We start from the raw sequence: 57,671 nt of genomic DNA, 5'->3' as shown, positions 1-57,671 counted from the left end.
CTATATTATTAAATATTCATTTAAGTGGTTTTTTTGGCACTGCTATGGGAATAATTTATTTAATAGGCTGCATGCATTTATGCTATAATGTGACATGAATGGCTTCTATATGCATACAGCTGGCCATCATCACTTTCAGGCAGGTGAAAAACATGATAAAAAGCATAGACGTGGCCAAGGCCGCAGTTAAACTGGCCCTTTCAACCCGCGAGGAGGAAGAGAAACTTGTAAGAGATTATAAAAAAGCAGGTATTCTTTCAACAGGCGTGGATGTCGGCGGCAATCTGATTCAGTCCATACCGAAGATAATCGAAAGAGCTCTTGTAGCGTCAAAACGTACCGGGATAATTCAAAACGTACACATACACGAGGGCGCCATAATAGGCGCTGCTAGGGAAGCCATAAATCAGGTTTCCGAAAAGGCAACCGGCTTTAGCGTGGGAGGCAAGATAGGCATAGCCCGCTGCGACGAGCACATAAGCATATGTCTATTCATGAGCATCGGAGTGCTCCATCTCGATGATATGGTAATAGGTCTTGCGCACAGATCTATACCCCTGCTCGAAAACGAGAAGGTCTATTTCAAATCAGAATAAGAGCATAAAAAAACCGCATTTTGTTAAATGCGGTTTTTTTATATCTAGTTTTCCTCGTCTTCTTTTTTCACTATGAAATCTGAGTATATGTCCTCCTGATGTTCCTCGACGCTCTGCTTCCAGTTGTACATCTCCTTGTCGGCAGCCCTTAGCAGCTCGACGAAGCCCTCGCCGTCGGCAGGGTATATGCTTATGCCGTAGCTGCATGAAACCTGCAGCTTCTGCCCTTCGATCTCCATGATGTCCTCTATTGATTTTTTTATCCTCTGGGCTATTTCTTCAGCCTCTTCTCTTTTTTGCTCTCCGGGAAGAACTATTGCAAACTCGTCTCCTCCGAATCTGGCAGCAAAATCCGCCCCTCTTACGGAATGTTTGAGCTTACTGCCTATAAGACTGAGCATCTTGTCGCCCGTAACGTGACCCAGTGTGTCATTGATGTACTTGAAATTGTCAAGGTCCAGGAACACAAGCGCAAAACCGCTTCCTCCGACGCTGGCCTTTAGTATCTCCTCCTCAACCTTCATCTTGAAGAAGCGTTTGTTTGGGAGCTCCGTAAGATCGTCATGCAGCGCCATGTGTAGATATTTTCTGTTGCTTATTATTTCACTTTCGAATTCGCCATTGCCTTCGCCGGCCTCGAATATTATTGCGTGAAGCAGCAGTTTGCCTGCAATCTCCAGCGGAGCCAGGAAAACCTTGACATTCTTCTCGGTTCCATCACTTGTGTAGTGCCTCATATTCGACATTCCAACACCCGCAAGCGCAGCCTTAAGCCTCAGCTCTGCATCCGATTTTTGAAATCTGTTTATATTGCATATGTCCATACCTATAATCTGTTCTCTGTCATACCCGTAAAAACTTTCCGCAGCATCATTCGCTTCGATTATAATTCCAGAATCCGGGTCTATTATTAGCATTACGCCAGGGTAGTTTTGAAACACGAGCTTGAAGAAATCAAACTGACCTTGCTCTCCTTTTACATTTATACCGAACGATACATCTGTCACAAAGCAACACCCCTGAATTATTAATTCAATTTACATCATTTTATCATAAATATTCGTATTTTTGAAATTGTTTAATTGCCCATGCTGAATGTTCAGAAAACTTATACGGTTTTTGTATGATTATTTTTTGTCAATCTATCAGGACGCCTGTCATCCCACGCTTCCTCATGTTTTTATCTGCAAAAGCAGGGTTGACTTTATAAACCCTAGAATATATAATCTTCCTCATACAGCCTTTTCACATACGTTGGAAACGGCTAGGCAACACTGTAGGCCCTTGGGGCGCGTAGGATTTTAACAGCAGCAAACAGTTTATCAAATCACAATTTCAAATCTCAGGAGGATGGTAGTATGGTAAAGAAACTCATATCTATTTTTTGTGCTTCAATTCTTTTGTCCACTTCACTTTTAGCGGGCTGCTCAAAGGCTCCGGACGAATCTGCAAATTCAGAAAACAAAACGTACAGCATAGGTATTTCTCAGATTGTTGAACACCCTGCACTTGACGATGCAAGAAAGGGTATTATTGACGCGCTCAAAGAAGAGGGCTTCGTTGAAGGTGAAAACCTCGAGATAGACTTCCAGAACGCTCAAGGCGAGATGGCAAACGCCCAGACAATAGCAGACGGCTTCGCAGCTGCCAAGAAGGACATGATAGTTGCAATAGCTACGCCTTCAGCTCAGGCTGCATTCAACGCTACAAAAGACATCCCTGTAGTATTTACGGCCGTTACTGACCCTGTAAGTGCAGGCCTTGTGGCTTCTCTTGACAAGCCGGGCGGAAACGTCACAGGCTCTAGCGACGCTGCTCCAATGGAAAAGCAATTCGAGCTGATAAAAGCACTAGTTCCAGACGTTAAAAAACTAGGCGTGATATACAACACAAGTGAGGCCAATTCTGTAGTTCAGGTGGATCAGGCAAAAGCTGTAGCAGCAAAGCTTGGACTTGAAATAGTTGAAGTTGGAATCACATCTGTGAACGATATAGACCAGGCACTCAACTCTGCAATCGGAAATATAGACGCGCTATATGTGCCTACTGACAACACTGTTGTATCCTCAATACCTCTTGTAGCCAACAAGTGCATAGAAAACAAGATACCTGTAATAAGTGCAGAGGACGGCGCAGTTAAAGGCGGCGCGCTTGCTACAGAGGGAATCAACTACTACAACCTTGGACTTCAGACAGGCAAAATAGCTGCCCAGATACTAAAAGGAGAAAAACCAGCCGAAATACCTGTTGGACTCCTTGAGGACACTACACTTGTTATAAACGAGACTACTGCCGCAAAGCTTGGAATTACAATTCCAGAAGATCTCAAAGCAAGAGCGGAATTTGTAAAATAGTTATTTGTAAAACAGTTTTCGATAGTTTGTCAGATTATTTTATTTCTTTGACTGGTTTTCATTGAAGGGAGATGACTCAGTTGCTGGATTTTTCAATAAATGTGCTCCAGATGGGCTTGATATTCGCAATAATGGTCCTAGGAGTATATATAACATATAGGATACTCGATTTTCCAGACCTATCGGTTGACGGCAGCTTCGTTACGGGAGCAGCCGTCGCCTCTATACTTATATTAAACGGCGTAAATCCTTTCATAGCGTGTCTTGCTGCGTTTGCAGCCGGACTTGGCGCAGGACTTATAACAGGATTTCTTCATGTGAAGCTTGGAATAACCAATCTTCTCTCAGGAATACTAGTAATGATAGGGCTTTACTCGATAAACCTCAGGATAATGGGCAAATCGAACCTTCCGCTTTTCAACAATGAGACTATATTTTCATTGGAGATGCATCCGCTTATTGTCATAGCGGCATTCGCAGTGGCATCGAAACTGTTGCTCGACTTCTTGCTGTCGACAAAGCTTGGATTTTTGATAATAGGCACTGGCGACAACCCTGATATGATAACCTCACTTGGAATAGACACAGGCAAGATGAAGATACTTGCACTTATGATATCCAACGGACTTGTGGCCCTTGCAGGTTCCATAATGGCTCAGTACCAGAGATTCGCCGATGTAGGTATGGGAACAGGAATAGTTGTAATGGGCCTTGCCTCAATAATATTCGGAGAGACTCTTTTCAGGAGAGTCCCTATAATGCTTCCTACTACAATGGCGCTTCTTGGCTCCATACTATACAGGTTCAGCATAGGCGCGGCACTCAATCTTGGACTATCGCCTACCGACCTTAAGCTTGTGACCTGCGTAATAATAGTGTTCGCCCTTTCTGCTGGCAACGCTCACAGGTTCACCGGCTTTAGAAGGCTATTGAAAGGAGGGTTTGCAGGTGCTTCAGCTAAACGATCTGTACAAAACCTTTAACAAAGGAACTGTAAACGAAAACAACCTCTACAGAGGACTTTCGCTCACAATAAACGAAGGCGACTTTGTAACAATAATCGGCGGCAACGGCGCCGGCAAATCGACTCTGCTCAACCTGGTTTCAGGCAAAATAGATCCTGACGAAGGCTCGATTTTCCTTGGCGGAGCTGACATAACCCACATGCCCGAATTCCGCAAAGCCAAGTCGATAGCCAGGGTATTCCAGGACCCTTCTAAGGGTACGTGCCCTTCAATGACAATACTTGAAAACATGTCTCTCGCATACAACAAGGGCAAGCTGTATGGCCTCTCAAGAGGAGCCAGCAAGAAGCAGGCGGGACTTTTTGCGGAGCTGCTTTCACAGATAGGCATAGGACTTGAAGACAAGCTCCACACCAAGGTAAGCCTCCTTTCAGGCGGCCAGAGACAGGCGCTTTCCCTGATAATGTCTACGATGACTTCACCTGAGCTGCTGCTCCTTGATGAGCACACAGCAGCACTCGACCCGAAGACCTCGGAGGTAATAATCAACCTTACCGAAAAGATTGTCACCGAGAAGAAGATAACAACTCTGATGGTGACTCACAATATGAACCACGCCATGAAAATGGGCAACAGACTTCTCATGATGCAAAGGGGCAGAATCGCAATAGACATCTGCGGCGAAGAAAAGCAAAACCTCACCCAGGAGAAACTGCTTTCTATGTTTGAGAAGGCCGGCTGCGGGGATGAGGTAAGCGACAGGATGCTGCTGGCTTAAAGTGAAACCTGATAAAACTTGGATTTTACGTTTCGTTTAGAGATTTCCATACGGCGCAACAAAAGCGTATAATTTGGATTTTTGACAACTCGCTCCGCTCAAACAGTCAAAAATTCCTTTAAATTATACGCTTTTATTTTGCCTGGAAATCAACTAAACTCACTTAACAAAATCCTGCGTTTTTATCAGGTTTCTCCGCGCAAGTATGTAAAAAATCAAAACATAGCGAGTTCTCAAAATCACAGATTTCAGAATGCATAAGCCCAAGGAAATCACACAACGAAATTTAAAGGTCAATTATTTCACCGGATTTCGTACATAGGAAAGCTTCACTAGATTTACAATCCCGTAGAACACCACAAAAAACTCCAGCCTTCCAAGGAACATTCCAGCGCTTTCTGTCCACAGGACTATTTCTGGCGCATTCGGCGATGTTATTCCCATAGAAAGGCCTACTGTGCTCATTGCCGAAGCGAATTCGAACATCGAATCTCTGAGGCTGTAGCCGTTTATAGTTAGCACGGCCACTCCCGCCAAATAAAGCATTATGTACATAATAGTAAAGCAGGCCGTGTTTATTATATGTTCGCTGCTTATCTCATATGGACCCTCGGCTCTTTCTATGTACTCGTGTCTGATTACATTCTTCGGAGCAAAAAAACGCGCCATATTCCAATGCAAAGTCTTTATGAGCAAAAGCACCCTATATTGCTTTAAACCGCCCGCCGTAGAGCATGTGCCTCCTCCTATTATCATTAGCAGCATCAAAACCAATATCCCGAAATCGTCCCATCCGCCGTAGCTTACGCTTGAATATCCGGTAGTAGTAAATGCTGATATGAGCTCGAAAAACGAAACCCTGGCCGCCTTTCCAAAGGATTCGTACAGTTTTGATGCAGAAAAGAAAAACACTAGCGGTATGAAAAACGCAAGCAAAAATGCTGACAGTCTAATTTCTCCAAGTCTGAAGAACCTCCTGGCCTCACCTTTCATTAGCATGTAATGGGTGCCGAAGTTGATGCTGCCAAGAAGCATTAAAAGTATAGTTATTAACTCTATATTTAAGCTTTCATACTCTCCTATGCTCCCGACTCTCGTGGAGAATCCACCTGTTGATATAGCAGACGCAGAATGGTTTATGGCCTCAAACGCTGACATTCCCGCTTCCATGTAGAGCGCCGATCCAACTACAAAATATCCTGTATATATTATCATCATGAATTTTGCGGACTTAACGACATTGGGTATTATATCCTCCCGACCCTCGGCGCTGAAGAGTCCGAAACCGTATGGCCCTATTATTGCCGAGAGCATTACTACAGCAAGTCCGGCTCCACCGAAAAACTGCATTATACTTCTCCAAAACAGAATTATGCGCGGAGTTTTTTGTACATCTACAACTGAAAGGCCAGTGGTAGTCCATCCACTCACAGCTTCGAAAACTGCCTGAGTGAAGTTCAGCCCCCCTGATATCAAGAATGGCAGTGCTGAAATTATAATGGTCAAAATCCATGCTACAACGATTATAACACTGCCATCTTTTACAGTAATTCCCTCCTGCTTGCTACCTTCTTGCAGGCTCATTATGTACCCTTTAAGCAGTGCCACAGCAGCTGGAATTAAAAATCCCACAGCATACACAGACTCCTGTGGATAAAAAGGCAGCAAAAGCAAGGGCAATATATATATGAGCGAAGACCCCATAAGTATCTTGCCCGTGTAGCTTATGACAAGCCTTCGCCTTTCCCCTAGAACATCTGTATATGCCAAATCAATCAGCCCTTCCTCTTATTGCTTCAATTAACGCCGGCTGCACGCTTCTAAGCGACAAAATTATCAGCCTGTCCCCCTCCCTTATAATGGTATTCTCCTTTGGAACCATCTGGATTTCACCCCTTACAATAAAGCCGATTACGGAATCCTCTGGCATATCCAGCTCAATAATGCTCTTGCCAGCAGCTATGAAATCAGAGCCTATTTCAATATCCATAATGTCTATTTTTCCCGCTTCAATAGGCATCAGGCTTATTATCTCGTCAACGGAGACCTCTTGATCTATCACTCCGAATATTATGTCTGCTGTACTTATGACGGCATGAACCCCCAGCTTTTTAAAAACTTCTACGTGTTCAGGGTCGTTTACAACCGCCAGAGTCCTCTCCACTCCATAAATTTTGCCTGCTACCTGACAGACAATAAGATTTTCAGCATCACTATTTGAAATTGCTATTACCACATTGCAGCCAACAACGCCTGCATCCTCGAGCACCGCCGGATCAGTGCCATCTCCGTGCACAATTGACGCCTTATGAATCTTAGCCAGTCTTTTACACTCTTCCTCATCCTTGTGTAACACTATCAGCTTGTGACCTTCTGCAATGAATTTTTTCACCAGAAAGTGAACCTTGCTATGCCCACCTACAATCATTATATGCAAGCTATTCACCTCCTCCGTCGCTCTCTATGTAATCCCTGAAAGCCTCCGCCGAAAGAATCATCGGGCATATAGTCTCAAGCTCGAATTCTTCATAAACCTTCTGCCTGTGCGGCTCATACACCCTCGCCACAACCTTTTTAACCCCATATATGGTCTTAGCTATCTGAGTCAGCATTATGTTAGTATTGTCATCATCTGTTGTAGCTACAAAAACGTCTGCATTTTCAATCCCGGCCTTTTTTAATGTGTCAAGCTCCGTGGCATCCGCCTCAAGCATAAATCCTCCAAAGCCATCCGGCAGCCTGCCGAACGCCGATGGCCTCATATCTACCATCACAACGCTTTTCCCCGATTCAAAAAGCAAACCGGCAAGATGCGCCCCCAGCTTTCCGCAGCCCACAATTATAATATATTTATCATTAATTCCATTTTCACCCATTGAATTCATCTCCATAAAAGTTTTGGGACAAGGGGTGTTATATCATCCCCTTGTCCCAGCTGGATTAATTATTTAGGTAGTGATTATTCCGCCGTATCTTCCGCTGCAACCTCCTGCACATCCGCCTTGCCATTGCCTAGCACCTTGACTTTAAATCCAGCCCTTTCGAGTTCTTCCTTGTTCATGAAGTTGCGAAGATCGAAAAAGACTTTTCCCCTAGTAAGCCTGCAAAGCTCTGTGAAATTGATTTTTTTGAAGGCTTCATGATTCACCCCCAGCACAACCATTTCGCTTTCACTTGCCGCCTCTTCAAGACTTCTCGCTTCACATGCGAACTTCTTTGCATGCGGATCATAGGCAGCGACTTCATACCCTCTGCTGCCGAGTACTGAAATGAGGTCTATTATAGGACTCTCTCTCGTGTCATCAACATCTGCCTTATATGTAACCCCCAAAATACATATCTTGCGTGAATAGTCACTTTCTCCTAGCATTCCATCTATTGCATCCGCTACAAAACGAGGCATAGAGTCGTTTGTCTGCCTTGCCATTTTTATTATCTCTGCAGTTTTAGGATTTTTTTCGACTATGAACCATGGATCCACCGCCAGACAGTGTCCGCCTACGCCAGGCCCAGGCTGATGTATGTTGACTCTCGGGTGCTTGTTGCATAGTCTTACTACCTCCCATACGTCTATCCCTATTTCCTCGCATATCTTGGCCAATTCATTTGCAAGTGCTATGTTGACATCCCTGAATGTGTTCTCCATTACCTTGCACATTTCTGCAGTGGTTTCGTCAGTCAGAAAAATTTCACCATTTACAAAGGTCTTGTATATGTCTTTTATCTTCTCTGCGCTTTTCCTGTTTATGCCTCCCACTATGCGGTTATTACCCACCAGCTCCATTAATATTTTCCCTGGCAAAACTCTCTCAGGAGAGTGTCCCACATAAAGCTCCTCGCCAAGAACAAGCCCGCTGCGCTCTAGTATTGGACATAGGACATCCCTTACCGTTCCCGGAGGTGAGGTCGATTCAAGAACTACGATATTACCGTTTCTGACGTACGGTACTATACTCTCGGCCGCTTCAACAACATATCTCATATCAGCCCTCTTGTCATTTGTTATAGGTGTTGGCACTGCTATTATAAAAACATCGGCTTCCTCTGGCTCCGTGCGGCCTATAAGATTCTCTGATTTGACAGCCGCCTGCACCAATATGTCAAGATATGGCTCTTCTATTGTTATCTTAGCATTGTTGAGTGCATCTACAACCTTGCTTCTGACATCCACTCCAATTACATTATGTCCATGTGTTGCAAACATCGCAGCCGTAGGCAAACCAATATATCCAAGTCCTAACACACATATTTTTTTTCTCTGCATACTCAAATTCCTCCCAAGACATCATTGTATACTTTCATCAGCTCTATAACATGGTTTTCAGGGGTCCAAGGAGCATCCCAGTATCTTCTGTGAGCTTCCCTTCCCATACTTCTAACCAAAGAGTCACTTCCCATAACCTTGAGCTTTTGCACAAGATCATCTATACTTCCCCTTTCAAATATAAAACCGTCCTCGCCGCTTTCAACAAGCTCTTCCGCAGAAGAACCGCTCGATACTATTGCTGGAATTCCAAGAGCCTTTGCTTTTAGTACAGCTAAAGCATGCGTCTCATTAAGCAGTGTGGGGAAAACCATCACTCTCGATTCGCGCAGCAGTCTTATTTCATTTTCAGGTCTCAGTCTCCCGCTGAATAAGGCGCCCGGCAATATTTCTTCAAGTTGCTTTCTCATAGGCCCAACTCCTATGAATGTGGCTTCAACACCAGCCAATGATGCCGCTTTTGCAAATATGCCGGCTCCATTTTCAGCTCCTAGTCTGTCCACAAAAGTGAAAATTTTACTTTCCGCAACCCTCTCCGGACCTTCATTTTTTATACTAATCGGACTTTTCACACTGTATATTCTGGCTGAATCAGGCAGATATGGACGGATTATTCTTTCGCTATACTCTGAAATGCTTATAAAGGCATCAACGCCTGCAGGCACCCTGCCCTTTTTCATCTGTATCGCCTGACGCGAGCATTTCCATAGTTTGTGCATATGCCCCCGATTTTCACAATTGCTCCTTATGCATGCTGCAGAGAGGCCTTCGAGCTCGCAGCAAGCTTCATTTCTGCAGTCATAGAAACTGCCGCTGGGACATGCAATAAAATAATCATGAAGTGTGAGCACGCACTTGAATCCCCTGTCCATAACTACTCTGAGTGCAGCTGATGAAAGTATATTCACAAACGAATGAAAATGAACTATAGTATTGTTCTTATCTACTGAGCCTAGCAAACGTCCCAATGACACATAAGCCTTCCTGTTCCATAAGCTAATATTCTCGAAGCCGTCTTCTCTGATATCCTTTTGGTCCATACTTATAACTGTTATGTTCTTGTGAATTAACTTTTCATCAATCGGCCCTACTGCGCAAAAAAATATCACACTCTCACCAGCTTGGGCAAGGGCTCTGGCACTCTCAATGGCTAGAGCACTCGAAACTCCTTTTATGTTTGCATAGTCATTGACTATAACTATTTTCATTTAATTTCTCTCCATCCGCATATTTTGCAATCGTTGCAATATCATAATGTTTTATACCCAAATACATGCACATATAAATAAAAAAAAGAGCCCGTTAAGGCTCTTTAGAACTAAATAATTTACTCTGTATTTATTTTACCCTTGTTATCTTCAAATCGTCATAATATATTATGCTTTTTCCCGTTTGTGAAGATGTGTTACGGTATGAACCAAGCTTTAGGTAATCTCCCGCAGAATTCAGAAGAGTAGGTATGTTCAATCTGTAATCGCCAGGAAGCTTTTTAGCATCCCAGTTGGCATTGTACTCAGTAACGAATGCCATAGGCTTGTCATTTGCAAGCACTTCTATGTAGCCATCATTTCCCTGTGACCACTTTATGTGAGTTTTCAGGTCTACCCATTGACCTTTCTTGACTGCAACTTTTTCAGATCTGATCTCTGTAACGCCAACCTTTAGATTGTGAACTACCACATACATGTAGCCGTCATGGTATTGAATTGATATTGTAGGTCTTCCGTTTACATACTCATCAGCGTTACCCCAGTTTCCGTCTACTGGCTGCGGATGCCACTGGCCTAGTATTTCCCAATCAGAGCTGTTTGAGTGCGCAGGATCAACCATGAATTTCCAGTTGTACCAGATTTCGCTTCCCGCCGGCTCAGCCTTCCATTTTGAAGCTATTTCACTTCTAAGTCCGCTGTACACTTTTGAATCTGTGTCTCTAAGCTCGAATCTTGCAACGTTGTTGCTTGAGTTCAGTGGGTCTTTTACTATAGTCACACCATATGATGTTGAAGTTTCCTTGTTCCAATTGGATAGGCCGTCGAAAGCGTCATTAATCAGTGATGTTCCTGATATTGAAGCTGATGATGTTGTCGTAGAAGACGTAGTTGTTGTGGATGGTTTAGTTGTAGTTGTAGTTGTAGAAGCTGTAGTAGTTGTTGAAGGCTTTGTTGTAGTTGTAGATGCTGTTGTAGATGTAGATGTTGTTGGTTTTGTTGTAGTTGTTGTAGTTGTTGTTGTTGGCTTTGATGCCGTTGTTGTAGAAGATGTTGAGCTCGATGCGTTCAGGGCCTTGATTATGGCGTAGACTTCACCTTTGTTATTTAGCAAATATCTCTTAACGCTTCTTTTCGAGTCCAAACTTACACCTTTTTTAACAAGTAGCTTCTTCACCTCAAGTTGAAGTGCCTTAAGCTTTGCAGAATCCTTGGAATAATCCACTTTGAAATATTCCTTAAAGAAATCCGCGTTCAGATAATTATATATGACAGCGTCACTGCTTGTTTGGCTTGAGCTGCTGTATGTTCTATTGTAGTCATGTGCAAAAACTGTTCCCAAGCTGCCCATTGTCATAATTGCCGCTATCGAAAGCGCTACACCTTTTCTCATGTTTTTGATATTCATATTTATTTTCCTCCGTTTTTTTAGGTTTATGCAGGTTATTTTTGGCACTCTCCTCCTTTCAAATTTTTTACTTATACCTGCTTTGTATAATTTTATTGTCTTTTGAATTATATAATTAGTTTTTGAGTTTAAACATCCTACCCAGGTCCTATTTTTTTGTTCGCAGCTGCCCTTCGATTGTAAATTTTACTTTAATTCTGTCGTTTTATATACACCATCCATTATCTCAATATTGAATACGCCGTTTGTTTTAGAGACTTCTTTTCCATTTGGAAGTATAAGTTTTTCAACGCCGCCTCCCTCCACTTTCAGGCTCAAGAATTTTGATGAAAGCTCGACATTTCCAGGTTTGAATTTAACAGCGAATTCATCTCCACTCTGCTCTATGACACTGTTCTCCCTGCAGTAGTAGTATTCAGCCAATTCGCTTCCAGTGCAGTACCATACGTTTTTCCCCGAAATATAATCGAATATTTCATTCAAGCCTTCCATATCGTCAAATATGTTCAGAAGCTGTCTTCTGCCGTCGTTTCTTGCCGGAGAAATGTGTTCTTCTATACTTATCAAAAGCTTGTTTTTTATGAGATAGTCTATCTTCCTCATTTCTTTTTCGATGAGCTGCCTTCTGAGCAGTCTTTTGACGGTGCCCTTTATAATCCTTTCGTCTTTATTTAGATACCTGTTAAGCATGTGTCCACCAATCGTAGTAGGTATGTCTATTACGCCGTTTTTCCCAAAAGTTTTTATATCGTAACTTGTCAGCGGATTTTTATCGCTCCCCCCATGCTCACTATCGCCGTATTCTATAAGATCAACATTCGAATGCCTGCACCACCAAAAAAATCCGCTTCTGTCTATGCTCTCGTCCCCATACTTGCCCGGCTCGTATCCACAGTACTTGCCTCCTTTGGGATAGAAGCCAAAAACCTCATAGAATATACTTCTTCCTTTCTCTATCGTCTCTAAAGCTTCCTCCAGACTTTCGAAGGTCGACCATTCCTGGACAAAATCTTCCATTTTTTCCCTGGCAATGCCGTGAGTAGTCCCGTGATAAGCCATTTCAAACTTTGGATTCTCACCTATATTTCTGAAGAATGCCTTTGTCTCCTCATCGGAATTTATTGCTTCTGATATCACCTTTATACTTGAATCCGACACCACACCACTTCTTTTTCCAACCGGCACAAAAAAAGTCGTCTTGATCTTCGGATGTCGTAAAAGCAATTTTTGCTCGAGGTAATCAAAAGAAGAATTTTCACCGTGTTTTGCATAGCCCCAGTCTTCACCAAGCTCAATGGAACCGCTTCCGCTGACATCCACCCAGGCATTGGCAAGATCGTCTATCCACAAAAGTACTGGAGAATCTGCATTCCCATACCACTTACAAACTTCTATCTTCATCCTCAACCGCCTCCCTTTTGCCCAATTTATCCTTTATTATACTGCTTAAAATGACAGTATACGATTTTGGTACGAATCCGAATGCAAAGCTTATGAACAAATACAGAGTCACAAGCATTAAATTATAAAAGAATTCCAAAAGCATATCCATTCTATGGAACTCAAAAAATAAATACAATGTGTATACAGCAAAAAAAGGAATCCCTGCCTTAAAAAATCTCCCCACGCCTATTTCCATTCTATAATATACCCTTCCTCCAAAGTAATACATTATAGTCATTGCAAAATACGATATTAATGTAGAAATAGCGGCTCCGTAAGCTCCGATACGCGGAATCAACGCCAGGTTCAGCATTATATTCAAAAGCGTCGCCACTCCGGGTATTGCAAGGTTCAAGAAAACCTTCTTTTCGATATGAATCCCCAGAGAATAAAATTCACAGCTCCCATCAAGCAAGTACGCCATAACAATGAATGGAACTATCATGAAAGCCTGCGAATAATCGTCCGTTGCAAGTATTTTTATAGTTATGTTTGCATAAATAGAGATTCCCAGCACCGCGAACCAACCTACAATGTTATATAAGTCAAAAAGCTCCTCAAGCTTTCGCTTCCCGTCCTTATCCTTGTAAACGCTGTACTTGTAGGGTATTAGCGCATTAATAAAAGGCGTAACTAGAAACGGCATTATTAGCATTCCCACCTTGTAACCTATCGAATACACAGCAACAGTCGCGTATCCCATAATCGCCTTTAGAAAGTACCTGTCCACGAGAGTTAGAAGCCACTCCAGAAAATCCGAGGCGCCAGCCATTCCAATCCCATATGACAACATATCCTTCAGCTCGCCTTTTCCCCATTCAATCCTTATGTGCCTGTAATCCGCCAAAAACAGTATGGACAACACTATAATATAGGAGAGGCATTGTGATTTTAGTATCCCAATTATGCCTCCGTCCTTGGCTACCACAAAAAGCAATGCAAAAGCCAAAGTCAATCCAAGCTTTGCAATCTCAATCAAGCTCGCCTTTAATGCCTTGTACTGCATAGAATAATAGGCTGTGTAAATGCTTATTATGCATAAAAGCAACGTGCTTATTACAATATATCCAATATACTCAACACCGTGCGCTTCCGCCGCAAACATTACGCTCGCAAGCCTGCCGGCAAAAATCAAGCTGAGCGCGTATATAACAGCGCCCCAGATAAAAGAGAATGTAAGCGCAATATTTTTAAGCCTGTTCTTGTCATCATACTCGTTGAAAAACCTCTTCATCCCGGAGAAAATTCCCAAAGCAATGAATATTGAAAACAAGCTTTGATATGAAGTTATTATCGAATAGCTTCCGTATTCAACCAGTGTCAGGTTGTTTGTATATATGGGAGTCAACAGTAGATTGATAAAATTTGAAACCATCGACAGCCCCAGGTATACCCCCCCAGTCTTTACCATCAAACTGTTTTTCATGAATTTTCGCCTACTCTCAAGAGTTTTTGCCCAGAATATAGCTTACACCCTGCCTCATGTCGCTTAGTCTCCTCAGGTATCTGCCTTTATCCCTGTCCTCATTCCAAAACTCGAGCTGATATAGCGACGTAAACTTGTCGGTGAAATCGAATTTCCAAGGATACCTTCCACAGCCCATGTCAAGCTTGGCTGCAATTTTGTTCTCGAAGCAGTGTCTAATTATCTCCAGGGAAAGGACGCTTCCAACGCTGAATTTCTCAAATTCAGGGTCGTATGCCGAATTCCAGGAATGCAAAACATCCTTGTATATATAACACGCCTCATACGCTATGTATTTGTTATGGTTGTTGCTCTTTAAAAAAAACGTCATCAGATTGTTATTTCCCTTGTAGATGTTCCTTATAAACGCACATTTTCTCTCATCGGCAAAAAGTGACTGCCTATCCAATCTATTCTTTTCATTTCTCAGATACTCCTGCTCTCCTATATGAAGGGTTGCCATCAATTCGTACACATCCGTGTCCTTGCAAACCTCTATTTCATAGTCCTCCGTTTCTTTGAGCTTTCTCATATTCCTGTTCATGCTCTTTGATATGAAATAATCCTTATAATGCTCAAAGCTCTCAAATCTATCAAAATTGATATTCGGGCATTCAAGATTATAGCGTGAATAGCCAAGCAAACCATTATATTTCCTGCTTTTCAGGAAGAAGAGGCCCAGTTTTGAATCGTTTATTATATTCTGTAGGTTCACCTTATCCCAGTTATCGTTATTTTCTTCTACACAATCAAATATTTTCCTGAATATGGACATTGGATTCTCCTTTGTATGGTCAACCAAAACCGTAAAAAAATCCCCCATACCCAAAAATACAAGCTCCCTATATTTTAATCCCCACTTGCTGTGATGCTCAATTGCGAATGGAGCTATGCCCAGCACGACATCTCCCTCAATTATGCATATTATGAAAAGTCCCCTGTCCTTGTCATCTCGGTGAGCTTCGCACCATGCCTTTGCAAATCTAAAGGTGCTGTATATTGTCGCATCTGCATCTATCACCTGAAGCCTTTCCCATTGCTGCTCGAGCTTGTAGAATTCTTCTATTGAAGTTATTATTTTGCATTTCATTCTACCCCTCCTTACCCAGGATGTCCTTATAAACTTTAAGAATCAGTTCCGTATTTTCCTCTTTCGGTAAATTATTAAGACGCTTTTCATGCTCCTCAATATTGTCTATCAATTCAACCGTCTTTTGATACAGGTCCTCACTATCGCGTGTCTTGAACAATATGCTTCCAATGGGCCGCCTTGAGACATCGCTTGCTATGCTGGGCACCCCGCTGTATAAAGCCTCAGCAACCGAGAGAGCATATCCATCCGTATTCGTCGGTCTTATAAAAAAATTCGATTTTTTCAATACAGCTTCAAACTCAAGGTTTTCATGCACAAAGAGGAATCTGTCCTCTATGCCCTTTTCCCGAATGACATCCTTAATATGCTCGTAGTAATCTAGATTGTTTATATACCCTTTTGAGATGCAATAAATAAAACCAACATCGTATTTTTGCGAAATTCGTCCACACAGCTCCACAAGCATGTCAAGCCCATACAGATCCTCTCCCCTGTAAAAATTCATGTTTGAGCCGTTGGCTGAGGCTATCATTTCATGCGCGGCTATGAATTCCATTACATACTCCGGAAGAATCCCTTTGCCAGCAGTTTGAGGCAGAAAGCCGTTGATGCAGCGAATCTTGTCTTTGCTGCATCCCCACAGCTCGAGCTTTTCCTGCACCTTCTCAGAAACGGCTATTATCAGATCTGCATTTTTTAAAACATAACGTGCGAGTTTCTTCTCCCAAAAGCCCATATTTTCAATTTCGTACCTGAAGCTGTGGAAGGTTAATATTATCTTTTTCCTCCTGACTTTTGATATGAAAGTCATCGCCGCCCTGTGCTTCCAGCTGAGCGTATGCACATGTATTATGTCTTCTTTTATTGTAAAAAAATACCAGAGCACCCACAACTTTGCCCTGGCTATCTTCTTCAAGCGCCTGTCACTCGATTCGCTGACGTTTTCTATATCGTATATAGTAACCTTTATGCCGCTTTTCTCCAGCACATCAGCGAGCCTTTTTATATGAACTTCAATTCCGCCAAAAGGCGGCGCGCAACTACCTATCAATGCAGCCCTCAAACAGCTCACCCCTTCTAGATTTTAATGTCTGACGTGTTCACGAATCTTACCATTCCTTTATATTCTTTATTCATGTGCCTGCAAAAGCCTTCAAGCTCTAGCATTCCAATATTGCTCATGCTTTTGGGATGCCCTATGACCGACAGGTAATAGTCATTGTTTTCGCAGTCAAAGCTTTTCAAATACTGCTTTACAATGTCCACCATAATTTCCTTGCACAAGCCGTCATATGTTAGCATTATGGGCTGGAAAATGTAGTTCTCAAGCCTTTTTACGAAAGTTTCAAAGGCTCCTTTAGAATCCGAAAAGGCCGTTCCTCTCTGCGGGGTCTCTCCCAGTCTTCTTTTTCTAAGCCTGCCCCTGACGCTGTTTTCTATTTTTTTCGCCAGCAATCCAGGTCTCCCGTAGTATGAGCCTATGACCATCTCAAGTATTCTTCCGTCGCCCTTTTGTGCTTCATGCTCTATGCCCAGGTCAGGATCAATCCACCAGTTTATGCTTTTGGGAACTTTCGTATAGTCAAAGCCATGTATCCCTGTCTTCAGGCGTCCACCTCTGAATATGCTAGAGTCAATCCATATGCCTTCACTTGCTAGGGATTTTAAAAGCTCCCTCTCCGGGAGCAAATTCCATCCACCGGCCCTGAATGCTCTGCATGCATAGCTGCTGTCTGCCGGTCTTAGCAATTCTTCAAGGTAGTTCTTGCCCTTCCGTATTATCTCCACCGCGCTAGGTATCCCATCATCTCTTTCTTCAAACCCCAAATCATGAATCCTGTATTTTGTGTAGTCGAAATTCCACGTTCCCTGTCTATATGTCGAGGTGAGCCAATGAGAGTGGATATGGAGCTGCACGTCATGGCCATTTTTGATGGCATACAGCAGCTGCTCCTCCATACCATCTGGAAACTCGTGCATCCCAAGCTCCCTATACCTGAATATTGAAAGTACGTCGCTCATAAGCACTAGGCTGGCCCCATTTTCCGCCAGCATGTCCATCAGCCTGTAAGTAGGCTCAAGGAGAACCTCTTCCTCCGTTCCATAATTTTGGCCGAAAAAAAGTTCATGATCAGCCGTTATACATATATTGAGCATGGCGTCATCTCCCCTACAGCACTGTCACTGTCAACTAATCGCTTTTCTTTTCCTTTACTTTGCTTGAAAAAATAAATCCACACACTATCAAATAGAATAAATATATGTTTATCCCGTAATACTGGTTCACATTGAAATTTATGGCTATGCTGTTTCCAGCGAATATGGCTATTGCAAACCACAAATCTTCTCCCCTGCATCGTTTGAACAGCATCAAGAATACTGCAGTGTAAAAAAACGCATAGCTTATAAAGACTAACAAGCCTTGTTCTGTTATTATGCTGAGCCACTGCGAGTGTATATCAAAATCCGATATGAAATGTGTCATCAGATAGTAATGAGCATACTGTCCGGCTCCTATCCCTATGAAGGGCGATTCAAAGAAAACCTTGAACACTCTTTGAAATTGGACGAATCTCATGGACTGCGTCGAACCCCTGTAGTTAAACATCTCATTATACATGCCGATAATGTCGTCAATATACACAGCATAAAGCGAAACCACGGCAGCGATTGAAATCCCTGCAAAAAACAGCTTTTTAACGACTGCTTTCTTGTCGCTGTCTTTGAATATGAGGAATAGCACAAAAATTACTGTTTCAACAAAAATCGCAATATATCCAGTTCTGGTGTAGGTAAGATAAGTAAATTCCAGGTTGAGCACCAGAACAGCTAAATTATAAAGGCTTTTATTGTTCCAGAATTTATACAGCAATACGGCATGCAGTATGGCGCCCAGATTCCCTGCTCCGTTGCAGTATCCGACAAGTCCGCCTACTCGATACACTCCGTTGAAAGCCTCGTAAAATCCGAGGAATGAATTGCCTAGAGATAAAAAACTAATAAACGTAATTAAAGTATCCCTTTCAAACTTGTTTCTGATGTTGTAGAAAAATACAATTATAAGCTGAACCACCACGTAGCTGAAAAATATATAAGCGTATGTTTCATACCTGTATATTTTAAGAACTAGCAATTGGAATGCTGTAATTACATATATCATGGCCAGGCTGACAGTTACTATGTTCATTTCCTTTGATATGTCCAGCGAAAAGTCCGAGGGAAAAGAGTCCCTGTTATAAGTTGATATGATAACATTGTATAAAATAAGTACGATAGCCATAGATGTGATATATACTGTATATTCCTTGTTCAGGTCTATATACAAAGGATATGCTATGTTTACAAGCAATGTTGCCAGCATCAAATGTGCAATTGTTTTGTTGTGCTTGCTTGAAATGTAAAGCAAAGCCAGGTTAAAGCAGCAAAATATCCAAAATACTTTAATAATCGCAATCATAGCGTACGTCCCCTATATCCTGTCTGTTTGTAATTTGGAACAACACCCATAACCTTGATTCCAAGCTCACGTTCTATATCCTGGGGAGTTTTTATTGTATAGTCGAGATATTCTCTATAGAACGCTATAAACAACCCAACCATCATTCCTATGAAGCCCGTCACAATCATTATGACCATCTTTTCGGGCTTGGCTGGACTGCTTGGTACCTGAGCCGCATCAATAATCCTGACATTCTCAAGCTCCATTAATCTTTTAATTTCATCAATAAATGAGCTTGCCAAGTCATTGGCTATCCTTGCCGCATCTCTTGCATTTGTGTTTAGAACCGATATTTCAATTATCTCGGTGTCCGGGTATATGGTTACAGAAACATTTTTTCTGAATTCCTCTATATCCATGCTTATATTGAGCTTCTGCATGGATTTCTTCATCACTGCGTCCGATTTGGCCAACTTACCATAGGTGTTGACGAGTTTCTGATTCAATACCACATCGTCAAAATCCAGATATCTTTCAGTCTCATTCTCTATTCTGTTTATCACCAGGGTCGTGCCCGATTCGTAAACAGGCTCAATCAGGAAGAAGCTAAATGCAGCGCCTATTGACATGATTATCAACGTGACAGCTGTGACTGTTATTTTCTGTTTCCATATTATATTTAGATATTCTCTTAATCCGTATGTTTCTCGCATTTAAATTCCCCTCTTCAGGCTTTCACTGCAATCTTTTCTGCCAAATCAGCCACCACATTTTCCCATCTGTATTTTTCGTTTCTGTTGCTCCAGCCGCCCGGCATTGTTCCCGTGTCCATGCGGCTTGCGATATCCATTACAGCTCTGTATATCTCCTTGCTGTCATTTCTGACTACAGGTCCCCGATTGGCCTCGCTCATAATATCCAGCAGCGGATCGAGCTCGTCTCCGAGTATTGTAAGTATGCAGCTATCTGTACCCATGTACTCATAGACCTTGCCTGGTATTTGGCTTGAAGCCTTGTTTCCCCATAATATGTTGACATTAGAAAAAATCATGTACCTTAATGCTTCTTCAAACGGCGCTCTCTTTCTTATGCTTATGATATCCAAATCTTCAAAGCTCTGTATGTTTTTGATGTTGTCGATTTCCCCAAGCAAAACTATATTGAGCCGCTCATAAAGCTCAGGGCTGCTTGATTTTATTGTTCTTATTGCGTCTATGAACGGATCCACATCCCTTAGCTGTGTGTATATGGCTCCGGTGTGCACTATGTTAATCCTGTCTGGCAATATACCCTCCGGTGCTCCTAGTCCCCTGATTTTATCGTAGTATGCGCCGTCATATCCCCTGTACACAATTCCCGTCTTATCGGGCTCAAGCCCGAATGTGTCCACATACATATTCCTCGTCTGCTCCGAAGTAAACAGACATATGTCAGCTTCCATCACAACGTTTTTTTCGACGCCCCTTTCGTAAAGCTTTCTCAAAAGCGGTTGGTCGTTTCTTTCACTGCTTTGGACGGTCCATGGATCACTCCAGTAGGCTACCCAGCGTATTCCAGGCATTCTTTTTTTGATGCTGTATGCCACCATATGACTGGACGGAAGCTCATGCATTGAAAATACCATGTCATATTCCCCCGCTCCGATTAATTCCTCTGCTTTTTTGATGGCATTTTTTTGCCAAAAAACAAAAGAATCGGGGACTGCCATGTACTTTTTCAAAACGCCTTTAATCCTTGCCGTACCTGATGCTCCCCCCCGACCTCCATCACCAGATTCACCCTTTTTGGCGTATGTCTTTGAATACACGTATCCTGCCGATTCTCTATAAATCCGCACATCCCCGTCTATTCTCTCATTCAGTGCACTATCATGATATATGTGATCCTCGTTATATCTGCAGGTTACGACTCCCACATTGTGCCCGAGTTTTCTCAGATAGTTTACATAATAAAGACTCCTTATACTGGCAGAATTATTCATAGGCGGAAAATATATAGTTATGAAAAGTATGTTCATACTCTGTAACTCACCTCCCGATATTCCTGTAGAGTTTCCTTCTGCTTATATAGTACCCGTGCTTGTTAAAATAGTATAGAAGGCCCCTTAGGTGTTCTACGGCCATCCTGCTAAGCGGATTTTTCCTGCTTATTCTCTGATAGTGATGTATTATCCTGGTTTTGGGAACTGCAACAACCCTGTAGTTGTTCTTCCATATTCTCAGACAAAGGTCTACATCCTCCGGAGAATAAAATATTTTCTCGTCAAAGAGACCTACACGCTCTAATGCATGCTTCTTAATAAGCCAGCAGGCTGAAATTGCATAATCCACATCGAAAAACTCGTCATTCTTGTCGGATTCCCAATCATCATATGATTCGTCTTTTTCACCCCATCTGTACATAGTAGCGACAGGTGAAAGTTTGCTTAGCTTTTGAAATAGCGTAGGAAACTTTTTAAATGAATTCTGTCTCCTTCCGTCAGCATAAAACATGAAGGGGGCTGCCAGACCAATGTCTTCGTTTTTTTCGAAAACATCAACAAGTCTTTCAAAGGTGCCACTTTGGACCACGGTATCAGAATCGAGTATGCAAATATATTTGCTCTCCTTGCTTGAGCGCTTTATCCCTTCATTTCTCGAGACAGTTGTCCCCATATTGCCGCCCATTTCCACAAGGACTACACTCTCATAATTTTTGACAATTTCTCTTGTACTATCCTGTGAACCGTTGTCTACAACAATGACTTCGTTTTGCAACATAACATTTTCCAAAATAGATTCTATGCAGTTTCCTATGTACTTTTCTGAATTCCATGTTAGTATTACAAAACTTATCATTGTTCCGCCTTCGTCCACATCAATACGCCCCTTCCTTCTTTATCACCTTAACCACAGTCTGAATTATCAGAACTAAATCCAAATATATGCTCATGTTTCTCACATACTCAACATCCATGCTGATTCTTTGCTCGTATGTAGTGTCACTCCTGCCCTTTACCTGCCACATACCTGTAAGGCCCGGCCTCACGCACAAATATACAGCCTTATACCGTCCATATCTCTCCAGCTCAGCCGGCACTATAGGCCTTGGCCCCACAAGACTCATGTCGCCCCTTAGTATGTTATAAAACTGAGGCAACTCATCCATGCTTGTAGTTCTGAGAAACGAACCGAGTTTTGTAATCCTGGGGTCATCCTTAAGCTTGAAGTTTTCCTCATATTCTTTTTTCTGTTCTTCTGTAAATTGCTCAACCAGTTCCTTGGCATTAGGTACCATTGTCCTGAACTTCCAGCATTTGAACATGACTCCGTCACGTCCGACCCTCTCGTGACCATAAAATATGTTTGCTTGCGGGTTATCAAGCTTTACTGCCACCATTATCAATAGAAGCAGTGGGAAAAAGAAAATGATTGCAAAAATAGATCCCACTATATCCATTGCTCTTTTCAAAAACAGACAGGCGAATTTTTTCTGCATATCTATCATATTCATATTTGAGATTTTTTTGCTATCATCCATATCCATAACTCTTCCCCCCTTTTTTTTATGTCTCATTTTCCTCCGGGACACCACGAGCACTTATGTGCCACTTCTGCTTCTTTTGGCTTTCACCGTCAAATGGAATAACTCCCATCAACTGTATCCCAAGATATTTTTCAACATCATTAGGAGTTTTTATTGTATCATCAAGATATTCTCTCAAAAATGCTGTGAACAGCCCACCTATCAGCCCCAGCAGCGTCGCAGCCACTATTATCAATATCCTGTTGGGCTTTGCCGGCTCAGTTGGTATATCCGCAACGTCTATTACCGTTATGTTTTGTATCTCCATTATCCTTGATACCTCTTGGGCAAAAACGAAGGCTATATTGTTTGCAATCATGGCCGCCTTTTCAGGGTCTTTATTTTCCACCACGATTTCCATCATTTCAGTTTCTTCAAGCAAATTTACTGTAATAAGCTTTCTAAATTCCCCGACCCCCATATTTAGATTGAGGTTGCTTATAACCTTGGAGAGAACTGTTTTCGACTGTATGATTTTTTCGTAGGTGTTAACAAGCATTTTGCTTATTATAATATCATCATACCTGTAGTATACTTCCTGTCCGGTAGTTTGTCTTTTGACCATCAGAAGCGTACTCGATTCATACACAGGGTCAAGTACAAAAAAACTCAAGCCGGCGCTAATCAGAATAGCAGCTATAGTCATTGTCAATATGGTTTTTCTTCTCTTATAAAATATATTGATATAATCACGAAGTTCGATTTTTTCATGCATAAAATCACCCTTATTCGTAGTAGTAGTAATTATCTTTATTGTGTTCGCCAATGAAATTGTTTAAGACTATGCCGAGTATTCTGGCGTTAACATTCTCTAGAGTCCGTTTTGCCTTTCTTGCCATATCTACTTCGACATATCCTGAGCTGCACACTAGTATTGTTCCATCAGTATAAGTCGATATTATCGACGCGTCAGTCACTATGCCAACAGGCGGAGTATCTATCACCACATAATCATAATCTCTTCTTAATACTCCTAAAAGGCCCTTCATACTCTTCGAGCTGAGAATCTCCGCAGGATTCGACGGTATCTGCCCTGCAGTTATGATATCTATGTCAGAGCCCGGTATCTTTCTTATATAGCCTTCGTATTCATTTTCGGCATGTGAAAGCAGCAAATCTGTTATCCCCTTCTTGTTTGATATGCCAAACATCTTGTGGACAGACGGCTTTCTGAAATCGCAGTCTATTGCAGCCACCTTACTCCCCAGCAAAGACAGCGATGCGGCTATATTGGCAGCTACCGTTGTCTTTCCTTCGCCTGATTTTGCGCTTGTGATAACTATCGTTTTTATGGTCTGGTCTATGTTTGCAAACTGTATGCTTGTTCGTATGCTTCTGTACGCCTCGGCCACCGGAGACTTTGGATCCGCATAAACTGCTATATTATCCAATTTTGAGCACTTCCTTCCACTTGTAAACTTTTTATGTTTTCTTAATGATTTCTTAATGTTATTATAATATTATTATACCGCCGTATTAAAAGGTATAAACTTCTTTGTATAAAAACCTCCGCTTATATTTCCCACTCCCTGCTTCCACGGTTCATATGTCTTATCGCTCCCCAAAAGTCCATGTCGCTCTTGTATAGGTTGTACTTTCTGATTGCAAACTGGACATTTATTAAAGCCGACAGCCTCTTGAACAGGTTCTTGTGCAGTACACCCCTGTCGAAAAAATATTTTTCATTGTATCCCTTGAACCATGTAGATTCCTCTTGCTTGACAGTACCTATCCTGGCTGGATTGGAATATATCTTCAGACCTTTTTTCAGGCAGTCTGCTATGAATATGGTGTCCTCTCCGCAAGCATATTTAGCTCCCCCCCCAAACAGCAGCGAAAAGTATATGTTTGCTCTAATGACGCTTTCCCTTCTGAATGCAATGCAGTATGTTCCGTATCTCATGAAATTGGTAAAATTGACACGCGCATGCGATTGTATATTCAAGTCATCTTTTCTGTCCTTGTTTAGAGTGGGAACATTGAACATCATCATATCGGCTCTCGGGTTGTTTTTAAATGCATCGAGTACCACATTCTCATAGCCATCGTCATATACCACGTCATCGTCGGCCATAAGGCATATATCTGCAGTAGCTCTCATCAAAGCGCTATTTCTGCTAAGGCCAACCCCTTTTTCGTCGAAAGAGTACATTCTGATTTTTTTTGCTTCGTCTTCATATTGAAAATAATCATTCCTGTCGCACTGGTTTATTATTATGGCATCAGTTCTGATGTTCATCCTGTTTACAATTTCCAAATCAGACTGATGCATGGTCGATACCAAGACTTCCAAAGTCACCAATCCCACCTCGCTTTTTAAAAAAGGAACCAACACAGAGATTGGCTCCTTAATAAATGAATTTTTACACTCCACCATGGAAAATATTTATCACGACTTCATATAACCACCTAAAAAGCTTGTATGCGCCAATGTTCAACATAATCAGCGCAGCCGCCACTTTTCCCTTTACAGAGAGTTCATTGCCTTTTAACGCATAACAGAATTTTTCCTTCAGGTCTCTTTGCAAAATCTTTACAGCTGCAAAATTGTTTGCCGAAATGCTCTTGCCCACTTCTCGCAGCAATCTATAGCTTGATAATGCTGACCTTTTGCGGATTATCGGAATAATTTGCGGGTAAATTTCCCCAACTACCGCTTCAACCTTATCATGCGCCCTGACGAGCGACACCTTCCTTGAATTAAACGGCTTCCTTGTAGCACTATCTGCATTCGCAACAACATGGTACTTTGGGGTTTGCGAATATACGATTTTTTCGCTGTGAATTATGAATTGGCACAGCCACAACATGTCTTCTCCAATTGTGATATCTTCGTCAAATTCAATACCTTTAACCCTGTAGATATCCCGCTTATAAATTTTGTTGTATACAGAGGCGTCAAGACAGAATTCAGTCAACTCCAGACTCATCACTATAGCAGCTTCCTGTGAAATAAGCTCAGGCTCGCATTCGCGGGCTAAAGCAGGGTCGGCTTCGTCATTCAAATAGTAGCCGCAGGCTGCGATTTCAGCGTTGTTGAGCTCAGCCAAGCCCTCCAGGAATGAAAACATATCCTTCTCGATCCAGTCGTCGCCGTCTACAAATCCAATATATTTGCCCTGGCATATTCTAAGCCCGGAATTGCGTGCTGCCGAAACCCCCTTGTTGCTTTGATGTATGACAGTTATGCGGCCATCTCTTGCCGCGTACTCATCGCATATTGCTCCACTCCCGTCAGTCGACCCGTCATCCACCAGTATGATTTCCAGATTTTTGTATGTCTGATTGATGACGCTATCCAGACACCTTCGAAGATATCCTTCATTGCAATATATGGGAATGACAATGCTTATCAATGGTTCCATAAAATCACCTCTTAAATCACACTGAACGCTTCTTTTCTCACAACTTGTAGTTAAACAAACGCAAAGCAGCTTCATACAGAAAATTGGCATGCCTATACAACGTAAGGTTGGCTGCAATCAGAACAAGACCTAGCTTGTTTTTCAGCGACACATCCGCGCATTTCAATGCGTATGTAATATTCTTTTTAATGTCATTTTGCAATATTTTTATTGCCTCAGCTTCATTAAAGGATTTATTGACGTTGGCCTCGCAAAGCAGCCTGTAGCTTGATAATACAGATCTTTTGCGAATTGCTGGAAGCAGCTGCGGATACTTCAGGCTTACTATTTCCTCCATTTTTTCATGCGCCTTGACAAGCGATGCCTTCTTCGAATTAAATGGCCTCCTTGTGGCACTCATGCTGTTAGTGAAAACATGATACTTTGGAATCGGAGAATAGACTATTTTTCCGCTGCTCATAATGCACTTGCACAGATAAAGCATGTCTTCTCCAATTGCTATTTCATCTTCAAACTCTATTCCGTTTTCCTTTAAAATTTTACTCCTGAATATTTTATTGAAAACACCCGAGTCGAAGCAAAATTCCTTAAGCTCCAGGCTCATGAGTATGGATTTTTCCTGTGAAATAATCTCAGGCTTGCATTCCAGGTCCAAACCGGGATCTGCTTTGTTGTTTACATAGTAGCCGCAGGTGGCAATATCAGCATCGTGCGTGTCAGCCATCTCAAGCAGAAATGAGAGCATATCATCGTCAATCCAGTCATCACCGTCAACAAATCCCACATATTTGCCGCTGGAAAGCCTCAAGCCCTCATTGCGTGCTGCGGAAACGCCTTTATTCTCCTGGTGAATAACCCTTATGCGACTGTCCCTGGCTGCGTATTCATCACATATTTTACCGCTGCCGTCCGTTGAACCGTCATCCACAAGTATTATTTCCAGATTTCCGAGCGTCTGATTTATGACACTCTTCAGACATATGCCGATATATTTTTCAACATTAAAAACTGGAATTATAATACTAACCTCTGCATCCATAAAATCACCTCGTAGAGCCGCTTACCCGACCTCTATACTATATTGAAATGCTCGACAATCTTTTTGGAAAACTCACCCTCGGTGTCCTTATTGACCAACTTGTTGATTCTCATTCTCTCCAAAGCGTAATCGTCTTTTGATATCGCCATTTCAGCCAGAAAACTCTTTATGTCCTCAAAAGACACCATGTGCCTGCCCGGCATGTATTCGAGAATATTATCGACAAGATACCCTGCCTTGTATTCATATATGTCGTCTACCGTGAAAGCTATGGGCTTGTTGGTGAGCAGATAATCAAAGTAAACCGATGAAATATCAGTTATCAAAGCATCAGCTTCCCCAAGCAGAGAATACAGCTGCACGTCCTTATCACTCAGGTCCTTGTTCGTAAGAAACAGCATGTTTGAATGAGAACGGCTTTTAATATTTTCAAGGTTTTGCGCCGGATGGAACTTTATAACGAGCAGCATATCGTTGTCTTTCAAGACTTCATTCAACTCTTCAAGCTCTTTCTGCGAGGATATAATCGGTATCCCTGTCTGCGAAGTCTTGTCTGCCTTATAGTGTTCTTCTCCAGTCATATGTGTCCTGTATGTGGGCAGCCAAACTACGCTCTTTCTGTATTTTCCGCCTGAGAGCTTGGACAATGCATCGCTTTTTATAAAGAGCAGGTCGTTTCTTGGGCTCCCCATGGCTAGCAGCTGCTCCTCCTTGCACTTGTCGGACTCTACATACGCCTTCTTGAAAGTGTCGCTGCTGTATATTACATAGTCGAAATTCATGCCCAGATCGCAGTTGGCATTTTTGGGTCCCGTTCCGTGCCACAGATTAACAAACACTTCTCCCTTATTCAGCTTAAAGGGCGGCCTTCTGTGAGAATAGAAAGCAAATCTTGCAGTGGCTGCGTAATAGTAGTACACAAGCTTTTCCGCCCAGTTGAGCATTGTCTTCTCGTCCTCGGAATCCACCTTTATAAACTTAACCCCATTGCCGAATTTCCCCCTAAAATCTGACGGATTCTCAACAAGCCAGACCATTTTATATCTTTTGTCCAACCCCTCGCTCATCATGTATTCAAACAGGGCTCTCGAATTGTCGCAAAAATCGCTATGGCTCTCAAAAACAATGACATTCTGAAGAGGTACCACTTTTGCAAGCGGCTTTAGCCATTTTCTGAGTGTTTTTTCCATCATCATCTCTCCCCCCTCAACAGCACTCTCTTTAGCGGCATAATCAGCAGCCCCTTTTCAAAGTCGTTCATACCCTTGACCCATACGGTCAACATGAATATGCAAGAGAAAATAATGCCTTTTATGAACAATCCTCCCAAGCCCGGAGCCAAAGGGAGTTCATTGTGCAGCGAGCATACAGCAAAGCTCACAGCTGCCGGTATTGAAAGCCTTCCTATTTCGGCCCAATATCGCGGAATATCCAGGCCGATCTTTTTTTTGTAATATATGTTCATGGTTATTATCTGACCCAATACACACCCCAGACCGGTTGCCGCTGCACAGCCAACAACGCCATAGGTCTTTACCAGAGCCACACTGAGAACCACATTCAGCACCGCTATGAAAAGATAGACAATCGACCTGAAAGCATGCATGTTTTTTGCCTGCAGTATGCTTATGCCTACATTCTGGCTCAACGGAACTATTGAGGGTATCATTGTGATTAGTGCTACATAATACGCGCTCTCATATCCCTCCCCAGCCCATATTGCTATAAACTCCTTTCCAAACAGAGCAAAACCACTCAGCACAAACGAAAGCACCAAAAACTGAATTCTGCCCACCTTTACGAATGTGTCCGAAAGCAAGCTTCCGTCGGCATCCTTTACGTCCAGCTCCACAACCCTAGGCAAAAACACCCCTGATATTGACGTGGATATTTGTACATAATAATTGAAGAACTGCGATCCTATTGTGTAGACGGCCACCGCTGCTGTTCCAAGGTACATTCCCAGAATCAGCTGATCTGTAGCCCAGTACAGCCTGTCTATTATTATGTTTAGAAATACAAAGAAGGAATACGCCCCTATGCCCTTTAGCAAAGGCATGTCAAATTTTGAAACCGATATCCTCTTATCCAACACCTTGTAGAAATATACCACATTTAACAAACTGAACAGAGTCCCAATAATCGCGACAGCAAGTAAAATTCCCACAGATTTGTATCCGAACATAAGAATCGCAACCATTATAATCGGGTTGAGACATATCCTCGCAATGTTGGCTGTTTTTAAGAATACGAACTTTTCATATGCCTGTATTATTCCAGCAAACACACCTAGCGGGAATGAAATAGACATGTTTACTACGGCAATGAGCATCAGCGTCTTTGCTCTGCTTAGCTCCTCCGGTGTCAGCGAGGCCGAAAAAATATTGTCTATGTTTAAAATAAGTATAATTCCAATAATAAAAGCTATGAGTCCAATAATAGAATACATTACAAAAAACATGAAGTGCAGAGACTTCTCTTTTTCAAATTCATTTTCTGCACGATATTTTGCCGTATACCTTATAATGGCGTTTTCAAATCCAAAATCTAGTATTGCCAGGTTTGCCACGACCGAGTTGACAAGCGAAAACAGTCCGTACTCAGCCTGTCCCAGCTTCCGGAGCATAAAAGGAGTATATACAAGTGATATTGCCACGCTCAGAAATAAGGCGGCATACGAGAGCACCACACCTATTCTAATTTGACTTTTTCCTTTTTCCATAATGTGCATCTTCTTTCAAGTTTATTTATATAATGATGCTTCCTTCATAATCTTTAGAGTCTTCGAAATTCCTTCTTTTATATGCGTCTTAGCCTTCCAACCCAGATTTTCAAGCTTGGAGCTATCAAGAACCTGCCAACTCACCGGTGTGAAGCCAGCTTTTTCAAGCACGCTTGCCTCCGATATAACCAGGTTCCTATTCCCGCATTTTGCTACAATATCTGCCATTTCTTTTACGGATAATATTGAATCCTTGTCAGACACATTATAAGCATTACAGCTTTCGCCCATGAGCATTACTGACAGTATGGCCGACGCCGCATCCACAACATAGCAGTAACCCCTGACTTGTGTTCCCTGACTTTTCATTATTACGTCATTTTCTGACAATACGTTCCTTATAAATGCTGATATTGCTCTGCTATCACTGCTTCTCATACTAGGACCGTATACATGGCTTGGGCGCGCTACCACGACATCAACATTATACTGACTGGCAAAACTGACGCACAGCGTCTCTGCCGCCCGCTTGCTGCTCGGATAGCACGATCGCACATCCATAGGATTGACATAACCGCTGTAATCCTCGGAAACCGCCCCCATCTGCCCGGTGATTTCTCCGTATGATTCGCTGGAGGATACAAACAATACTCTCGTGCTGGCATTCTCCCTTGCAAACCGCAGGGAATTATACATTCCATGGAAATTCGTCATCATTGTTCCCACGGGGTCATTTGCAAAAGCAGCCGGGTGCGCATGGCTTGCTCCGTGTATTATATAATCGATATGACTTTCTAACCCGATTTTGTCGCAGACATCCTGCTTTACAAAAACAAACTGCCCGGATTCAAAATATGACAAAAAACGCCGTTTTGCAGCCTTTCCGTTCCTGCAAAGAGCATATACAGTTATATTGTCATCAAAATGCACGTTTCTATACATTATGATGTCCACAATGCATGAACATATCAAGCCGCAAGCGCCTGTAATCAACACGCTCTTGCCCCTCATTCTCTCCCATGGAAAACTAAAGAGACTCACCTCATTCAGATCTCCAATGTAAGTAGAGCTTTTAATCAACACTAGCTATTCCTCACTTCGTCAAATATATTTTCCTACAGCTTTCGCTCATTGTTTGTGGCTTTAAGCAGCAAAGCCTCGAATATATCCAGGTCATCAACGGTTGTGATCTTTATGTTTTTCTCGGAACCAGCAGAAAAGTATACCCTCTCACCCAACTCAGCCAAAAGATCACACGAGGCTCCCATGTTCGAAATATCACGCCTTGCAGCCTCCTCATGGGCCCACAGAAGCTTAGATAGCCTATAGGCTTGAGGCGTCTGAGTTCTGAGCAGTTGGTCCCTTGGGATTGTTGTGAGCGATGAAATCTTGTCCTCGCATTTGAACACAACCTCGACGCATGGTATCGCAGCCACTGCGTTGCCGTAGAGCTCATACTTAACCAGGCAGTCTGCTATAATCTCGTGCGAAACCATCGGCCTATTGCCATCATGTATGATAACCGTATCGTCAGGACTGCATTCTTCCGCAAGCTTCAAAAGCCCTTTTCTTATTGACTCCTGTCCGGTTTCGCCTCCTGACACAACCCATCTTAGCTTGCTTATCTCAAACTGTTTGGCATATGCTTTGAGTATGTCATGCCAACCGTCAAGACATACTACAATAATCGCGTCAATATTCGGATGCTTTTCAAAGGCCAGCATGGTGTAGACAATAATGGGAATGTTGTCTACATGCATAAATTGCTTTGGTATATTCTGATGCATCCTCTCGCCGGAACCGGCCGCGGTCAGCAGTGCAATATTCATGGCTTTCTCCCCTCTCTGCCTTTTTACTCAACATATGTATGGCTTCCACAATGCCCTGCAAGGCCTGTCACTTAAGCCAAGTATCCTTTTTTGAATGCAGCATGGCCTTGAACAATTCAATATCATCTGGTGTTGTGATTTTTATATTTTTGTATGAACCTGCCGCAAAATAGAGCGTCTCGCCTAAATCCACCATCATTGTATTGGCATAGCAAGCCCCGTATATCCCTATTTCCCTCCTGTAAGCCTCCTCATACGCTGCTAGCAGCTTGCTATAGCCATAGGCCTGCGGCGTCTGCACGCACCTTGTCTTGTCCCTTGGTATATACTGGGCTGTCGATATCTCGTCCTTAGCCTCAAATACATGCTCGTTGTGAGGCAGGGCTGTTACGCCATTGCCGTACATCTTGCATTTTTCAATGCAGTCAGAAATGACCGTTACATCAACCATAGGCCTTATGCCGTCGTGGATTAATACTATATCATCAGCTGAGCACTTGTCCCTGAGATTGTATACTCCGTTTCTAATTGATTCCTGAGCACTATCCCCCCCCGATGTGATCCATTTAAGCTTGTCAATTCCATACTGCTCGGCGTAAGCCTTCAAAACCTGATGCCAGCCGTCTATGCAGACAACCTCAATAGCGTCTATATCAGGATGACGCTGGAAAACTTCCAATGTATATATGATTATCGGCTTGTTGTCCACATGCAGAAACTGCTTTGGGATATCCTGATGCATCCTTTGTCCACTTCCGCCTGCGATAATAATTGCAACGTTCATTTTTCGCCCTCCATTCTCGAAATTATCCATACAATCTGTACTTATTTATACCCACCTGCAGATCATTTGAACCTCCGCCTGCGAAATCTGGAGCTATCTTTTTAAAATAATTAAAAGACTCCTGCTCATGCTTTTGGCATACAAGCGGAGTCCTTTTAATTGTTTTTATAACTGCACTAATCTGCTGTCGTAAACCTCATCAAAGTTGGCTTTCCGAGCTTCTTGCCTTCGTCTTGCGACTTCACTCCCTGTGTTATAAAGATAGTGTAGGTTTCGTTTGGATTGTAGCTGCCAACAGGAGATATGATTATTGTATTGGGCTTATCCCCCTGTTCCAATGTGCATTCAACGAGCTCCCCACTCGAATCCTTGATGTAGAGCGTATCCGGATTTACCGTGTCCATGTCAGGCTGACGGCTGAATTCTACCGTCCAGGTCTTGGTGAGAGCCACGTTTGTCTTTGCGGGTATTTCAGCTGTCACAACCGGCATGGCCTCAACCGTCTGGGAGTATTCAGACCAGTTGCCGGCCTCATCATTTGCCTTAAGCCTGAAACTGTAGGTTTTCCCATTGGTCAGGCCACTCAGCATATGCATAGTTTCATTTTTCCCGACGCTGACGTAGGACCATGCGGAAGCGGACGTCAGCTTGTATTCAAGTCTGTAGCCTTCAAGATCGAACTCCTGGTTTGCATCCCAGCGCAGAGTCACACTTTTGTCGCCTGCCGAATCCAGCCTCAGATTGCTCGGCGCAGCAGGATCTGTTAGATAAACGAGCGTCTTTTCTGCATTGAGCAATCCGTACCCATAGTGATTGTCAAACCCGGCGCTTCCAAGATCCGTGCTTGAAGCTTCCAAAGAGGCAGTAAATTCCGATACTGAAATGGAAGGCTTGCATGCAACAGCAAGAGCGGCAACACCTGCAACATGCGGCGCCGAAAATGATGTTCCGCTGTCGTAAATGTATTCAACGCCATCGTTTTGCGCATCAGCCGTAGTGTAAATCCCTTCACCCGGAGCAGCCAGATCCACCATGTCGTTGTACTGTGAAAAGTCAGAGTACGACAGGCCGCTGTCGACAGAAGCTACGCTTATGACTCCGCTGTAAGACGCCGGATACATATAATCCGCCGAAGCCCCGTTGCCTGCTGAAGCAACTACTATGCAGCCCTTTGAAATTGCATATTGAATCGCCTCGTTTTCAGCTGATGAAAAGCCCGGTCCGCTCAGGCTGAGATTTATGACGTCGCACCCCATATCTGCAGCCTTCCTTAGGGCGTCGCATATGTCGGAGGTGTATATGCTTCCATTTGAATAAACCACGTTCAGTGGTACTATTGCCACCTCCCAGTTTACTCCTGCTATGCCCTCTCCATTGTCAGTCTGGGCACCTATTATGCCCGTCACCTTTGTCCCGTGCCCAATAGAATCATATTGGCACGGCCCATCAATTATATAATCCCAACCGCTCCTTATGTCGGCTCCTGCAAGATCCGGGTGGCTTCTGTTCACACCGGAGTCTATTACTGCCACCATAACAGTGCTTGAGCCTTTTGTGATATCCCATGCCCCCTGAATATCTATCGCAGGCAACGCCCATTGATTGTCATAATAAGTATCAGACGGCACCTCCTGCAGCTTTACTTCACGGTCCTCCTCCATAAAATCGACAAGCCCTTGGACTCTCTGTTCGAACTCATCGACGTCTGAAAGCATTATCATAAATGTTCGATTCCCGCTATCACCTATGATTTTATACTCATAGGGGCTTACGGCTTCGAATATTTGGCGCATCGAAGCAGCTTCATTGAATTTTACAATGTGTCTCGTTCCCGAAGCCAAAAGAAGCTCTTCCTCACTCCGCCTCCTTTCCTCCCGAAAAAATCTGCCGCTCTGTGAATCCGATTTTCTGACTCTCTCCCCGGCGGTGTCTATTCTGTCTTTACGGATTCTATCCAGCTCGTCAAATGGATTTTCATCCGGCGACTGCTCATATGTAACTTCATCTGCTTTTTTGACGAGTTCATTTCCATCTAAATCCATGCTCTCTGCAAATCCATTAAGCGGATTGGACGATAGAGCCACAGACAAAACAAAGGCCCATATTAGCCTTGTAACTGATTTCATACAAGTATCCTCCCATAGCATTCCTCTTTAAAAACTGTCCTTTTTATAATACCCATTATGACCCTGCCAGCGAACAAGTATTTTATAAAATATAATTTGAATTTCTTATGTATTTTAAATTAATTCGATTTAAATTTATATTATGTTTTTATTTTGGGTATAAATGACTAATAGTCACATATGACTAAATGGAGGTGTTTTTCATGAATATCAGGCTGAAAAAGCTCAAATTTGCAACTTCAATGCTCCTGGCGCTAGCACTGCTTATAACCGGCGGACCGGTTTTTGCAGGATCCCCTATTGATGATGCGACCAGAGCACCACAAGGGTGCGAAGAGCCCAAGCAGGCGGATTACACTGTAGAGCACTACAAGCAGCTGCCTGACGGCTCGTATCCCCAGACGCCAGATGATACGGACACTGAAACAGGAGACGTCGGGGACACCGCTACTGCAGTGCCCAGGGAATACCCGGAATACACTCTCGACGAGGACAAGTCAACAGTCACCGGCACAATTCTTGAGGACGGCTCACTTGTGCTTGAGCTCTACTATAAGGCAACTCCAGCTACTGAGGATACGCCTTACACAGTCGAGCACTACAAGCAGCTGCCTGACGGCTCATATCCCGATACGCCAAACGATACAGACAGCGAGACTGGAACTCCTGGAGATACCGTTACTGCAGTGCCCAGGGAATACCCGGAATATACTCTTGACGAGGACAAGTCAACAGTCACCGGCACAATTCTTGAGGACGGCTCACTTGTGCTAAAACTCTACTACAAGAAGTCAGCAGAACCTGCCAAATACAATGTATACTATGATGCCAACACGGGCAAAGGAGAGCAAACCGACCCTCAAAGCCCTTACGCACCAGGCGAAACTGTAACAGTAATGGATAAGGAAACCCTATCCAAATCGGGCTACATCTTCATCGAATGGAACACAGCAGCAAACGGAAGCGGAACAGACTACAATCCAGGTTCGAAATTCACAATGCCGGATACCGATGTAACTCTGTTTGCACAGTGGAAGAAAAAATCCAGCGGTGGAAGCGGTGGTGGCGGAAGCGGCAGTGGAGGAAGCTCGACTACAACTCCGACAACACCTACTACAACTCCAGAAACAACGCCAGAACAGGAGACTGCAGGAGCTGTCCCTACAACACCGACACTTAATAAACAGGACCACTTCGCCTATATAATAGGTTACCCTGAGAATATTGTAAGACCAGAGGGCAATATAACACGTGAAGAAGTAGCCGCCGTATTTTACAGGCTTCTGGACCCAGCTTACAGAGACAGCATTAGAACTGCAAGCCACGGCTTCGGCGACGTTGAAGCTAACAGATGGTCATCCAAGCACATAGGAACTCTAGCGAAAGGCCAAATACTGTCAGGTTATCCCGACGGAAGCTTCAGGCCTGGAGGCAACATAACGAGAGCCGAAATAGCTGCAATAGCATCCAAATTCGAAAAGCTTTCCAAGGCTGAAAGCAACAGGTTTTCAGACATATCCTTGCACTGGGCTAAGGAATATATTAATTCAGCCGCTGAAAACAGCTGGTTCGACGGATATCCGGATGGTACGTTCAAACCTGACCAATACATCACAAGAGCCGAATTCGTGACAATTGTTAACAAGGTGCTCGACAGGAGAGTCCATCTGGAAGATATCCTTCCGGAAGCAAGGCAGTTCCCGGACTTGATCAAGGATGCATGGCATTACGAAGCCATGCAGGAAGCAATAAACAGCCACTATTACAACAGAAAGTCTGACACATTCGAAGAATGGCTCGAGATCTACCATCCGACTCTTGAATGGTAGACTAGCATAACTAAAGCCAGCGTGCAATGCAAAAGATCATCAACCCTTTTACATGTACGCTGGCTTTTTATCTGGTTTTTTAATTCTTAAACAGACCTGACACGGCTTTGTAAGATAGCCTCAGATACCGAAAAGCCTTCGGACTCATTGAAAACAAAGTGAGCTTAACCTTGTCTTTTGCCGACAAATCACTCCCCATCACCACGCTGATGAACTCATTCCTTATATTGTCCCGAAGCTCACGTATCGCCGCATAATCGCTGAAGGACGTGTTGTACATAGCCTGGCGCAGATAGTTGTAGCTTGTTAGTATTGATCTTTGACGAACTACAGGTGCAAGCTGAGGGTACGCCGGCTTTACAATGCTTTCAATTTTATCGAGCGCCCGCAGCATAGTTACTTTCTCTGAATAAAAAGGCTTGCTTGTGACACTCATGTCATTGCAGCTGTAGTGATATTTCGGAATCGGTGAATATACTATTTTTTTGCTGCGCATTATGCATTGGCACAGGCACAGCATGTCCTCGCCTACGAAAACAGATCCGTCGAATTCTATGCTGTTTGCTCTGAAAATTTCGCTTTTGAATATCTTATTCCACAATGCGCCGTAAAAGCAATATTTGTTTACATTCAAAAAGCTTGCCCTTATGGCCTCCTCTTGACTTATGCTTTCCGCAGCGCTCTCCGCATACAGCGATGGATTTTCATCATTTATATAGTATCCACAGGCAGTCACGTCGGCATCACTCGACTCCGCCATTCCCATCAAAAGCGAGTACATGTCCCTTTCAATCCAGTCGTCGCTGTCGACAAACCCGATGTATTTTCCTGTAGCCATTTTCAAGCCAAGGTTTCTGGCAGCCGAAACACCTTTATTGTTTTGATGGAAAACCTTGACTCGGCAGTCCTTTTCCCCGTATTCGTCACATATCCTGCCGCTCGAATCCGTCGAACCGTCATCGATCACTATAATTTCAAGACTCTCATACGACTGGATTATCACGCTGTCCAAGCATCTGCAAATGTAGTCTTCGGCATTATACACCGGAATGATTACGCTTATAACCTCATCCATATAATCACCTATCCAGCTGGAATCCGGTCTCATATCCTCACTTCATCCAGTCCGCCTTTTTTGAATTCAGCAGCGCCTTGAATATTTCTATATCCTCTGGCGTAGTCAGCTTGATGTTTTTCTCCGAGCCCGCCGAAAAAAACAGCTTCTCTCCCAGCTCAATCATGAGAGTACACGAGGCCACAGAGTTTGTAATGCCTCTTTTTTGAGCCTCCTTGTGAGCCCATATCAGCTTGCCAAGAGGAAACGCCTGAGGCGTTTGAGTTCGCATCAGCTTCTCCCTGTCGTAGCTCGACTCAGAGCAGATTTTGTCGTCAGTTTCAAGCATGGCTTCGGCACACGGAATAACTGCAATTGCCGAGCCATACTGCCTGCATCTTGCTATGTTATCAGATATGACCTCTGCTGTAACCATGGGGCGTATGGCATCGTGCACCAATACTATGTCTTCTTCGCCGAATTTCTCGCCGATGGCGTATACACCGTTCCTTATGGATTCCTGCCCCGTTGCACCTCCGGAAACAACACCCGACAGTTTGCTTATGTTAAACTGCTTCGCATAAGCGATTAGAATTTCCTGCCAGCCATTAAGACAGACAACCTCTATAGCATCAATGTCCGGATGATTTTGGAAAGCTTCCATCGTATAGATAATTATAGGCTTGTCCTGCACGTTTATGAACTGCTTTGGAATATCCTGATGCATTCTCTGTCCGCTTCCGCCCGCTATGATAAGCGCTATGTTCATTTTTTTTCCTCCCGTCCCATTCTAAATATGTTTTTATATGCAGACGGCTAATCATACCCGTTCGGATTGTTTTTCTGCCAGTTCCAGGAATCTTTGCACATATCCCCAAGTCCCTTGCTTGCCCTCCAATCGAGCTCAAGTGAAGCCTTCGTCGGATCAGCATAGCAGATTGCCACATCGCCTGGTCTCCTGCCTGTTATGACATAAGGTATTTTGCATCCCGTAGCCTGCTCGAAATTTTTCACCACATCAAGCACACTGTAGCCCGTTCCGGTTCCAAGGTTGTAGGCCGCCACTCCTGAAGTGCTCATTTTTTTCTCGAGCGCCCTAATGTGCCCTTTAGCCAAATCTACAACATGAATATAGTCCCTGACTCCGGTGCCATCGTGTGTTTCATAGTCGCTGCCGTATACGCTAAGCTTTTCTCGTTTACCCACAGCCACCTGGGTTATATAAGGCATGAGGTTGTTTGGTATGTCGTTTGGATCTTCGCCTATTTTCCCGCTCTCGTGAGCACCAAGAGGGTTGAAATATCTCAATAATACAACGCTCCACTCCGGATCAGACACATACGCATCGCGGAGTATATCCTCTATTATGAGCTTGGTTCGACCGTAAGGATTTACAGCACCAAGAGGCATATCCTCAGTCAGGGGCGGAACATCACCGGCTCCGTAGACTGTAGCCGATGAACTGAATACAATCTTCTTCACGCCGTGCTTTTGCATGACCTCGCACAGCACGATAGTTCCAATAACGTTGTTGCGGTAATATCTCAGAGGCATCGCTACCGACTCGGCAACCGCCTTAAGCCCTGCAAAATGAATAACTGCATCTATACTGTTTTCGCAGAACACCCTATCGAGACCTTCTCTGTCTAGAATGTCCACTTCATAGAAACTTAGAGATTTTCCGGTTATCTCCTGCACCCTCTTTAGCGCTTCATACTTACTGTTTGAAAAATTATCCACAACGACGACGTCATAGCCCGATTCGAGCAGCTCAACGCATGTATGACTCCCAATATAGCCTGCTCCGCCTGTTACAAGCACCGCCATTTCTACCCCTCCATTTCAAAAAACAATAAATTTTATTTTCAGCTTCAAATTTTTTATATGATTACCTTTTACAGTGTTATTACTGCCGGTCATTAAAGTTTTGTCCATAATACGCGTCACTTCCATGCTTTCTCAGAAAATGCTTGTCCATTAAAGACTGTTGGATTTTTTCAACCCTATTGTTCACTTGCTCTGTATAATAGGCCATCTTCGCGACTTTTTCCAACACAACCGCCCTGTGAATCGCGTCATTCACGTCCTTTCCCCATGTGAAGGGTCCGTGATTGGCACAAAGCACACCAGGCACATGCATGGGATTTATGTCTTTAAACGCTTCGACAACAGCAACTCCTGTATTTTTCTCATATCCCTCTTCCATTTCATCTGGAGTCAAGTCTCGTGTACATGGGATATCCCCATAGAAGTAGTCCGAATGGGTTGTTCCGTAGCTTGGGATGCACCTTCTTGCCTGCGCCCATACCGTGCCCCATGTCGAATGCGTGTGAACAATCCCTCCGATTTCGGGGAAAGCTCTATATAATTCTAAATGTGTGGCTGTATCAGACGATGGCCGCAGATTTCCCTCCACTATTTTGCCATTCAAATCCACAACCACCATATCCTCAGGTTTTAGGATGTTATAATCCACGCCACTAGGCTTTATGACAAATAAGCCTCGCTCCCTGTCAATGCCGCTGACATTCCCCCATGTAAATATGACCAGTTTGCGCCTAGGAAGCTCCTTATTAGCCTCGCAGACCTCTTTTTTCAGTTTTTCCAGCATATATACCCCCTCTCGGACTTTTTGAATGCAAAAAGCTTCTATTATTTGATTACTTTCTTCATACCCAAGAATAAACATAAATCTCATAGTTGCTTCACTAATCTCAAAAAGCAAAAGACCTCGGATTACAGATCCGAGGTCTTTTGCTTTTTGAGATTATCATGCAGCGCAAGCGCCATTTCCCCTACCAACCCATCTTTATTCCCTGGGTCAGATACTCTCCTTTCATCGACTTCACCTTTGGCGTTATAACCAGAGTGTAGGTATCGCCTTCTGCGAAGCCGTCAGTATTCAGCATGTGTATGTACTGGCCTGCTTCATCTTCCTCCACTGTTGGCACAATAAAGTCCAGCTTCTGACCGCTGCCATCGAGTATATACACATTGTCGCTGTTTACACTGCCCGGATCGACAGGCTCCGAAAGCCTTATCCTCCAGCTTTTTTCTCTTTCGACATCCGAAGGAGTATCCCTCCAGTTGTCATAGCTTTGATAGCTGTCAGCCACCATAACCTTGCAGGTACTTGTTTTGCCTCCATCGGCCGTTGTAACTGTTATTATTGCCACGCCTGGCTTGTTTGCTATTATGCTTCCACTATTGCTCACTGAAACCACGCTTTCATTCGAACTTTTCCAGCTTACCGTCTTGTTGTCAGCAGTTGTAGGCTGGATGTACGCCCCCAAGTTCAGAGTATTCCCAACCTGAAGGTCGAGTCCCGCGCTGTCAAGGTAGCCTCCCCTGTCGGCGTCTATTATTCGAACAGCGTCTACATTTGAAGTATAGTCCTCATAATTTTTATATCTTGCTCTCATATCGTAGAGAAGTTTAGAAATCGGATATCCCGCAAGATATATCTCTTCTCTTTGCTCCTGATAGAATGAGTTTGTCAACCCCAGCCACTCCAAGCTTTCATGCCTGTTGAGGTACGCCTCATGCATATTGTCGAACTCCCCGTCCGACAGCGCCATTATGTTTTGCCTTTCCCTCTCGAGCTCCTCTGTCAGCATGAGTATTTGATAGTAAAACGGAGTCTTGAGACTGAGCTTTTCTATTATGAAATTGGCGTTTGAGACCGAATATTTCCTGTCCAGATATTTGCCCGCATACTTTTCAAAATTATTGAACTCGGCCATTATATCACTTGAAGACATGACTTTTACACCTGTTGCATAGTTCGTGTTTTCCCCTACAATGCCACCTATCTTCTCGTCCAGAGCCTGCCTGTCATGCATCATATTGTTCTTGCCTATTTCTATCTTTCTTAGCAGGCTCAGTTCGTTTTTCCTCAATTCCCTGAGCTCCGCCATGATCTGCCTGGCCTTGGCTGCCCTGCTCTCTTCAGGAAGATTCCATATAATCTGAGCTATGGCGTAATCGTCTATAGCCGCGGGAAGGCTATCCAGGCTTACCTCTCCAAAATAAGGGCTTGAGTTGTAAAGGTCCACAAGAGAATCTACTGCGTTTATATAGTATATTATGCTGTTTTCAAGATTGCTCTTTAGGCTGTCATACTCTGACATCTTGCCCGAGGTGCTCGACTTTATCTCGCTGGTTACCTCCTTGAAGTAAGAGACCACATTGTCCATCACGTCTATTTCATTTGATATGTTCTCAGTGAAGTCTTCCAGGGTCGTTCCTCCCATTTCCTTGAGCTCTATCAGCTCCATGATTTTCTGTGTAGGATTATAGAAAGAGCCCGCGGTATAATTATATATGGATGTGTTCAGGTTGATATCGGTATAAGCACTAAGGCCGTTGGCTCTGGCCTTAAGATCGTTCCACTTTGCCAGCTCCTCCTGCATAAGGGTATCCAGCTTGGCTTCATACTCCTCCAGCTTATCCTGGTTTTCTGAAAGGCTCTGTTCCATGTATGCCCTTTCCGAGTCTATTGCAGCCTCAATAGCTTCAAGATCCTCACGGTTGTATGCATTCACCGGATTAAGATGGCTGTAGTCTGTGAACGAGCCTATGGTCATGCCCTCAGTATCTATAATCAGAGCGCTGTTTATGTAGAACTCCCCGCCCGTGTATCCCGGATCGAGAATGCGGTAGGCTTCCTTTCTCTTTTCTATCAGCTCCTGCGAGAAGCTTTCGACATCCTGCATCAGCTGCCCACTGTGTTGGGCTACTATTGAGTCCAGATTCTCGTCCAATGGGTCTATGCCGTAGTCATAGTACATCGAATAATCTCCCACTGCCGCTTCATGAAGAGACCTCTGATTAGTAAAATTAGTCTGCAGCTGCTGCTTTTGAGCGTTTGAAGCCTCCTGGAGCTGCTGGTGCTCGGCTTTTGCTGCCGCAAGCTCAGTTTCGATTTCATCCATGCAGTCCTCTGATATCTTTTCCAGACCGTCTATAACCTCCCAGAACTTGTCAAGCACAATACCCACGTCCTGAGTTTCGTCGTAATTGTAGTCGTCATATATGCCCTTGAGCCTGTCGTATACAAGGCCTATGCCGTCCACGGCCGGCCCTGTGAACCGCTGCACAGCCGTCGCCGAAACAACAGGCACAAATGAATTTGAAACAATAAGCTCTATAAGCGGCTTCGAGCCTCCCTTTATGGCGTTGCCCACCTGAAGCGTCTTCATCCTGACGAGCTTCTGGTAAGCGTCAGAGCCTATGTTGTAGAGCATCTCTATCTTAGTAAGCCTCTCATTTAGCCTTTTGTACTCCTCCGTGGCCTTTGTGGCCTCTGTAAACTCGAACATCGGCTGCACCGAGTTCACATACTCTCCGTACGCCGCGTCATACCCTCCGGTGTAGAACTCGGTAAGCTCCGGAAACTCCCTCTTTGCTATCCTGTCCTCAAACACCTGGGCCGCCTGGGTCCAACCCTGGACCTGGTTGACGTGATCTGCAATTGCGTCGCTTCCCTCTGCGCCGAACTGGTCTATCCTTGAATTTGAAGAAAAGGCATATACCCTGGCCACCTTCATCTTCTGGTCATCGTCTAGATGATTCCAAAGACTTCTGTTTATAGCCTGCCCCACCTGATCAGACCTGTATGTATTGCCGTTGAACTGATACTCCACATAGTAGTTAAGCCCCGAGCTGACGGTGCTCAGTATAGTAACCTTCTGCGGCTCCGCGCCGTAACTGGGCGCCGCCGTCGTTAGAACTAGCGTTAAAGCCAGCAGCATCGAATACAACCTTCTCATCAAATACCTCCTCGTTAGGATATTCTTTTAAATTTTTTTATTGCCGGCAACAGCCGCGCCGCAACTAACCCTATTACAACTCCCACGTTGTCCACCATAACGTCCCGCACTTCTCCGCTCCTACCCGGTATGAACGTCTGGTAGTATTCGTCCACAGCAGAAAACAGTGTCACTATTATATATGCCAGAATATAACTCCTAAAACCCTTGACTCCAGACATCCTAATACACGTTGCCACAAGCACGGCCAATACAAAGTAGTTGAACATGTGGGCGTTCTTGCGCACATAGAAGTGCAGCCTACCGTCGTCTGCTATCTGTATCTTCAGGCTCTCCTCCATTTTTTCCACCGCCGGCTCCACTCTTTCAAGCACCGCTTTGCTCTTACTGGAGGAAATATCAGCAGGGTCGCTCGAAAACGAAATAATGAGTAACATCCACCCAATGGCCATGAACAATGAAACAATTGAGACTGCTTTTTTACTTTTCAATAAAATCATCCCTTTACAAAAAAACACACGATTTGTATATCATACATTATATACTTAATTTCTTTACATATACAGCCCTTTGATATTACCATTTGACCACATGAGTTTTTACCGGTCACAGCAAAGGCGGCCTAAGGCCGCCCCTATCAATTCATTTAAACTTGTTTGTTCGCAACAAAGCTCTATTGCTCCTCAGTTTTGACACTCCCCATGGCTAAAGCCAGGGGATTCTCAGGTGATTAAAAGCAAGTTCATTTCTGGTATGCCAGTATGACCCTGAGTTAAGGGCTATGCCATTAGCCCGTCCTAAGCCAGTGCATGTAGCAGCTTAAGCTAGCGGACTGTTACCATCCGCTACAGGTGCAGATATTATGTTTCTTGCACCCAGTATGTCTCTATGAGTTGCAAAACCGCACGAGCACTTATACTTTCTGTCGACGGCATGGTTGCGAGTATTGCACGCAGGGCATGTTTGACTTGTATATCTGGGGTCTACATATTCGACCAGGATACCTTCAAGTCTTGCCTTGTACTCGATGAACTTTGCCAACCGATAGAAGCTCCACGTGTGCAGGTTCTTTTCGTTTTTACGGCTTGTTCTTGCCGTCTGGCGAATGCCAGATAGTTTCTCAAGTCGGATTACCGAAGCGTTGTTTTCTTTGGCGAAGTTAACAATCTGGCGACTTATCTTGTGGTCTTTGTCACGCATCCAACGCTGCTCCTTGTTGTTCATTTTCTTGATGGCACAGAGCTTTTTAGATTTGCCGAGATTCTTGCGCATGGAGCGGAACTTACGTTTGACGAACTTGTTTTGGCGGCCATTGCCGAAAAACCTGACCTTGCTATCTTCGGTTACAGCTACTGCAGGTATTTTCAAACCAAGGTCGACTCCAATAACTTGATAGCCAGCTGATGACGCTTCTTCGACCGTCAAAGCTATCTGTGCGATGTACTTGCCAGACTTCTTGGTTATCCTCATCGTGCCAAGCTTATTCAACAAAAGACTAGCTTGGTAGTCAGTTATTATGGCTTTTACGATAAGCCGAGTTGATTTGCCGTTATTCCAGACAGGGAACGACATATAGCCAAACTTCACAGCATAGTTTTGGTTGTTCCATATTGCCACTGGCTTTTTCAACACAGGCACTTTGATTTCCTTTTGTATGGAAGCGTCTTTTTTACTGCCAGCTTTCAAAGCTTTGGAGTATTTTTTGAATATGCTTTTTGCATCCTGAATGGCTTGATTCTTCAGGGCGCTCGGAAGCTCGGCGTTGACGCTCTTGGATGTGTATCTTGCATCATCATCCGCTAGGTAGCCGCTTACTATGCTGTTTGCAGTATCAATATATTCTTGTAGCGTTTTATTAAGCAAAGTTTCCTGCTCCTTGGTTGGCAACAGTTTTATTTGTGCGGTTACTTGCATGATATCACCCCCTCTGAGAAGTCTTTTGGCTTTCGATATATTGCTTGATTATTGATATTGGAGCGCCACCGACAGTTGAAACAAAATAGGAATTTGTCCAAAGCGTCGGTAGTTTAGTTGTTAGTGCAGGAAACTCCTTTCGTAGTATTCTGGATGTTCTGCCTTTAATGGCTTTAATCAGTTTGTGGATTCCAAATTGCGGGTCTACTTCTACAAGCAAATGCACATGATCTGGCATTAGCTCGAGTTCGATAAGCTCTGCTTGTAGCTCGCTACAAATATCTCTGATCAGCTCCTTGAGGCGACATTCGATTTCGCCAACAAGAACTTTTCGACGGTACTTGGGACACCAGACCACATGATACTTGCACGAATATACAATGTTGTTATTTGATTTGTATGATGTATTCATACTTGTATTATATGGCAATTAGCTATATAATACAAGCGCAAAACATAATACACGCCTTATATCCCCATAGCTAAAGCTAGGGGCTTTATGGCGCTTTTACGGTAAAAAAAAGCCCGGCATTGGCCAGGCTTTAGAATTACTCTTTACTGCGTTTCAAGCAATCTTTCTATTATTGTTGCAGCCTCGGCTCTTGTGGCAGTTTCGGCAGGTGCTATCCTATCTGCCTGCTTTCCCTTTATGAGCCCTAGCATTAAAGCCTTTTCCATTCTCTCTCTTGCCCACTGAGAAACAGTATCCCAATCTTTGTATATCTGAATTCTATCCCTAAGCTGGTCCTGATCCATCTGCATGTCCTGAAGCTTCAGGGCGTCAACCATCATCTTGACCATCTGTTCCCTTGTGATCTTGCCATTTGGGTTGAATGTGTCCTCGTCCACGCCTTCAACTATTCCGTTGGCATAGGCGCTTATGACATAGCTGTAGAACCAGTCGCCCTGATTGACATCAGCAAAGGCCGGAGTCTTTGCTCCCTCAGGCATTTTTATCTCAAGACCTCTTACAAGAAGTGCCACAAACTCAGCTCTTGTAACCGTGCCTTCAGGATCGTATGTCACATCGTCCCTTCCGCTTACAGCTCCGATTCCTGCAAGCTTGGCGACAGTGTTTTCAGCCCAGTGCCCATTCATATCCTTGAATCTGTAGTTCATCTGCTTGGATAGTTCATAATATTTGAGGGCTATCTGCCTGATGGCATCGTAGTCCTCAGACTCCATAGCCTCCATCATGGCATCTATGTCCTGGCTATTCATCGCCTTTAGGATAACAAGCTGGGATATTATCTCGTCAGGGTCGTATCCCGCATCAATGGCCATGTTTCTAAGCTCCTCTGTCAGCTGAAGCCTTATGGCGTTTTGAAGACCCGCCACATCAGGCTTTTCCTTGTCCATATATAGCCTGAAGGTTTCTCTTACAGTTTCTCTGTACTCGGCATTTCCCTCTTTTTTCGCCTCATTAATTACTCCCTGAATGCCTCCATTTTGAGGACCTGCCGCATATGCCATAGCCCCGCTGCTTATCATAAGCCCTACTAGCGCTGCCGACACCATTCTTTTAATATTCATGTAATCACCTGTCCTTTCATGGTCTGACTCCCATCACAGAAACAGCTTCCTGTGAAACCGCGCCCACGCACTTTACGTCATCTCCAGGCACTTTCCACCAACATTTCAGCATTGTATTCTATACATACCCCCTAAGGTCTATTTTAAATATTTTTTAAACCACTCCGAGGCAAGCTCGGCAACGCTTTCGAGTGCTCCTCGTTCCTCGAAGAGATGGCCCGCCCTTGGAACGATTTTAAGCTCCTTGGGTGCCGTTATTTTTTCATACGCCTTTTCGTTAAGCTCCAATACCGTGTAGTCGTGTCCGCCCACAATAAAAAGTGTAGGTGATTTTACCCTCTCAAGGTCACTCCATGCCATATCCGGGCGCCCTCCACGCGAAACCACTGCTCCGATTTCATCCCCAAGCGCCGCCGCGGCCTCTATAGCTGCTGCTGCCCCGGTGCTGGCTCCAAAATAACCTATCGAAAGCAATCTCGTATTTTCCTGTTCCTGTATCCATTTTGTAGCCGCAAGCAGACGCCTCGTCAGCAGGGGTATATCAAAGCGTCCCTCATAGACCCTGTCCTCCTGAGGAGTCATAAGGTCCATCAGCAGCGTTCCAAGACCATGCTTTCTCAAAACCTCTGCCACGTAGGTGTTGCGGGGACTGAACCTGCTGCTGCCGCTTCCATGTGCGAATATCACAATGCCGCTCGCTCCCTGCGGAATATCCAATATTCCCGGCAGCATCACATTCCCATCGGGTATCATGACAGAAACTTCTCTCTTGTCCATACAATCCACCGTCCTTTCTCAATTGAAACCATATTGCACGAATCTAACTATGGATTACACACCCTGCCGAAATGAGAGTCCTGATAGAATTATTTTGTCTGACTGGCAATGTCAGCTGCGCTTACTTGCGGGTGATGGTATCGTCCACACCTCTTTGTGTAATGCTTTACCCCTATGGCCTGCACCGGACAGTAGTTGAAGCACGCATAGCAGTAGTTGCAGTCTTCTATCACCCACTTAGGTCTGCCGTCAATCATTTTGATCCTGTTCGTGGTGCATACGTCCTGGCATATTCCGCAACCTGTGCAGCAATCATCCAGCAGGAAATCCAGCTTGGGCCTGGATTTTTCACCAATGCGCCACAGCAACTTCATAAGGCCATAGACGATTTTATTGCTTTTCGAAGAAAGCCTGTATACGTTTTTCCTCTCCTTGCCCAGGACGCTGCGGGCAATGCCCTCCGACTGGAAGGCCGCCATTTTCAGTTTGAGGCCTGTGATATCAGGAGTTATGTCCAGCTCCCAGTCCATCCTCATAAGCGGCTTAGGCGCCACGCCCTTAGGAGTGTTCATTATCATTTCCACCTCAAAATAGGCATCCAAATCAATTTGCTTCTTCTTCAAAACATTGTAGAGATGAAGTCCCGCCATGCCAGGCATGCCTGCGTGGGTTGCAACTGCAAACACATAATGTCCCAAGACAAGGTTCATAGTCTTGATAAACTTCACTACAGTTCGAGGCACAGCGTTCATGTGAACTGGACAAACAAGCCCTACCCTCTCGGTGTCGGAACCTATGCATGTCATTGCATCTACTTTTAGCATAGGAATAACGGCTGCATCCGGCAAATTCTTTGCAATACTTTTGGCAATAGCGAGGGAATTGCCCGTACCCGTGAAATAAAAAATCACAGTTTTCGCCATAACACACCTCCCGTTAAACTCGTCAAAGACTCCCTGTATCGATACCCCAAACTGGCAACTTACCTGAATATTCTCGCATATAGCCAAAATCTATTCGCCTTGATAATATGCGCTGCTCTCTTGCAAGCTTTACTTCAAGCGTTCTGAAGAACTTGGGATTCTCGTATGCTGTGCCATCTGAAAGTATGGCGAAATCTTTAAACCCTACGTCTATTCCACATGAAGAATTCGACTTGGGCAGCTCTTGCACCTTTGTTTCGACAAGCACAGATACAAAATATTTGCCGGATGGATTACGCCTTATAGTGGCACTTATAATCCTGCCAGTTATTTCTTTAGACTTGGCAAATTTGCGCAGAGCAAGAGTTATATGTCAAGCCCTTGCCTGTTTGTCTGTATTCACTGTTCCAAGCATTCAGGAAGTGATTGAACACAAAGCGGCTACAGCCTATTGTTTTGGCTATCAGTTTTCTTTGCTTGCTATTCGGATATATGCGAAGCTTGTACGCTTTGCTAACTAGCATTGCTTTTCACCTCCTGGTGTGACATATAAGGCTGATTGCTACCATTATGTTAACTTGGAGCCTGGCTCCTAGACTTTTCTTGGCTCCTAGACTTTCCCGCTAAGTTAATAAGTCGGCACATGCTTTATTTCCACCAACGCCTGCCGTCCTTTTCAAGAAGTCTGTCGGCTTCCTCCGGTCCGCTGCTTCCTGCGCTATAAAAATGCAGATTCTCCCTCTTTCTGACCTTGCAATCCAGTATTCTGTCTATGAGCATCCAAGAGCCTTCAATTTCGTCCCATCGTGCAAAGAGCGTGGAATCCCCTTCAAAGACATCGTGTATTAGCCTCTCGTACGCCTCCGGCGTGAACTTTCTAAACTCGCAACTTTTGCAGTAGCTCATGCTGAAAGGTACTATCTTGTCGAAGCTGCCGGGCTTTTTCATGTTGAACTGGAGCGATATTCCCTCCTCAGGATATATCTTTATGACCAGCAGATTTGGCTCAAGACCTTTGTAGGCCTCCAAGCCGTATATGCTTGAAAAGGCCTTGAATTCTATAACTATGCTGGCAAGCCTCTCCTTGAGTCTTTTGCCGGTTCTCACATATAAGGGTACTCCCTTCCACCTTGCGTTTGCCACGCTCAGCTTAAGCGCCGTATATGTCTCTGTTGCAGAATCCTCTGCCACACCACTTTCATGCCTATAGCCTTCAAGCTTTTTTCCGTCTATAGCGCCCTTTGTATACTGCCCTAATATCAGATTTCTGTCTATATCTTCAGGGGTTATTCCGCCGATTTTTTTTATGACCTTGACCTTCTGGTCGCGTATGTCCTCTGGATCAAGGCTTTTGGGACGCTCCATCATCACAAGGGACATGAGCTGGACTATATGGTTTTGCACCATGTCCCTAAGAGCTCCTGAGCTTTCGTAGTACTCCGCCCTGCCCTCAAGCCCCGTGTCTTCAAGTATCGAAATCTGTATGTTGTCTATGTACCTTGAGCTCCACACAGGCTCGAATATGGCATTAGTAAACCTTATACTCATTATGTTCTGTATCATCTCCTTGCCCAGGTAGTGGTCAATCCTGTATATGCCCTCCTCGGGGAACACGCCTCTGATTTCCCTGTTGAGCCTTCTGGCGCTTGCAAGACTGCTGCCAAAAGGCTTTTCTATCACCAGCCTTCTGTAGCTTCCATTACCATTTGACATTCCCGAATCCCTCAGATTTTTGACTATGGGGCCAAAATACCCAGGTGATGCTGCAAGATAATATATCCTCCCCACTGGCTTTTCATGCAATTTTTCCAAGCCCTCAAACTCTGATTCTAGCTTCATGTAATCGTCAATGTCCTTAAAGTCCAGTTTCCTGTAGTGTAGCCTGCCCTCGAACCTCTCCCACACCTGCTCGTCGTATCCGAACCTCGAATACTTTGAAGCACTGCTCTTTGCGGCGAGCCTGAACTCCTCCTCTGCAATGTCACCCCTGGATGCTGCGAATATCTTAAACCCCTCAGGGAGCATGTTTCCAAACTCGAGATTGTACAGGGCCGGCAGGAGCTTGTTCATGCTCAGATTCCCGCTTCCTCCAAACAAAACAAAAAAGCACATAATTCACCTCCACATATTACTTTGACACATCGTGTCCGCCGAACTCGCGCCTTAGCGCCGAAACCACCTTCGCAGAAAAAGAGTCATCGTCGTTTGAAGCATACCTTGCAAGCAGCGACTGGGTTATCACGCTTGCCGGCACGCCCAGCTCAAGCGCCTCCTGCACAGTCCACAGCCCTTCGCCCGAAGATGCTATTTTTCCCTTTACTCCTTCTAGCTGCGGGCAGTTTTTAAAGGCCCTCTGGCAAAGCTCCATGAGCCAACCCCTTATCACAGAGCCGCTGCTCCACACCCGTGCAAGTTTTTCATTATCCATTTCAAAACCGCTCCTTTGGATTATTTCAAAGCCCTCCCCGATGGCCTGGAGCATTCCGTATTCAATGCCGTTATGTACCATCTTGGCAAAATGGCCGCTTCCGCTCCTTCCAAGATATGCGCAGCCACCCATCACGCACAAATCCTCGAATAATGCCTCCAGCCTTTTGAAGTCCTCCTCTTCTCCGCCTATCATCATGCAGGCTCCGCTTCTTGCGCCTTCGACTCCGCCGCTTGTACCCACGTCGATAAAGCTTATGCCCCTTTCCCGGAGCTCATCGTGCCGCCTGATTGAATCCTTGTAGTGGGAGTTTCCTCCGTCTATTATTGTGTCGCCCTGGTCCATGCAATGCTTCAAGCCTTCCACGATTGATTCGACGACTTCCCCCGCCGGCACCATAATCCATACCGTCTTTTCATCTCCCAAAGCGGCGCATAGCTCTTGCAGACTTCGCGCCGTTTGTATGCCTTCTATCTCGGCCGCTTCAATGCTTGCCTGAGATATGTCGTATGCTGTCACATCATGCCCTTTATCCATCATGTTGAGCACAAGATTATGACCCATCTTTCCAAGCCCCACAACACCTAGCTTCATAATCATCCCCTCCTTACAATTATTCATTATAGCTGGCAATATCTGATGCGCTCACCTTGGGGTGGTGGTATCTCCCCTGCCGCTTTGTATGGTGCTTACGGCCTGGCATATTCCACAGGCCGTGGAGCACTCGTCGAGTATGAAGTCAATCTTTTGGCAAGCGAGTTGCCCGTACCCGCAAAATAAAAAATCCCGTTTTCGGCATAACACACCTCTATTTGTGCGGAGGACGGCTAACCCGCCTGCCTTTGATGTAATCATTTTTTCTAATGATACCCGAATGAATAAGCTTTATAAATCATCTACTACTCATTTGGATGATTTATTATTTTCCTCCAATGCATCAATTTTATGAATACTCCCCCACTTAGACTAACGCCCTGAATTGAGAGTTTCTCGCCATCAGCCAACATGTGTTTCCAACAGGCAGACAGATTTGCGTTGTATAGCTTTCGTTAATTTTAGACATACTTATGCCTTTGGCATCAAGCTTGTATTCCAGATAGATCTGAAGTTTGCCAAATGACCAGTTTGAAAGCTTTGGGTTACGAGCTTTGTGAGCAGAGTCTCTCGAATGTAGATATTTGCGGCACACAGCCTGAATAATTTCAACAAGGATGAGTACATATGTTTACTCTACCAGAACGGTATTAGAGACAGGGGGGCGTAGCTAGCGTCCCCTGTCCCGCATAAATCACTTTCCCAGATTTTATTCTTCTATCTCGATAACGCTATCATCTGCATCCCACTCAACAGTAAGTCCCATGGACTCTGCAATGAAACGCAAAGGTACTACAGTTCTGTTGTTCATAATCTCTACCGGAATGTCCAGTGAGATTGACTGTCCGTTAACTGTGGCTGTTTTTTCCTCTAGCATCAGTACAATAGTTGTACCATCCTTAGTGATTGTAACTGTTTTAGTCGCAGCATCCCACTCGACATTGGCACCAAAGCCTTCCAATATCGCCCTTACCGGTATGAGGGTTCTTCCTTCCTTAATTACAGGCGGAACATCGAACTTAAACTTTCCTACCTTGCTTATGACATTTTCAACAGGTAGAACATCCATACCCTGAGCTTCAAGCTCCTCAGTCACTTTAGCTATACCATCCATTTCCTCTTTGGTGTATTCAGCTCTTATTGCCGCCTTCATCTCGGCAAGCTTTGCTTTGAAGTCCGCTTTCGCCTTGGCAAATTCAGCTTTCAATGCAGCTATTTCACCTTCCATCAGGGCAACTGCCTCAACATTTCTCGATTCAACAGCTTCTTCATATTGCTTTTCTAGCTCCTCAAGTCGTTTCTCAAGATCGTCCTTTGCTTCCTCCAATGCGTCTTTCTCTGCTCCTAACAGATTCTTAGCCCCTTTCCAAACTTTGCCTTTTCCGTTCTCGTCGTCTCCGTCTGCATCCGCCTCAATTTCATCCGCTTCATCCTCTTCCGCATCCTGGTCAACATCCTGCACTGTGACCACATCATGAACTGTGACTACATCTTGCACCGTCACTAAATCCTGTACTGTGTCCTCATCGGCCTGCGCAAATGAACTATTGCCCAGAGCCAGCATCGAAACCATAACTACTGATAAAACTCTCTTCAACATATTGTTGCCCCCTTTTTATTTGTTTTTATTGCAATAGCTCTGCCAAAAATGCAAAGCCTTTGTATTTTAGTTTACGAATTTTCCCATGCTTTTCTGTCCCAATGGGTGAAAATAGGAATATTTCGACAGAAGCACCCCGGCTCCGCAGCTAACCATTCAATCGCCTCCATTTTGCTTGTTTGCAACGCTTAAAACGATTACATTCAATTTCGCAAAAAAAAGCCCGACATTCGCCGGGCTCTGCACTCAATACTTTACTGCGCTTCAAGCATCCTTTCTATTGTATGTCTATGCGGTCGAGTATGGGACCCGATAGCTTATGCCTGTACTTAATAACCTCATAGTCCATGCACTTGCACCTTTCTATGCCGTAGTACCCGCAGAGGCACGGGTTCATAGCCGCCACAAGCATGAAGTTACAGGGATATATGTTGAAATCCAAGACTCCTTTGATATCTCTGATTGTATTCGCTCCGTTAGTCAATTAATGTTAACATATCAGTTTACAAAAAAATGTTTAGTTGATGCCTAGCTCATAGAATTTAGGCTAAAAATATTTTAATATAGCCTTTATGAATTCATCAAAATCAGACACGTTATTCTCTATGACTTTTTCAAGTATTTCCAAATTCAGTTTTTGATAATTGTGAACCGCTATATTCCTAAATCCTATCATGCCCTTTATTTTCTTCAATATGCCTTCATCAATTATTCCGTTTTCAGCCAGGGTTTCAAACGCATCTCTGCTGTTTTGAGGTATGCCCAGTTTTTTTTCTGAAACAACATACATAGCTATGTCTATAATAGCCTCGATGGCTCTTTGTATATTAAGTATTATAGAGTCCTGTTTAGTATAATCCTTTAGATTTTCAGAATTGTCCTCGTAGACCTCGTTGATTCTGGAAATGCATCTTTCGACTATGCTCATCTTATTATACAGAACATCTTTATTCATATACTTTCCCGTTCCTTTCAATAGCATCCAAGACGACTTTTCTCTCCTCGTTCAGCTTTGCATAATCCTTGAAAATCCTTATTTCATAATTCGCCCGCATAAAGTCGTCCCTACAATATAAAACCTCTCTATTACCCACAATCTGGGCCGCAAAAACTGTGCTTGCAGATTTCAAATCTATTATCTGTACATCCCTTCCCAAATCGAAAGAAAGCTCGTTGCCCAAGACAAACAATTCGTACTCTCCAATGTCTTCTCCAACATATACAGCCAAGTCTATATCGCTATCCTCCCTTGCTTCTCCTCTTGCAAAAGAACCAAAGAGATATATGAATTCCGGATTTATCTTTTCAACTAAAAATTCAACTATCTTTTTTTTATAGTCCAAAGACAAGTACAAGCAACCGCCCCCTTCCATTTATTCCACAAATTTTATATCTTTATGACATATACCATCTGTTTTAATTATACCATAACCAGTACATCGCATAACATTTGGTCGAAAGAGCAACTATTGAATATTTCGGTGTGGCGAAGCCACCAATACGCTTTGTATTGAGCCACCTTCACGCTGAAAATGAGCCACCCTGTTGCAGGATGAACCACTAACTTCAATGGCACCAGCAACAGAGGGCTTAAACTGTTGATTGCTATTGCTATTCCTGAATTCCTTTACGCTTGCGCATAGAATCTTCTCCATCAATGAAGATGGTGTATGAATTGTGGACAATTCTGTCCAAGATGGCGTCAGCTAATGTATCTTCGCCAATCTTACCATGCCAGCCTGCGGGAGCAAACTGGGAACTGAATATTGTAGATGCCTTCTTATGTCTCGCTTCAACAATCTCCAAAAGATCTCTTGCTTCACTGTTGCTTAAAGGAACCAGAAGCCACTCGTCGAGAATGAGAAGATTTACGCGCTTATACTGCTTCATAACCTTTTGGTAAACACCTTCTCCTCTTGCTACTGCAAGTTCATTGAGCAAATCGGGAAGACGGATGTATTTAACGGTGTAGAAATTGCGACATGCTGCAATTCCAAAGGCACAGCTCATGTATGTTTTGCCTGCGCCTGAAGCTCCAAGAATGATGATGTTGTGCTTTTCCTGAATGTAATTGCATGTGGCCAAGCGGGCTATTTGTGCCTTATCGAGCTTTCTGTCGGCGTGATACTCGATGTCCTCGATACATGCGCCACTAAAATAAAGTTCTGATTTTCTAATCAGACGGGCTAGCTTATTGTTTTTCCTTCTAGCCCATTCGGTATCAACCATAAGGCCAAATCGCTCTTCAAAGGACAGATCTTTGAAGCAGGAATCCTGAAGCTGTCTGCGATATGTCTCAGCCATTGAATGGAGCCTTAGCTCATTTAGCTTAGCAATAGTAGTTTCATTCACCATTATGAGTTCCTCCCATAGTAGCCTGCTCCTCTTGTAAAACCAAAACTCGCAGTTTCTTTGCTTTCTGACGGAGGTTCCTCTTTAACGAGCTTGTCCTGCCCTGTCTTGAGGATGGTCTGAATGCTTTTGTAACTAGGGTTTGGCGTATATGACAAAGCCTTTTCGCAAGCTGCTTCAAGGCGATTTACAGAGTATTTGTCGGCCAGTTTGAGTAGCGCCATACAAGCCTTATAGCCTTGCTGCTCAATCCTGTGTGATGCCAAAATGGCCTTTACAACTATCATTGCAGATGGCCCTACGCTTTTCGCCCAGGATATGAAACGCTCCGAGTTCCATGCAGTGTATTTTTTATGGTCCTCGGGCATATGCTCAGCATTGGTGCTGTATTGTCCAGCACGGCCGTGAAGCTTCGGATGTGAACAAATACGGTGGTTGTTGAAGAAAACTTCAATTATTTTTCGTGTGATGCGCACATCAACTTTGTGCTTTATGTATTCATACGGAACGCTATAATGCATTTTATCTACGGATATGTGATAATTAAACTGTACAGTTGCTATCTTCCAGGTGGCAAGCTCGTATGGGGCTGCAGGCAGTGGTAAAAGTGCATGCTTTTCTTCTTCGATGAATGCGCTGTGCCTGCTTCCCGGTTTCTTTTGGAACGGTCTTTTGTTGAATTCATCCAATTTTGACCTTATGGCCTCATTTAATTCTCTAATAGAGAAGAACTGCTGGTTGCGCAGTGCAGCGATGATCCAAGTGGATACTATGCCGACGGTTCCCTCCACACTGGGCTTGTCTTTTGGTTTTCTAACTCTGGCTGGTATTACTGCTGTTCCATAGTGTTCCGCCATTTCATGGTATGTTTTATTTATGACTGGCGTATACCACGAAGCTTTTTCTACTCCAGTTTTCAGGTTGTCTGGAATCAGTATTCTTGTGACTCCGCCCAAAAAGTTATAGGCATTCACATGTGCGTTTATCCAGTTTTCAAGATTCCGTGAGAGAAACGCCTCAACATAGGCATACTGGCTGCAAGGTAAAACAGCAACAAATACATAGGCTTTTATCATTTCACCCGTATCGCGATCTACTATAGCAGCTGTTTGACCGGCCCAATCAACTTCTAGTTGTTCACCCGGCTTGCGGTTGATGTGCATGGTTGCCTTATTGATAGTGGCATAGTCTCGGTAAAGCTTGCAAAACTGCGTGTACATAAATGGAATCTCTTTGCTTAATCGGCAGGTTTCGCAGTATTCATTCCAAAGCAAGCTGAGTGTAACGCCGCTTTTAGCCATCTCCTTGTGTATGTACTCGTAGTCTCGAAGGCGGCGGTCGCTAGATATTACTCGTTCAGGAAACAGGCATTTGATAAGATCTGCATCGGTCATGCCTTGAGGCAGCGGCCACGAAATTTCTTTTTCTTCTGCGCTTTTTAGTGTTGTTGATACGGTGTTGCGCGAACACCCGCAGCTTGTAGCAATGCTGCGCTGACTGATTCCTTGGCTGTGAAGCCGAAGGATTTCTCGGTAATTGGTCATCCAAATGACCTCCTTGAATTTATTTACACTGCTTGGCAGTGTATAAATTCAATTTACCCTAAATAATTCGAGTGGCTCACCTTGCGTGAAACTGGCTCAATTCCGGCGCAGAGGTGGCTCTTTTGGAGCATATTATTCAACTATTCCCAAAATATAGTTTTAAGGAATAATATGATCGTTGAAAATAGAGAATCCTCTAATTCGGATTCTCTATCTCTAAGTCTAACCGTCAATTTCTAGACTTTTAGGTTTTATTTTTAATACAACTCAAAATCAACATCATATAGATTTTCATAATATCCAGCCACTGGGCTATAATCCGTAATTTGATTTCCGCCAAGCTTCAAACGACGCAGATTTATCAAATTGGAAAGTGCCGATATATCCATAATTTTATTATTATCAAGCTCTAAGTATCTTAAATTAGTCAGGCTGGCTAAAGGTGATATATCTATTATTTTATTATTAGATATATCTAATTCTTCCAAATTATTCAAATTCGCTAATCCCGATATGTCAGCCAGATCATTGTAAGACAGGTTTAAATCATTTAAATTTGTCAAATTGGCTATAGGCGATATGTCTGCTAGCCGAGTTCCAAAAATGCTCAAATGTTCCAAGTTGGTTAAATTAGACAGCGGCGACACATCCATTATTTCACTTTCAATTATTATTTCATTTCCGCCAATTACCAAATCCGAAAAATGTAACCATCTCAAATTAATCAAATTTGAAAGCTCCGACATATCCATTGGCTCATTATAGCTAAGTGTTTTTGCTAGCTTGAACTGGCTTTCATTTGCTCATGGTCAATGACCAGGAGCAAATATTTCTGCTCTCTTGTTTTGTCATAAAGAGTCCGATAGAATACTAGTAAAAACTGGTATCGAGGTGAAATAAAAAAACACCA

55 protein-coding genes and 1 pseudogene are annotated in these 57,671 nt (G+C 43.8%); 5 read left to right on the top strand and 51 right to left on the bottom strand.

Annotated features, from left to right (window positions below; translation table 11 throughout):
• Window positions 1-98 precede the first annotated feature (98 nt).
• Window positions 99-596, top strand: a complete 498-nt coding sequence (locus GT589_RS05260) for a HutP family protein (RefSeq protein WP_330582861.1) — start codon at window positions 99-101, stop codon at window positions 594-596.
• A 44-nt stretch (window positions 597-640) separates the two neighbouring features.
• Here GT589_RS05260 and GT589_RS05255 read toward each other — a convergent pair whose 3' ends face one another.
• On the bottom strand, window positions 641-1,603 hold the full coding sequence (locus GT589_RS05255) for a sensor domain-containing diguanylate cyclase (RefSeq protein WP_293397064.1): 963 nt from the start codon (window positions 1,601-1,603) through the stop codon (window positions 641-643).
• 351 nt (window positions 1,604-1,954) lie between these two features.
• Between GT589_RS05255 and GT589_RS05250 the strand changes: the two genes are divergently transcribed.
• The 3 genes from GT589_RS05250 to GT589_RS05240 all read left to right on the top strand — a co-directional run bounded on the left by GT589_RS05250 (window position 1,955) and on the right by GT589_RS05240 (window position 4,693).
• Window positions 1,955-2,950, top strand: coding sequence for an ABC transporter substrate-binding protein (locus tag GT589_RS05250; RefSeq protein WP_293397061.1), 996 nt, complete (start codon window positions 1,955-1,957; stop codon window positions 2,948-2,950).
• An 80-nt stretch (window positions 2,951-3,030) separates the two neighbouring features.
• Window positions 3,031-3,933 carry an ABC transporter permease subunit gene (locus GT589_RS05245; protein ID WP_293397058.1) on the top strand — a complete coding sequence of 301 codons (903 nt, stop codon included), beginning with the start codon at window positions 3,031-3,033 and terminating at the stop codon, window positions 3,931-3,933.
• Window positions 3,899-4,693, top strand: coding sequence for an ABC transporter ATP-binding protein (locus GT589_RS05240; RefSeq protein ID WP_293397055.1), 795 nt, complete (start codon window positions 3,899-3,901; stop codon window positions 4,691-4,693). Before GT589_RS05245 ends, GT589_RS05240 begins: the two co-directional genes overlap by 35 nt.
• A 297-nt stretch (window positions 4,694-4,990) precedes the next feature.
• On the opposite strand, the gene GT589_RS05235 is transcribed toward GT589_RS05240, so the two are convergent.
• From GT589_RS05235 to GT589_RS05105, 27 genes are all read right to left on the bottom strand, one after another.
• On the bottom strand, window positions 4,991-6,463 hold the full coding sequence (locus tag GT589_RS05235; protein WP_293397053.1) for a TrkH family potassium uptake protein: 1,473 nt from the start codon (window positions 6,461-6,463) through the stop codon (window positions 4,991-4,993).
• A 1-nt stretch (window position 6,464) separates the two neighbouring features.
• Window positions 6,465-7,121 carry a potassium channel family protein gene (locus tag GT589_RS05230; protein ID WP_293397097.1) on the bottom strand — a complete coding sequence of 219 codons (657 nt, stop codon included), beginning with the start codon at window positions 7,119-7,121 and terminating at the stop codon, window positions 6,465-6,467.
• A gap of 10 nt (window positions 7,122-7,131) precedes the next feature.
• The gene (locus tag GT589_RS05225) at window positions 7,132-7,584 is read right to left on the bottom strand and encodes a potassium channel family protein (protein ID WP_293397051.1); all 453 of its coding nucleotides are present in this window, start codon (window positions 7,582-7,584) and stop codon (window positions 7,132-7,134) included.
• Window positions 7,585-7,652: 68 nt separating this feature from the next.
• Window positions 7,653-8,957, bottom strand: coding sequence for a nucleotide sugar dehydrogenase (locus GT589_RS05220; RefSeq protein WP_293397048.1), 1,305 nt, complete (start codon window positions 8,955-8,957; stop codon window positions 7,653-7,655).
• Window positions 8,958-8,959: 2 nt separating this feature from the next.
• The gene (locus tag GT589_RS05215) at window positions 8,960-10,165 is read right to left on the bottom strand and encodes a glycosyltransferase family 4 protein (protein ID WP_293397045.1); all 1,206 of its coding nucleotides are present in this window, start codon (window positions 10,163-10,165) and stop codon (window positions 8,960-8,962) included.
• Between the two features lie 130 nt (window positions 10,166-10,295).
• Window positions 10,296-11,573 carry a polysaccharide lyase gene (locus tag GT589_RS05210; RefSeq protein WP_293397042.1) on the bottom strand — a complete coding sequence of 426 codons (1,278 nt, stop codon included), beginning with the start codon at window positions 11,571-11,573 and terminating at the stop codon, window positions 10,296-10,298.
• A 186-nt stretch (window positions 11,574-11,759) separates the two neighbouring features.
• Window positions 11,760-12,974 carry a hypothetical protein gene (locus GT589_RS05205; protein ID WP_293397039.1) on the bottom strand — a complete coding sequence of 405 codons (1,215 nt, stop codon included), beginning with the start codon at window positions 12,972-12,974 and terminating at the stop codon, window positions 11,760-11,762.
• A complete protein-coding gene (locus tag GT589_RS05200; protein WP_293397036.1) occupies window positions 12,955-14,442 on the bottom strand; it encodes an oligosaccharide flippase family protein in 1,488 nt (495 codons plus the stop codon). The genes GT589_RS05205 and GT589_RS05200 overlap by 20 nt, the downstream gene beginning before the upstream one ends.
• Window positions 14,443-14,458: 16 nt before the next feature.
• Complete coding sequence (locus GT589_RS05195; RefSeq protein WP_293397033.1) at window positions 14,459-15,571, bottom strand: GNAT family N-acetyltransferase; 1,113 nt, start codon at window positions 15,569-15,571, stop codon at window positions 14,459-14,461.
• Between the two features lies 1 nt (window position 15,572).
• Window positions 15,573-16,625 (bottom strand): glycosyltransferase family 4 protein, encoded by a 1,053-nt coding sequence (locus tag GT589_RS05190; protein ID WP_293397030.1) that lies wholly within the window; start codon window positions 16,623-16,625, stop codon window positions 15,573-15,575.
• Window positions 16,626-16,651: 26 nt separating this feature from the next.
• Entirely contained in the window at window positions 16,652-17,731 is a 1,080-nt protein-coding gene (locus GT589_RS05185) for a hypothetical protein (protein ID WP_293397027.1), read from the bottom strand.
• Window positions 17,732-17,765: 34 nt separating this feature from the next.
• Window positions 17,766-19,031: an O-antigen ligase family protein gene (locus GT589_RS05180; protein ID WP_293397024.1), complete on the bottom strand. Its 1,266-nt coding sequence runs from the start codon at window positions 19,029-19,031 to the stop codon at window positions 17,766-17,768.
• On the bottom strand, window positions 19,028-19,726 hold the full coding sequence (locus GT589_RS05175; RefSeq protein WP_293397021.1) for a YveK family protein: 699 nt from the start codon (window positions 19,724-19,726) through the stop codon (window positions 19,028-19,030). Before GT589_RS05175 ends, GT589_RS05180 begins: the two co-directional genes overlap by 4 nt.
• A 14-nt stretch (window positions 19,727-19,740) precedes the next feature.
• Window positions 19,741-21,030, bottom strand: a complete 1,290-nt coding sequence (locus GT589_RS05170; protein ID WP_293397018.1) for a glycosyltransferase — start codon at window positions 21,028-21,030, stop codon at window positions 19,741-19,743.
• A gap of 10 nt (window positions 21,031-21,040) precedes the next feature.
• Window positions 21,041-21,850 carry a glycosyltransferase family 2 protein gene (locus tag GT589_RS05165; protein WP_293397015.1) on the bottom strand — a complete coding sequence of 270 codons (810 nt, stop codon included), beginning with the start codon at window positions 21,848-21,850 and terminating at the stop codon, window positions 21,041-21,043.
• A gap of 19 nt (window positions 21,851-21,869) precedes the next feature.
• Window positions 21,870-22,538 (bottom strand): sugar transferase, encoded by a 669-nt coding sequence (locus GT589_RS05160; RefSeq protein WP_293397012.1) that lies wholly within the window; start codon window positions 22,536-22,538, stop codon window positions 21,870-21,872.
• 19 nt (window positions 22,539-22,557) lie between these two features.
• Window positions 22,558-23,292: a YveK family protein gene (locus tag GT589_RS05155; RefSeq protein WP_293397009.1), complete on the bottom strand. Its 735-nt coding sequence runs from the start codon at window positions 23,290-23,292 to the stop codon at window positions 22,558-22,560.
• Window positions 23,293-23,302: 10 nt separating this feature from the next.
• Window positions 23,303-23,968: a CpsD/CapB family tyrosine-protein kinase gene (locus GT589_RS05150; protein ID WP_293397006.1), complete on the bottom strand. Its 666-nt coding sequence runs from the start codon at window positions 23,966-23,968 to the stop codon at window positions 23,303-23,305.
• Between the two features lie 122 nt (window positions 23,969-24,090).
• Window positions 24,091-24,876 (bottom strand): glycosyltransferase, encoded by a 786-nt coding sequence (locus GT589_RS05145; protein ID WP_293397003.1) that lies wholly within the window; start codon window positions 24,874-24,876, stop codon window positions 24,091-24,093.
• A 64-nt stretch (window positions 24,877-24,940) separates the two neighbouring features.
• Window positions 24,941-25,942 carry a glycosyltransferase gene (locus GT589_RS05140; RefSeq protein WP_293397000.1) on the bottom strand — a complete coding sequence of 334 codons (1,002 nt, stop codon included), beginning with the start codon at window positions 25,940-25,942 and terminating at the stop codon, window positions 24,941-24,943.
• A gap of 37 nt (window positions 25,943-25,979) precedes the next feature.
• Complete coding sequence (locus GT589_RS05135; RefSeq protein ID WP_293396997.1) at window positions 25,980-26,981, bottom strand: glycosyltransferase; 1,002 nt, start codon at window positions 26,979-26,981, stop codon at window positions 25,980-25,982.
• Window positions 26,982-27,013: 32 nt separating this feature from the next.
• On the bottom strand, window positions 27,014-28,177 hold the full coding sequence (locus GT589_RS05130) for a CDP-glycerol glycerophosphotransferase family protein (RefSeq protein ID WP_293396994.1): 1,164 nt from the start codon (window positions 28,175-28,177) through the stop codon (window positions 27,014-27,016).
• Window positions 28,174-29,703 carry a lipopolysaccharide biosynthesis protein gene (locus tag GT589_RS05125; protein WP_293396991.1) on the bottom strand — a complete coding sequence of 510 codons (1,530 nt, stop codon included), beginning with the start codon at window positions 29,701-29,703 and terminating at the stop codon, window positions 28,174-28,176. The genes GT589_RS05130 and GT589_RS05125 overlap by 4 nt, the downstream gene beginning before the upstream one ends.
• A gap of 21 nt (window positions 29,704-29,724) precedes the next feature.
• Window positions 29,725-30,786, bottom strand: coding sequence for an NAD-dependent epimerase/dehydratase family protein (locus GT589_RS05120; RefSeq protein ID WP_293396988.1), 1,062 nt, complete (start codon window positions 30,784-30,786; stop codon window positions 29,725-29,727).
• A gap of 32 nt (window positions 30,787-30,818) precedes the next feature.
• Window positions 30,819-31,532 (bottom strand): IspD/TarI family cytidylyltransferase, encoded by a 714-nt coding sequence (locus tag GT589_RS05115; protein WP_293396985.1) that lies wholly within the window; start codon window positions 31,530-31,532, stop codon window positions 30,819-30,821.
• A gap of 67 nt (window positions 31,533-31,599) precedes the next feature.
• Window positions 31,600-32,316: an IspD/TarI family cytidylyltransferase gene (locus GT589_RS05110; protein ID WP_293396982.1), complete on the bottom strand. Its 717-nt coding sequence runs from the start codon at window positions 32,314-32,316 to the stop codon at window positions 31,600-31,602.
• A gap of 176 nt (window positions 32,317-32,492) precedes the next feature.
• Entirely contained in the window at window positions 32,493-34,442 is a 1,950-nt protein-coding gene (locus GT589_RS05105) for a S8 family serine peptidase (RefSeq protein WP_293396979.1), read from the bottom strand.
• Window positions 34,443-34,645: 203 nt separating this feature from the next.
• On the opposite strand from GT589_RS05105, the gene GT589_RS05100 reads away from it, so the two are divergent.
• The gene (locus GT589_RS05100) at window positions 34,646-36,271 is read left to right on the top strand and encodes an S-layer homology domain-containing protein (protein WP_293396976.1); all 1,626 of its coding nucleotides are present in this window, start codon (window positions 34,646-34,648) and stop codon (window positions 36,269-36,271) included.
• 79 nt (window positions 36,272-36,350) lie between these two features.
• On the opposite strand, the gene GT589_RS05095 is transcribed toward GT589_RS05100, so the two are convergent.
• The 23 genes and pseudogenes from GT589_RS05095 to GT589_RS04990 all read right to left on the bottom strand — a co-directional run bounded on the left by GT589_RS05095 (window position 36,351) and on the right by GT589_RS04990 (window position 57,489).
• Window positions 36,351-37,379 (bottom strand): glycosyltransferase family 2 protein, encoded by a 1,029-nt coding sequence (locus GT589_RS05095; protein ID WP_293396973.1) that lies wholly within the window; start codon window positions 37,377-37,379, stop codon window positions 36,351-36,353.
• A 4-nt stretch (window positions 37,380-37,383) separates the two neighbouring features.
• Window positions 37,384-38,094, bottom strand: a complete 711-nt coding sequence (locus tag GT589_RS05090; RefSeq protein WP_293396970.1) for an IspD/TarI family cytidylyltransferase — start codon at window positions 38,092-38,094, stop codon at window positions 37,384-37,386.
• Between the two features lie 47 nt (window positions 38,095-38,141).
• Entirely contained in the window at window positions 38,142-39,152 is a 1,011-nt protein-coding gene (gene galE, locus GT589_RS05085) for a UDP-glucose 4-epimerase GalE (protein WP_293396967.1), read from the bottom strand.
• Between the two features lie 79 nt (window positions 39,153-39,231).
• Window positions 39,232-39,936: an L-ribulose-5-phosphate 4-epimerase gene (locus tag GT589_RS05080; RefSeq protein WP_293396964.1), complete on the bottom strand. Its 705-nt coding sequence runs from the start codon at window positions 39,934-39,936 to the stop codon at window positions 39,232-39,234.
• 184 nt (window positions 39,937-40,120) lie between these two features.
• Window positions 40,121-43,096: an Ig-like domain-containing protein gene (locus GT589_RS05075; protein WP_293396961.1), complete on the bottom strand. Its 2,976-nt coding sequence runs from the start codon at window positions 43,094-43,096 to the stop codon at window positions 40,121-40,123.
• Window positions 43,097-43,110: 14 nt separating this feature from the next.
• Window positions 43,111-43,548 (bottom strand): VanZ family protein, encoded by a 438-nt coding sequence (locus GT589_RS05070; RefSeq protein WP_293397094.1) that lies wholly within the window; start codon window positions 43,546-43,548, stop codon window positions 43,111-43,113.
• Between the two features lie 367 nt (window positions 43,549-43,915).
• The gene (locus GT589_RS05065) at window positions 43,916-45,010 is read right to left on the bottom strand and encodes an RNA-guided endonuclease InsQ/TnpB family protein (RefSeq protein ID WP_293396958.1); all 1,095 of its coding nucleotides are present in this window, start codon (window positions 45,008-45,010) and stop codon (window positions 43,916-43,918) included.
• A 4-nt stretch (window positions 45,011-45,014) separates the two neighbouring features.
• Window positions 45,015-45,422: an IS200/IS605 family transposase gene (gene tnpA / locus GT589_RS05060; protein ID WP_293396954.1), complete on the bottom strand. Its 408-nt coding sequence runs from the start codon at window positions 45,420-45,422 to the stop codon at window positions 45,015-45,017.
• Between the two features lie 143 nt (window positions 45,423-45,565).
• Window positions 45,566-46,543: an S-layer homology domain-containing protein gene (locus GT589_RS05055; protein WP_293396951.1), complete on the bottom strand. Its 978-nt coding sequence runs from the start codon at window positions 46,541-46,543 to the stop codon at window positions 45,566-45,568.
• Window positions 46,544-46,681: 138 nt separating this feature from the next.
• A complete protein-coding gene (locus GT589_RS05050) occupies window positions 46,682-47,320 on the bottom strand; it encodes a dienelactone hydrolase family protein (RefSeq protein ID WP_293396948.1) in 639 nt (212 codons plus the stop codon).
• Between the two features lie 89 nt (window positions 47,321-47,409).
• Window positions 47,410-48,243, bottom strand: a complete 834-nt coding sequence (locus GT589_RS05045) for an EFR1 family ferrodoxin (RefSeq protein WP_293396945.1) — start codon at window positions 48,241-48,243, stop codon at window positions 47,410-47,412.
• 22 nt (window positions 48,244-48,265) lie between these two features.
• Window positions 48,266-48,511 carry a transposase gene (locus tag GT589_RS05040; RefSeq protein WP_293396942.1) on the bottom strand — a complete coding sequence of 82 codons (246 nt, stop codon included), beginning with the start codon at window positions 48,509-48,511 and terminating at the stop codon, window positions 48,266-48,268.
• A gap of 67 nt (window positions 48,512-48,578) precedes the next feature.
• Window positions 48,579-48,767 (bottom strand): helix-turn-helix domain-containing protein, encoded by a 189-nt coding sequence (locus GT589_RS05035; RefSeq protein ID WP_293396939.1) that lies wholly within the window; start codon window positions 48,765-48,767, stop codon window positions 48,579-48,581.
• A 124-nt stretch (window positions 48,768-48,891) separates the two neighbouring features.
• Entirely contained in the window at window positions 48,892-50,355 is a 1,464-nt protein-coding gene (zwf, locus tag GT589_RS05030) for a glucose-6-phosphate dehydrogenase (protein WP_293396937.1), read from the bottom strand.
• A gap of 16 nt (window positions 50,356-50,371) precedes the next feature.
• Complete coding sequence (gene gnd, locus GT589_RS05025) at window positions 50,372-51,265, bottom strand: phosphogluconate dehydrogenase (NAD(+)-dependent, decarboxylating) (RefSeq protein ID WP_293396934.1); 894 nt, start codon at window positions 51,263-51,265, stop codon at window positions 50,372-50,374.
• Window positions 51,266-51,632: 367 nt separating this feature from the next.
• On the bottom strand, window positions 51,633-51,860 hold the full coding sequence (locus tag GT589_RS10105) for a zinc ribbon domain-containing protein (RefSeq protein ID WP_442952077.1): 228 nt from the start codon (window positions 51,858-51,860) through the stop codon (window positions 51,633-51,635).
• A gap of 114 nt (window positions 51,861-51,974) precedes the next feature.
• Window positions 51,975-52,865, bottom strand: coding sequence for a copper amine oxidase N-terminal domain-containing protein (locus GT589_RS05020; protein ID WP_293396931.1), 891 nt, complete (start codon window positions 52,863-52,865; stop codon window positions 51,975-51,977).
• Window positions 52,866-53,148: 283 nt separating this feature from the next.
• Window positions 53,149-53,292: pseudogene (locus GT589_RS05015) on the bottom strand (ATP-binding protein); the annotation flags it as partial.
• 120 nt (window positions 53,293-53,412) lie between these two features.
• Window positions 53,413-53,820: a type VII toxin-antitoxin system HepT family RNase toxin gene (gene hepT, locus GT589_RS05010; protein ID WP_293396928.1), complete on the bottom strand. Its 408-nt coding sequence runs from the start codon at window positions 53,818-53,820 to the stop codon at window positions 53,413-53,415.
• A complete protein-coding gene (gene mntA, locus GT589_RS05005; RefSeq protein ID WP_293396925.1) occupies window positions 53,813-54,208 on the bottom strand; it encodes a type VII toxin-antitoxin system MntA family adenylyltransferase antitoxin in 396 nt (131 codons plus the stop codon). Before mntA ends, hepT begins: the two co-directional genes overlap by 8 nt.
• A 268-nt stretch (window positions 54,209-54,476) precedes the next feature.
• The gene (gene istB, locus GT589_RS05000; RefSeq protein WP_293396922.1) at window positions 54,477-55,220 is read right to left on the bottom strand and encodes an IS21-like element helper ATPase IstB; all 744 of its coding nucleotides are present in this window, start codon (window positions 55,218-55,220) and stop codon (window positions 54,477-54,479) included.
• A complete protein-coding gene (gene istA, locus GT589_RS04995; protein WP_293396919.1) occupies window positions 55,220-56,761 on the bottom strand; it encodes an IS21 family transposase in 1,542 nt (513 codons plus the stop codon). Before istA ends, istB begins: the two co-directional genes overlap by 1 nt.
• 257 nt (window positions 56,762-57,018) lie before the next feature.
• On the bottom strand, window positions 57,019-57,489 hold the full coding sequence (locus tag GT589_RS04990) for a leucine-rich repeat domain-containing protein (protein WP_293396916.1): 471 nt from the start codon (window positions 57,487-57,489) through the stop codon (window positions 57,019-57,021).
• Between the last annotated feature and the right edge of the window lie 182 nt (window positions 57,490-57,671).

Origin of the sequence: Peptoclostridium sp., assembly GCF_009881055.1 — a bacterium.
Taxonomy (GTDB): domain Bacteria; phylum Bacillota; class Clostridia; order Peptostreptococcales; family Peptostreptococcaceae; genus Peptoclostridium_A.
The sequence above is the reverse complement of the archived record's forward strand: the minus strand, read 5'-3'. Positions and strand labels throughout refer to the sequence as shown.

What these genes read in the sequence shown, in the direction of transcription:
- GT589_RS05260 (WP_330582861.1), top strand. Translation starts at nt 99, where the DNA reads ATGGCTTCTATATGCATACAGCTGGCCATCATCACTTTCAGGCAGGTG.
- GT589_RS05250 (WP_293397061.1), top strand. Translation starts at nt 1,955, where the DNA reads ATGGTAAAGAAACTCATATCTATTTTTTGTGCTTCAATTCTTTTGTCC.
- GT589_RS05230 (WP_293397097.1), bottom strand. Translation starts at nt 7,121, where the DNA reads ATGATTGTAGGTGGGCATAGCAAGGTTCACTTTCTGGTGAAAAAATTC.
- GT589_RS05225 (WP_293397051.1), bottom strand. Translation starts at nt 7,584, where the DNA reads ATGGAGATGAATTCAATGGGTGAAAATGGAATTAATGATAAATATATT.
- GT589_RS05220 (WP_293397048.1), bottom strand. Translation starts at nt 8,957, where the DNA reads ATGCAGAGAAAAAAAATATGTGTGTTAGGACTTGGATATATTGGTTTG.
- GT589_RS05215 (WP_293397045.1), bottom strand. Translation starts at nt 10,165, where the DNA reads ATGAAAATAGTTATAGTCAATGACTATGCAAACATAAAAGGAGTTTCG.
- GT589_RS05210 (WP_293397042.1), bottom strand. Translation starts at nt 11,573, where the DNA reads ATGAATATCAAAAACATGAGAAAAGGTGTAGCGCTTTCGATAGCGGCA.
- GT589_RS05205 (WP_293397039.1), bottom strand. Translation starts at nt 12,974, where the DNA reads ATGAAGATAGAAGTTTGTAAGTGGTATGGGAATGCAGATTCTCCAGTA.
- GT589_RS05200 (WP_293397036.1), bottom strand. Translation starts at nt 14,442, where the DNA reads ATGAAAAACAGTTTGATGGTAAAGACTGGGGGGGTATACCTGGGGCTG.
- GT589_RS05195 (WP_293397033.1), bottom strand. Translation starts at nt 15,571, where the DNA reads ATGAAATGCAAAATAATAACTTCAATAGAAGAATTCTACAAGCTCGAG.
- GT589_RS05185 (WP_293397027.1), bottom strand. Translation starts at nt 17,731, where the DNA reads ATGCTCAATATATGTATAACGGCTGATCATGAACTTTTTTTCGGCCAA.
- GT589_RS05180 (WP_293397024.1), bottom strand. Translation starts at nt 19,031, where the DNA reads ATGATTGCGATTATTAAAGTATTTTGGATATTTTGCTGCTTTAACCTG.
- GT589_RS05175 (WP_293397021.1), bottom strand. Translation starts at nt 19,726, where the DNA reads ATGCGAGAAACATACGGATTAAGAGAATATCTAAATATAATATGGAAA.
- GT589_RS05170 (WP_293397018.1), bottom strand. Translation starts at nt 21,030, where the DNA reads ATGAACATACTTTTCATAACTATATATTTTCCGCCTATGAATAATTCT.
- GT589_RS05165 (WP_293397015.1), bottom strand. Translation starts at nt 21,850, where the DNA reads ATGATAAGTTTTGTAATACTAACATGGAATTCAGAAAAGTACATAGGA.
- GT589_RS05160 (WP_293397012.1), bottom strand. Translation starts at nt 22,538, where the DNA reads ATGGATATGGATGATAGCAAAAAAATCTCAAATATGAATATGATAGAT.
- GT589_RS05155 (WP_293397009.1), bottom strand. Translation starts at nt 23,292, where the DNA reads ATGCATGAAAAAATCGAACTTCGTGATTATATCAATATATTTTATAAG.
- GT589_RS05140 (WP_293397000.1), bottom strand. Translation starts at nt 25,942, where the DNA reads ATGGAACCATTGATAAGCATTGTCATTCCCATATATTGCAATGAAGGA.
- GT589_RS05135 (WP_293396997.1), bottom strand. Translation starts at nt 26,981, where the DNA reads ATGGATGCAGAGGTTAGTATTATAATTCCAGTTTTTAATGTTGAAAAA.
- GT589_RS05130 (WP_293396994.1), bottom strand. Translation starts at nt 28,177, where the DNA reads ATGATGATGGAAAAAACACTCAGAAAATGGCTAAAGCCGCTTGCAAAA.
- GT589_RS05125 (WP_293396991.1), bottom strand. Translation starts at nt 29,703, where the DNA reads ATGGAAAAAGGAAAAAGTCAAATTAGAATAGGTGTGGTGCTCTCGTAT.
- GT589_RS05115 (WP_293396985.1), bottom strand. Translation starts at nt 31,532, where the DNA reads ATGAATATTGCACTGCTGACCGCGGCCGGTTCCGGCGAGAGGATGCAT.
- GT589_RS05110 (WP_293396982.1), bottom strand. Translation starts at nt 32,316, where the DNA reads ATGAACGTTGCAATTATTATCGCAGGCGGAAGTGGACAAAGGATGCAT.
- GT589_RS05105 (WP_293396979.1), bottom strand. Translation starts at nt 34,442, where the DNA reads ATGAAATCAGTTACAAGGCTAATATGGGCCTTTGTTTTGTCTGTGGCT.
- GT589_RS05100 (WP_293396976.1), top strand. Translation starts at nt 34,646, where the DNA reads ATGAATATCAGGCTGAAAAAGCTCAAATTTGCAACTTCAATGCTCCTG.
- GT589_RS05095 (WP_293396973.1), bottom strand. Translation starts at nt 37,379, where the DNA reads ATGAGACCGGATTCCAGCTGGATAGGTGATTATATGGATGAGGTTATA.
- GT589_RS05090 (WP_293396970.1), bottom strand. Translation starts at nt 38,094, where the DNA reads ATGAACATAGCGCTTATCATAGCGGGCGGAAGCGGACAGAGAATGCAT.
- galE (WP_293396967.1), bottom strand. Translation starts at nt 39,152, where the DNA reads ATGGCGGTGCTTGTAACAGGCGGAGCAGGCTATATTGGGAGTCATACA.
- GT589_RS05080 (WP_293396964.1), bottom strand. Translation starts at nt 39,936, where the DNA reads ATGCTGGAAAAACTGAAAAAAGAGGTCTGCGAGGCTAATAAGGAGCTT.
- GT589_RS05075 (WP_293396961.1), bottom strand. Translation starts at nt 43,096, where the DNA reads ATGAGAAGGTTGTATTCGATGCTGCTGGCTTTAACGCTAGTTCTAACG.
- GT589_RS05070 (WP_293397094.1), bottom strand. Translation starts at nt 43,548, where the DNA reads ATGGCCATTGGGTGGATGTTACTCATTATTTCGTTTTCGAGCGACCCT.
- GT589_RS05065 (WP_293396958.1), bottom strand. Translation starts at nt 45,010, where the DNA reads ATGCAAGTAACCGCACAAATAAAACTGTTGCCAACCAAGGAGCAGGAA.
- tnpA (WP_293396954.1), bottom strand. Translation starts at nt 45,422, where the DNA reads ATGAATACATCATACAAATCAAATAACAACATTGTATATTCGTGCAAG.
- GT589_RS05055 (WP_293396951.1), bottom strand. Translation starts at nt 46,543, where the DNA reads ATGAATATTAAAAGAATGGTGTCGGCAGCGCTAGTAGGGCTTATGATA.
- GT589_RS05050 (WP_293396948.1), bottom strand. Translation starts at nt 47,320, where the DNA reads ATGGACAAGAGAGAAGTTTCTGTCATGATACCCGATGGGAATGTGATG.
- GT589_RS05045 (WP_293396945.1), bottom strand. Translation starts at nt 48,243, where the DNA reads ATGGCGAAAACTGTGATTTTTTATTTCACGGGTACGGGCAATTCCCTC.
- GT589_RS05035 (WP_293396939.1), bottom strand. Translation starts at nt 48,767, where the DNA reads ATGCTAGTTAGCAAAGCGTACAAGCTTCGCATATATCCGAATAGCAAG.
- zwf (WP_293396937.1), bottom strand. Translation starts at nt 50,355, where the DNA reads ATGTGCTTTTTTGTTTTGTTTGGAGGAAGCGGGAATCTGAGCATGAAC.
- gnd (WP_293396934.1), bottom strand. Translation starts at nt 51,265, where the DNA reads ATGAAGCTAGGTGTTGTGGGGCTTGGAAAGATGGGTCATAATCTTGTG.
- GT589_RS05020 (WP_293396931.1), bottom strand. Translation starts at nt 52,865, where the DNA reads ATGTTGAAGAGAGTTTTATCAGTAGTTATGGTTTCGATGCTGGCTCTG.
- hepT (WP_293396928.1), bottom strand. Translation starts at nt 53,820, where the DNA reads ATGAATAAAGATGTTCTGTATAATAAGATGAGCATAGTCGAAAGATGC.
- istB (WP_293396922.1), bottom strand. Translation starts at nt 55,220, where the DNA reads ATGGTGAATGAAACTACTATTGCTAAGCTAAATGAGCTAAGGCTCCAT.
- istA (WP_293396919.1), bottom strand. Translation starts at nt 56,761, where the DNA reads ATGACCAATTACCGAGAAATCCTTCGGCTTCACAGCCAAGGAATCAGT.